We start from the raw sequence: 57,671 nt of genomic DNA, 5'->3' as shown, positions 1-57,671 counted from the left end.
CACGTCGATCGCCGCACGGTTCCCGACCGCCCTGTGGAGCATCGCGCAGTCGCGCAGCTTCGAGATCTTCCTGCTCGTCATCGCGGTCGGCCTCGTGATCATGGCGCTGGTGGTGTTCGTCGAGCAGTCTCAGCGGCGCATCCCCGTCCAGTACGCCAAACGCATGGTCGGGCGGCGGACCTACGGCGGCAACAACACGTACATCCCCATCAAGGTCAACATGGCGGGCGTCGTGCCGGTCATCTTCGCCTCGTCCCTGCTCTACCTGCCGGCCCTGGTCGCGCAGTTCAACCAGCCGTCCGACGGCACGGCCCCTCCGGCCTGGGTCAGTTGGGTGCAGGCGAACCTCACGTCCGGCGACAACCCGCTCTACATGGTGCTGTACTTCGCCCTCATCGTCGGGTTCACGTACTTCTACGTCGCGATCACCTTCAACCCCGAAGAGGTCGCCGACAACATGAAGAAGTACGGCGGGTTCATCCCCGGCATCCGTGCCGGCCGCCCCACGGCCGAGTACCTCGACTACGTGCTGACCCGCGTCACGCTGCCGGGCGCCCTGTACCTCGGCGTCATCGCGCTCATCCCGCTGATCGCCCTCGCCACCGTCGGTGCGAACCAGAACTTCCCCTTCGGAGGCGCGAGCATCCTGATCATCGTGGGCGTCGGTCTCGAGACGGTCAAGCAGATCGACTCGCAGCTTCAGCAGCGTCACTACGAGGGCCTCCTCCGATGAGCGCCGCCGAGAACCGACCCAGCCCGCGCCTCCTGATCGTCGGTCCCCCCGGGGCCGGCAAGGGCACGCAGGCCGTGGCGATCGCCGAGTCGCTGGGCATCCCGGCGATCTCGACGGGCGACATCTTCCGGGCCAACGTCAAGAACGAGACAGAGCTCGGAGTCAAGGTCAAGGCGATCCTCGACGCCGGCGACTACGTGCCCGACAGCCTCACGAACGAGCTGATCTCCGACCGGTTGTCGCAGCCCGACGCGGCCGAGGGCTTCTTGCTCGACGGTTACCCGCGCACCCTGCAGCAGGTCGAGTTCCTCGACGAGCACCTCGCCGAGAAGGGTCAGTCCCTCACCACCGTGGTGCAGCTCGTCGCCGATCGCGACGAGATCGTCGAGCGGCTCCAGCGCCGCGCGGTCGAGCAGGGCCGCTCGGACGACACCGAGGACGCCATCCGCCACCGTCAGGACGTGTACCTGCGCGAGACCGCGCCGCTGATCGAGACGTACCGGGAGCGCGGCCTGCTGGTCGAGGTCGACGGGCTCGGCAGCATCGACGAGGTCGCCGGGCGCATCGAGACGGCCCTGGCCCACCGCGGGTTCTCGCCCGTCGCTTCGGCCTCCTGACCTCGTGGCGTTCCGCCGCTCCGGTGTCTACAAGACGCCCGACGAACTCCGTCGCCTCGTCCGGCCGGGCCTGCTGACCGCGGCGTCGCTCGACGCGGTGGCCGCCGCCGTCCGTCCCGGCGTGTCGACCCTCGAGCTCGACGGCATCGCCGAGGGCGTGATCCGCGAAGGCGGGGGCGAGCCGAACTTCATGCTGGTGCCGGGCTACCGGCACACGGTGTGCACGTCGGTGGACGACGAGGTCGTGCACGGCATCCCGGGGTCGCGGGTGCTCACACCCGGCGCCCTCGTGTCCGTCGACAGCGGTGCCCAGGTCGAGGGCTGGAACGGCGACAGCGCCCGCACCTTCGTGCTCGACGACCCCGAGCGGCCCGACGTGGTCGCCGAGCGACGTCGCCTGAACGAGGTGACCGAGGGGTCGCTCTGGCACGGGATCGCCGCCCTGGCCTCGGCGTCCCACCTCAACGAGGTCGGCGCCGCGATCGAGGACCACATCGAGTCGCAGGGCGACTTCGGCATCATCGAGGACTACACCGGTCACGGCATCGGTCGGTCCATGCACGAGGACCCGCCCGTCTTCAACTATCGCGTCCGTGGTCGCGGGCCCGCCGTCCGTCCGGGGCTCGTCGTCGCCATCGAGCCGATGGTCACGACCGGGGGCATCGACACCCTCACCCACGACGACGGGTGGACCGTCAGCACGCGCGACGGGTCGCTCGCCGCGCACTGGGAGCACTCCGTCGCGGTGCACGCCGGCGGCATCTGGGTGCTCACGGCACACGACGGTGGTGCGGCCGGCCTGGCGCCGCTGGGCGTGACGCCCGTCCCGATCGCCTGAGCCGCGCCTCCTCGTCCCCGCGGGACGCGCCGGTGCGGACCGCGCGTCCAGGAGGCGCGGGTCGGGTCAGCGGGACGAGCCGACGCTGCAGGTCGCCTCGGCGGCCGACTGACCCGTGATGGTCGACGGCAGCGTCGTCGGTCCCGTGGTGGCGGTCGGGTCGCCCGGCGCCGCCGACCCGGAGGTCGCGTCGGACGGCGTCGTGGTCTCGGCCGGGGTGGCGGGCGTCGTCGACCCGGTGGTGGCCGATCCGTCCGTGACGGACCCCCGCCCGGCGCTGTCGTCGCCGAGCGTGAACTTCTCGTCGGCGTTGAGGGCGGCGTTCAACGCGGCCGCGTCGGTCGGGGACTCGACCACGCGGTTCGAGTCGCGCGGATCGGCGACGACCGGGTACTGCACGAAGACGATGCCCGAGGGCTGGATGTCCTTCAGCGCGAGAGCGAGCCGGACGAGGGTGTCGGGGGAGCCGAGGCTCGACGACAGCGTCATGTTGCCGAGCGCGGCCGAGGCCAGCTTGTAGAGCGTGGTGACGTCGCCGAGCGTCCCGCCCGAGATGATCTTGCGCATCATGGACGACAGGAAGACCTGCTGTGAGCTGATGCGGGCGATGTCGCTGCCGTCGCCCACGCCGTGCCGCGTCCGGAGGAAGGCCAGTGCCTCGCCGCCCTGCAGGGTGTGCGTGCCCGCGGACAGGTCGATGCCCGAGTCGGTGTCGCGGATGGGGCTGGCCACGCAGACGTCGACGCCGCCGATGGCGTTCGACATCTCGATGACGCCGTCGAAGGTGATCTTGCCCGCGTAGGGGATGGCGAGGCCCGTGAGCGTCTCGACGGTCTTCACGGTGCAGGACAACCCGCCGCGGCCGAGGGTCGTGTTGAACTGCACGTAGCTCTCGGCGGGGAAGACCTGGCCGTCGTCGCCGACGCACTCGGGCGCGTCGATCATCAGGTCACGGGGGAAGCTCACGGCGGTCAGCTGCGTGTGGTCGGCCGAGAGGTGGGCGAGTATCGTCACGTCGTTGCGGACGCCCTCGACCTGGCCCGTGTCGACCTGGCTGCCCTGGTCGCGCTCGTCGCTGCCGACCAGCAGGATGTTCGCTCCGCCCTCGATGGCCGAGATGTCGACGCCCTGCACCTCGCTCTCGTTGCCGAGCGAGACCGTCTGGACGCCGGAGGTCGCGGTGCGGACCGCGATGGCGGCGACGGACACGCCGCTCACGAGGACGACGGCCGTGGCGCCCGCGACGACGGCGAGCAGCATGCGTCCCGGGCCGCGTCGGCGCAGTCGTCCGTGTCGGGCGACGCCTCGGAGCGAGGAGGCGGTGGTCGGGCGATCAGGCATGGTGCTCCCGGGGAGGTCGATCGGCACCCGGGGGAGCGGCGGGCGGGGTGGCCGGCGGCGGTCGTCGGATGCTCCGGCGTGTCGGGTTGACCGGCCGGGTTGCTGAACTATACCGGCATCGCATAAGATCGATCTTTGGTGTCTCGTGTGCGTTTCTGCGCGCCTGGGGCACCGCATCCCCGCACGACCAACACCCCTATTCTTAGCGACAGTGAGGCTATGGCCAAAAAAGACGGTGTCATCGAAATCGAAGGCGCAGTGATCGAAGCTCTGCCCAACGCGATGTTCCGCGTTGAGCTGACCAACGGACACAAGGTCCTCGCACACATCTCCGGCAAGATGCGGCAGCACTACATCCGCATCCTCCCCGAAGACCGTGTGATCGTGGAGCTCAGCCCCTACGACCTGACCCGCGGCCGGATCGTCTACCGCTACAAGTAGGGCGTGCTGGAAAGGAACGGCCCCGCGCACCCGTGGGGCACGAAGCCAGCGAGATCAAGGAATCAGCAATGAAGGTCAACCCCAGCGTCAAGCCCATCTGCGAGCACTGCAAGGTCATCCGCCGCAAGGGCAACGTCATGGTCATCTGCAAGAGCAACCCGCGCCACAAACAGCGTCAGGGCTGACTCGACCGCCGCGCAGGCGGCGTGCGATGCCGACCCGGCGTGCCCGGGTCACCCCGCAACACCATCCCAGCAGCACCAGAACCCGTCACGTCCGCCCCTCGGGTGGTCGGAGGCGGGGGACACCCCGGGTCGGAGGCCCGGGCACCGGCGCTGTGACAGACCTCCACCATCTCTGAAAAGAGGCCATCATGGCACGTCTAGCAGGCGTTGACATCCCGCGCGACAAGCGCGTCGAAGTCGCACTGACCTACATCTACGGAGTCGGCCGCACCAGCGCGCTGAAGACTCTCGCCGAGACCGAGATCGACGGCAACATCCGCGTCAAGGACCTCACGGACGACCAGCTCGTCCTGCTCCGCGACTACATCGAGGGCAACTACAAGGTCGAGGGCGACCTCCGCCGCGAGGTGGCCGCCGACATCCGCCGCAAGGTCGAGATCGGCAGCTACGAGGGCATCCGCCACCGCCGCGGCCTGCCCGTCCGCGGCCAGCGCACCAAGACGAACGCTCGCACCCGCAAGGGCCCGAAGCGCACCGTCGCCGGCAAGAAGAAGGCTCGATAGGCCTCGGCTCCCGCCGTACGCCCCTCAAGGTTGTAGGAGAAAAAATTGGCAGCACCGAAGACGGCCGCGCGTAAGCCCCGCCGCAAAGAGAAGAAGAACGTCGCCGTGGGCCAGGCCCACATCAAGAGCACGTTCAACAACACGATCGTCTCGATCACCGACCCCTCGGGCGCCGTCCTGAGCTGGGCCTCGTCGGGCGCCGTCGGCTTCAAGGGGTCGCGCAAGTCGACCCCCTTCGCCGCGCAGCTCGCCGCCGAGTCGGCCGCCCGCCAGGCGCAGGAGCACGGCGTCAAGAAGGTCGACGTCTTCGTCAAGGGCCCGGGTTCGGGTCGCGAGACGGCGATCCGTTCGCTCCAGGCCGCAGGCCTCGAGGTCGGCTCGATCAACGACGTCACCCCCCAGGCGCACAACGGCTGCCGCCCGCCGAAGCGTCGTCGCGTCTAACTGAGTTACCGCCCGCCGCACCCGGTCCGGGCCCCGTCACCGGGGCCCCCGGGTGCGGCGGGCTCCCCCGCGTCAGCACCGCCTCCCGCGTGTTCGCCCGAGGCGCCCACAACTCAACAGACCCGACGGGCCAGCCACCTGTCGTACCGCCAAGAGTCATATAGCGGACTCTTCGCCGAAAGGAATCCACAGTGCTCATTGCACAGCGCCCCACCCTCACCGAGGAGAACATCTCGGAGTTCCGCTCCCGGTTCGTGATCGAGCCGCTCGAGCCCGGCTTCGGTTACACCCTCGGCAACTCGCTGCGCCGCACGCTTCTCTCGTCGATCCCCGGCGCTGCTGTCACCAGCATCCGCATCGACGGCGTGCTGCACGAGTTCACGACCGTCCCCGGCGTGAAAGAGGACGTCACCGAGGTCATCCTCAACATCAAGCAGCTGGTCGTCGCCAGCGAGCACGACGAGCCGATCACGGCCTACCTGCGCAAGCAGGGTGCCGGCCAGGTCACGGCCGCCGACATCTCGGCTCCGGCCGGCGTCGAGATCCACAACCCCGAGCTGGTCATCGCCACGCTGAACGACAAGGCGAAGTTCGAGCTCGAACTCACGATCGAGCGTGGCCGCGGCTACGTGTCGGCCGTGCAGAACCGCAGCGAGTTCAGCGAGGCCGGTCAGATCCCGATCGACTCGATCTACTCGCCCGTGCTCAAGGTCACCTACCGCGTCGAGGCGACGCGTGCCGGTGAGCGCACTGACTTCGACCGCCTGGTCGTCGACGTCGAGACGAAGCCGTCGATCTCGCCGCGCGACGCCATCGCGTCGGCCGGTCGCACGCTGACCGAGCTGTTCGGCCTGGCCCGCGAGCTGAACACCGCCGCCGAGGGCATCGAGATCGGCCCCGCGCCGGTCGACGCCGTCCTGTCGAGCGAGCTGCAGACGCCGATCGAGGACCTCGACCTGTCGGTCCGCAGCTACAACTGCCTGAAGCGCGAGGGCATCAACACGGTGTCCGAGCTGGTCGCCCTGTCCGAGACCCAGCTGATGAACATCCGCAACTTCGGTCAGAAGTCGGTCGACGAGGTGAAGGACAAGCTCGTCGAGCTCGGCCTCTCGCTGAAAGACACGGTCCCCGGGTTCGACGGAGCCCACTTCTACAGCGGTTACGACGAAGAAGAGACCACCAACTAGGTCCTTCCGCCCGACGCCTTCCACTCTCGACTCACCTTAGGAACAGACAATGCCCAAGCCCACCAAGGGACCCCGCCTCGGAGGCGGCCCGGCGCACGAGCGCCTCATGCTGGCCAACCTGGCCGCCTCGCTCTTCGAGCACAAGACCATCAAGACGACCGAGACCAAGGCCAAGCGCCTCCGTCCCGTCGCCGAGCGTCTCGTGACCTTCGCGAAGCGTGGCGACCTGCACTCGCGTCGCCGTGCCATGCAGACCCTGCGCAACAACAAAGAGGCCGCGCACATCCTCTTCACCGAGATCGCGCCCCTCGTCGAGAACCGTGACGGCGGCTACACCCGCATCACGAAGCTCGGCTTCCGCAAGGGCGACAACGCCTCGATGGTGTCGATCGAGCTCGTCCTCGAGCCCGTGACCCCCAAGGTCAAGTCCTCGAAGACCACCGCCGCCGCGGCCCCGGTCGCCGAGCCCGCCGCCGACGAGCCCACCGAGGCTCCCGTCGACGAGACCGAGACGGTCGAGGAGTCCGCTCCCGTCGAGCCCGAGACCGAGTCGGCTGCCGCCGACGAGGTCGAGGCCGACGCCGCCGCCAAGTCGGACGACGAGGCCGCGAAGTAGTCCCAGCCCCACCGCACGAAGGGCCCGTCACCGCGAGGTGTCGGGCCCTTCGCCGTTCTTGCAACAGGTGTCGTTTACCTGTGGGACACACGTCGGAAACCCCCCGGGTGGGTGGGGCACGTAGATTCACAGGGTCCTCTTCCGAACCTCCGAAGGAACCCATGTCATCCCGACCCCGACACACCCCACTGGGCGCCGCTGCCCTCGTGGCCGGCCTCTCGCTGCTGCTCGGCCCCCTGGTGCCGGTCGCCGCCGTCGCCGCTCCGGACGGCTCCGGCGTCGTCATCGCCGAGGCGTACCTCAAGGGCGGCAGCGCGAACGCGCCGTTCAACCGCAAGTTCGTCGAGCTCTACAACCCGACCTCCGCGTCGGTGTCGCTCGCCGGCTGGTCGCTGCAGTACCGCTCGGCCACCGGCTCGGGTGCCTTCTCGGCCGCGGCCCTCGACGGGACGATCCCCGCCGAGGGGCACTTCCTCGTGGCGATCCCGGGCAACGGGGCGAACGGTGCCGAACTGCCGGCCCCCGACGCCACCGCCTCGCTGAACCCGAGCGGCACCACCGGCACCGTGCTGCTCTCCGACCAGGCCGACCCCCTCACGCTCGCGCCCGGGTCGGTCACGGCCGGGACCGACGGCGTCGTCGACCTGCTGGGGTACGGAGCCTCGAACACCTTCGAGACGTCGGTCGCGCCGGTCACCGGCGCCAACGGCGTCCCCAACTCCCTCGCCCGCACGGACGGCGCGGACACCGACGTGAACTCGGCGGACTTCTCGACCCAGACCACGGTCACGCCGCAGAACTCCGGCGGCACGGGCACCGAACCGGGCCCCGACCCCGAGCCGCAGCCCGAGCCGACCCCCGAGGCCGACGTCACCGTGGCGCAGATCCAGGGCGTCACCGACGCGAGCCCGTTGGCCGGTCGCACGGTCACGACGCGCGGCGTCGTCACGGCGACCTACCCGACGGGCGGCCTGAACGGCTACGTCATCCAGACGCCCGGCACGGGAGGCGCGCTCGACCTGTCGACGCACCTCGCGTCGGACGCGCTGTTCGTGTACTCCGCGAGCACCGCCTCCTCGGTCGCCGTCGGCGACTACGTCGAGGTGGACGGCACCGTCTCCGAGTACTTCGGCCTGACCCAGATCACCGTGACGGGGACGTCGTCGCTCCGGGCGCTCGACCCGACGGGCGTCGTGGCGCCGCAGGCGGCGACCGTGGGCCTGCCGGCGACGGACGCCCAGCGCGAGACGCTCGAGAGCATGCTCGTGCTGCCGCAGGGCGGGTTCACCGTCGCGGACACCTACACGACGAACCAGTACGGCGAGGTCAAGCTCGCCTCGGGTGACCGGCCGCTGATCCAGCCGACCGAGGTCGCCCGCCCGGGCAGCGCCGACTTCGCCGCGGTCGTGGCCGACAACGCCGCCCGCGCCGTCACCCTCGACGACGGGGCGACGACGAACTTCTTCACGGCGGCGAACCAGTCGATCCCCGTGCCCTACCTGTCGAACGAGGACCCCGTCACGGTCGGCGCCTCGGTCGCCTTCACCGACCCGGTCGTCCTCGACTACCGCAACTCGGCCTGGAAGTACCAGCCGACCGCGCGCATCACGGGCGACACGGCGTACGGCGACCTGCCCGTCACGTTCGAGGACGTCCGCACCGACGCCCCGCGCGAGGTGGGTGGCGACGTGAGGCTGGCCAGCTTCAACGTGCTCAACTACTTCACGACGACGGGTGACTCGATCCCCGGGTGCACGTACTACACCGACCGTGCCGGTGAGCCCGTCACGGTGGACGGCGGCTGCGACGCCCGCGGTGCGGCGAACGCCGCCAGCCTCGAGCGCCAGCAGGTCAAGATCGTCACGGCGATCGACGCCCTCGGTGCCGACGTCGTCTCGCTCGAGGAGATCGAGAACTCGGCCCGCTTCGGCGAGGACCGCGACTCCGCGCTCGCGACCCTGGTCGGTGCGCTGAACGCCGCGGCGGGTTCCGAGGTCTGGGACTACGCCCGTTCACCGGAGGCGCTGCCCGCCAACGAGGACGTCATCCGTCTCGCCTTCATCTACAAGAAGGCGGTCGTCGAGCCCGTCGGCGGGTCGACCATCCTCACCGGTTCGGCCGCCTTCAGCAACGCACGCCAGCCGCTCGCCCAGGCCTTCCGGCCCGTCGGGGGAGACGCCGGGTCGACGATCCTCGCGATCGCGAACCACTTCAAGTCGAAGGGCAGCGGCTCGGGTGCGGACGCCGACCTCGGCGACGGTCAGGGCGGGTCGAACGCCTCGCGCGTCAACCAGGCGAACGCCCTGGTCGCGTTCGCGGCCGAGCGCGAGGCCGCCGTGGGCACGGACAAGGTGTTCCTGCTCGGCGACTTCAACGCCTACGGCCAGGAGGACCCGATCGAGGTGCTGCGGGCCGCGGGCTACGTCGACCTCGGATCGAGCGAGACCGACGAGTACAGCTACGTGTTCAGCGGCCTCAGCGGCTCGCTCGACCACGTGCTCGCCTCGCCGGCCGCCGCCGAGGCCGTCACGGGTGTGGACATCTGGAACATCAACGCGGGCGAGTCCGTCGGCCTCGAGTACAGCCGCTTCAACTACAACGCGAAGCAGCTCTACCAGCCCGACCAGTTCCGCTCGAGCGACCACGACCCGGTCGTGGTCGGGGTGTCGCTGCTCGCCGACGAGGTCGACCCGGTGCCGCCGGTGACCGAGCCGGTGCCGCCGGTCACCGACCCGGGCGCGACGCCCGGTGGCGACGCCGACCCGACCGTGCCGGGCGCGCCCGGTGAGGTCTCGCCGGGCACCACGGCACCGACCGCGGACGGTTCGCTGGCCTACACGGGCCCGGCCGCGGTCACCGGCTGGCTCGCGCTGGCCCTCGTGCTGATGGCGATGGGTGGCACGGTCCTCGTGGTCCGCCGCCGCGCCTCCCGCGTGGGGTAGTCGGACGCGTCGGACGGCGGTCGTGTCACGGGTGACCGTGGTGCGACCGCCGTCCGCGTCTCCGCCCACGAGCGGGGCCGAGGAGGCGCGGCGTCGGCCCCGTAGGATCGTCGGGTGACGATCGACGACCCGGCCCTGACGCGCCTCCGGCTCGGGGTCGCGTACGACGGCACCGACTTCTCGGGCTGGAGCGAGCAGCCCGGCCGCCGCACCGTGCAGGGCGAGATCGAGGCCGCGCTGCGGACGCTGTTCCGCCGCCTCGGCGACGTGCCGACGGTCACCGTGGCGGGTCGCACCGACGCCGGCGTGCACGCGCGGGGCCAGGTGGTGCACCTCGACCTGACCGACGCGCAGGTCGCCCAGCTGCAGAGACCGCACCGCGGCATGCGCGACCAGTCGCCGCTCGACGCCCCGACCGTGCTCGCCCGGCGGCTGAACGGGCTCGCGGGCGCGACCGACGAGATCGTGGTCTCGGGTGCGCGGGTCGCGCCTCCTGGTTTCCACGCCCGGTTCGGCGCGCTCTGGCGCCGCTACGAGTACCGCATCGCCGACCGTGGGGCCGAACGCGACCCGACCCGACGCGGCCACACCCTCTGGTACGACCAGCGTCTCGACCTCGACCTGATGAACGCGACGGCGGCGGGCCTCGTCGGGTTGCACGACTGGGCCGCCTACTGCCGGCACCGCGAGTACGCGACGACCATCCGCGAGCTGCAGCACTTCTCGTGGCGGCGCGAGGCCGACGGCGTGCTCGTCGCGTCGGTGCAGGCCGACGCCTTCTGCCACAACCTCGTGCGCAACCTGGTCGGCGCCTGCGTCGCCGTCGGCGAGGGGGCCATGGAGGCGCACCGCGCGGTGGGCGTGCGTCGTGAGGCCCAGCGCAACGGAGAGTTCCGGGTGGTGCCCGCCCACGGCCTCACGATGGTCGAGGTGGGCTACCCGCCCGACGACGAGATCGCCGCGCGGGTCGCCCTGACGCAGGTGAAGCGGTCGCACGATCAGCTGGGGGAGTGACCGCTCTGCCGCGTGGCGGCCCGGTGGCGGCCCGAGCGTCGGTTGACCGTCTCGCCGGCGTCGGGTAACGTTGGCCCTTGGTGTCTGCGCAACTGCGCGCTTTCGCCCGAAGTTGAGCCCTCCACCTGACTCGTTCTCATCGCCTCTGCGGTGACAACGGCAACGGAGCGGGATTCACGAACCTCTCACCTCGACCAGGAAGCAGCACTACTGTGACGCGCACTTTCTCCCCCAAGCCGGCTGACGTCCAGCCGAACTGGCTGATCATCGACGCCGACGACGTCGTGCTCGGCCGTCTCGCCAGCCACGTGGCAGCCCTGCTGCGCGGCAAGCACAAGCCGACCTTCGCCCCCCACATGGACATGGGCGACTTCGTCATCGTCATCAACGCCGACAAGGTGGCCCTCACCGGCTCCAAGCTGGCCGAGAAGCTCTACTACCGTCACTCGGGCTACCCGGGCGGCATCACGGCCACCACGTACTCCGAGATGGTCGAGAAGCACCCCACCCGTGCGGTCGAGAAGGCCATCCGTGGCATGCTGCCGAAGAACTCGCTGGGCCGTGCCCAGATCAAGAAGCTGAAGGTGTACGCGGGTGCCGAGCACCCCCACGCTGCTCAGCAGCCCCAGGTTTACACCCTCGACCAGGTCGCCCAGTAGCGTCCGCCTTCAGACTTAAGGACCCCCACACAGTGGCTCAGATCGCAGATTCCATCGACCAGGCTCCCGAGAGCTTCACCACCGAGAGCTCGGCCCCCGAGGCCGCCGCGACGCCCCGCCCCGTGCTGAGCGTCGGCGGTTCCGCCGTCGGTCGTCGCAAGGAGGCCATCGCTCGCGCGCGCCTCACGCCCGGCTCCGGCACGATCGTCGTGAACGGTCGCACCCTCGAGGACTACTTCCCCAACAAGCTGCACCAGCAGCTGATCAACGACCCGTTCAAGGTCCTCGACCTGCTCGGCTCGTACGACGTGGCCGTCAAGGTCACCGGTGGCGGCCCCTCGGGCCAGGCCGGCGCCCTCCGTCTCGCCATCGCGCGTGCGCTGAACGAGATCGACCGCGAGAACAACCGCGCCACGCTCAAGAAGGCCGGCTTCCTCACCCGTGACGCCCGCGTCATCGAGCGCAAGAAGGCCGGTCTCAAGAAGGCCCGCAAGGCGTCGCAGTTCTCGAAGCGCTAACCAGCACCACACACGAGGCAGGTCTCGCGATGACGCGTTTGTTCGGTACCGACGGTGTCAGAGGCCTCGCCAACCGTGAGTTGACCGCCGCGCTCGCCCTGGGGCTCTCCCAGGCGAGTGCGGTGGTGCTCACGAAGGGCCACCACGCGGACGCCCGTCGTGCCGAAGGGCGGCGACCCGTCGCCGTCGTCGCGCGCGACCCCCGCATCTCGGGCGAGTTCCTCACCGCGGCCGTCTGTGCCGGACTGGCCAGCTCGGGCGTCGACGTCCTGGACGCCGGGGTCATCCCGACCCCCGCCGCGGCCTTCCTGGTCGACGATATCGGTGCCGACTTCGGCGTGATGATCAGCGCCTCGCACAACCCGGCCCCCGACAACGGCATCAAGTTCTTCGCGTTCGGCGGCACCAAGCTGCCCGACGAGGTCGAGGACCGCATCGAAGCGGCCATGGCCGACCCGCAGCTCATGCCCATCGGCGGCGACGTCGGGCGCATCCGTCGCTTCGCCGACGCCGAGGACCGCTACGTCCTGCACCTGCTCGGCGCCCTGCCCAACCGGCTCGACGGCATCCACGTCGTGCTCGACTGCGCGCACGGTGCGGCCGCGGCCGTCTCACCCGAGGTGTTCACCGACGCCGGCGCCACCGTCACCCTGATCGGCGCCGACCCCGACGGCGTGAACATCAACGACGGCGTGGGGTCGACCCACCTCGACAACCTGGCGAAGGCCGTGCTCGAGCACGGAGCCGACGTCGGCATCGCGCACGACGGCGACGCCGACCGCTGCCTCGCCGTCGACGCCACCGGAGCCGTGGTCGACGGCGACCAGATCATGGCGATCCTCGCCGTGGCCCAGAAAGAGCGCGGCGCGCTCGTCGACGACACGCTCGTGGCCACCGTCATGAGCAACCTCGGCCTCATCCGGGCGATGGCCGAGCACGGCATCACGGTCCGCCAGACCAAGGTCGGCGACCGCTACGTGCTCGAGGACATGAACGAGCACGGCTTCACCCTGGGCGGCGAACAGTCCGGCCACATCGTCTTCGCCGACCACGCCACCACCGGCGACGGCATCCTCACCGGCCTCTCGCTCGTCGCCCGCATGGCCGCGACCGGCAGGAGCCTGGCCGAGCTCGCCTCGGTCATGACGGTGTTCCCCCAGATCATGATCAACGTGCGCGACGTCGACCGGTCACGCGCCGCGTCCGACGAGGGCGTGGCCGACGCCGTCCGGCGGTTCGAGGCCGAACTCGGCGACTCGGGCCGCGTGCTGCTCCGCCCCTCGGGCACCGAGCCCGTCGTCCGGGTCATGGTCGAGGCCGCCGACCAAGAGACGGCCGACCGCGTGGCGCACGCGCTGGCCGACGTGGTCCGCGACCGACTGGCGCTCTGAGCGTCCGAGCGTCTGAGCTCCTGCCTCCGGGCGGACGGGGCGCGAGGCACCTTCTGACGTGACCCGCGCCTCCTGACGTGACCCGCGCCTCCTGGCCTCGGCCGGAGTCGCCGGGTCAGATCTTGCGCAGCAGGACCGAGCTGACCTTGTGGTCGGCGGCCTTGCGCAGCACGAGGGTGGCGCGCGAGCGCGTCGGCAGGACGTTCTCGACCAGGTTCGGTTCGTTGACGGACTTCCAGACTCCCGAGGCGAACGACCGGGCCTCGGGTTCGTCCATGTCGGCGAAGCGGTGGAAGAACGAGCGCTCCTGGGTGAACGCGCCCTTCTGGAGCGCCAGGAACCGCTCGACGAACCAGTTCTCGATGTCGGCGGTGCGGGCGTCGACGTAGACGGTGAAGTCGAACAGGTCGCTGAGGGCGAGCCGGCCCGCCACCGCGGGCTGCAGGACGTTGAGCCCCTCGACGATCAGGATGTCCGGTCGGCGCACCACGACCTCGGCGCTCGGCATGATGTCGTAGCTGGTGTGCGAGTAGAAGGGCGCCCGCACCTCTTCGGCCCCGCTCTTGACCTGCGACACGAAGCGCAGCAGGTGGCGGCGGTCGTACGACTCGGGGAACCCCTTGCGGCTCATGATGCCGCGACGCTCGAGCTCGGCGTTCGGGTAGAGGAACCCGTCGGTGGTCACCAGCTCGACCCGGGGGGTGTCGTCCCAGCGGCTCAGCAGCTCACGGAGGAGGCGCGCGACGGTGGACTTGCCGACCGCCACCGACCCGGCGACCCCGATGACGAAGGGGGTCCGCTGCGCCCGTTCGCCGAGGAAGTCGCTCGTGGCCCGGTGGAGGTTGCGCGCGCCGGCGGCGTAGAGGTTCAGCAGACGGCTGAGCGGGACGTAGACGTCCTGCACCTCGCGCATGTCGAGTCGGTCGCCGAGTCCGCGCAGCTGCACGATCTCGGTCTCAGTCAGCGGGAGGCGCGTGGTCGGCGCGAGGTCGGCCCAGGCGTCGCGCCCGATCTCGACGAAGGGGCTCGCGTGCACGGTGGACGGCGCGGTCGTCGGGGTGGCTTCGGCCATGCGCACGAGGCTACCGGTCCGGCGGGTGCCCGGTGGGCGCGGCGGCGCGTCACGCCGTCGCGGGACGTCGGCACGGCCCGCCGGGCTCACGGACGACAGCCTCTAAGATCGAGCCCATGTGTGGAATCGTGGGATACGTCGGATCGGGCGACAAGAGCATCGAGGTGCTGCTGGGCGGCCTCACCCGCCTCGAGTACCGCGGTTACGACTCGGCCGGCGTCGCGGTCATCGACGCCGCGGGCGACCTGGGCACCCGCAAGAAGGCGGGCAAGCTGCAGATGCTCGTCGACGACCTCGAGGCCATGCCCCTGACCGACGGCACGACCGGCATCGGTCACACCCGCTGGGCGACCCACGGCGGCCCGACCGACGCCAACGCGCACCCGCACCTGGCCGACGACGGCAAGCTCGCGCTGATCCACAACGGCATCATCGAGAACTTCTCCGAGCTCAAGGCCGAGCTGCTCGCCGAGGGCGTCGAGTTCCACAGCGAGACCGACTCCGAGGTCGCCGCGCACCTGGTGGCCCGGGCCTACCGCGCCACGGGCGACCTGACCGAGGCCCTGCGCACGGTCGTCAACACCCTCGACGGGGCCTTCACGCTGCTCGTCGTCCACGCCGACCGGCCCGGCGTCGTCGTCGGTGCCCGCCGCAACTCACCGCTGGTGATCGGCCTCGGCGACGGAGAGAACTTCCTCGGCAGCGACGTGGCGGCCTTCGTCGCGCACACCCGCCGGGCCATGTCGATCGGTCAGGACCAGCTCGTGACCATCCGCCCCGACTCGGTCGAGGTCGTCGACTTCTCGGGGGCACCCGTCGAGACCACCGAGTTCGAGGTCGACTGGGACGCCTCCGCCGCCGAGAAGGGCGGCTGGTCGAGCTTCATGGCGAAGGAGATCAGCGAAGAGCCCGAGGCGGTCGCCAAGACCCTGCTCGGTCGGGTCGCCGACGGCGCCGTCACCCTCACCGAGCTCGACGGCGTGCGCGACCGCCTGACGACCGTCGACCGCGTGATCGTCATCGCCTGCGGCACCGCGGCCTACGCCGGCATCCTCGGCAAGTACGCCATCGAGCAGTGGGCCCGCGTCCCCGTCGAGGTCGAGCTGGCCCACGAGTTCCGCTACCGCGACCCCGTGCTCGACGAGAAGACCCTCGTCGTGTCGATCAGCCAGTCGGGCGAGACGATGGACACCCTGATGGCCGTCAAGTACGCGCGCGAGCGGGGCGCCCAGGTGCTCTCGATCTGCAACACCCAGGGGTCGACGATCCCGCGCGAGTCCGACGCCGTGCTCTACACGCACGCCGGGCCCGAGGTCGCGGTCGCGTCCACCAAGGCCTTCGTCGCGCAGGGCACCGCGCTGTTCCTGCTGGGGCTGCACCTGGCGACCCTGCGGGGCACCCTGAGCGCCGAGGCCGTGGCCGAGCAGGTCGCCGACCTGGTCGAGATCCCGGGCAAGATCGAGCGCGTGCTCGAGTCCTCCGAGCGCATCAAGACCCTGGCGGGCTGGATGGCCGACACCCGCTCGGTGCTGTTCCTCGGCCGCCACGTCGGCTACCCGATCGCGCTCGAGGGGGCCCTCAAGCTCAAGGAGCTGGCGTACATCCACGCCGAGGGCTTCGCCGCTGGTGAGCTGAAGCACGGCCCGATCGCCCTGATCGAGCCCGGCCAGATCGTCTTCGTCATCGTCCCGAGCCCGCGCGACCCCCGCTCGCTGCACCCCAAGGTCGTCTCGAACATCCAAGAGATCCGTGCCCGGGGCGCCCGCGTCATCGCGATCGCCGAAGAAGGCGACGCCGCGGTGCTGCCGTTCGCCGACGAGGTGCTGCACATCCCCCTGGCGGCACCCCTGTTCGAGTCGCTGCTGTCGGTCGTGCCCCTGCACGTCTTCGGCATGGAGCTCGCGGCGGCCAAGGGCCTCGACGTCGACCAGCCCCGCAACCTGGCCAAGTCGGTCACCGTCGAGTAGCGGCCCGTGCAACCGCGACAGCGCAGCGAGCGGGCGTCGACGTGATCGTCGGCATCGGCGTCGACGTGGTCGACCTCGAGCGCTTCGACCGCACGCTCGAGCGCACGCCGGCGCTCGCCGCCCGGTTGTTCCGTGAGGGCGAGCTCGTCCTGCGGGACGGCAGCCCGCGGGGTCGCCACTCGCTGGCGGCCCGGTTCGCCGCCAAGGAGGCGCTGATCAAGTCCCTGGGCGGGTCCACCGGGGTCAGGTGGCACGACGTCGTCGTCGTCTCGGACGACGCCGGCGCCCCGTCGCTCGAACTGAGCGGGGGAGCACGGGCGCTGGCCGACTCGCGAGGCGTCTCGCGCCTCCACCTCTCCCTCAGCCACGACGGCGGGGTCGCCGTGGCGTACGTGGTCGCCGAGGGCGCCGACCGCCTGCCCGCCCCGCTCGGCGGGCCCCAGCACGAAGGGTCGGACCGATGACGCACGACGTCACCATCACCGTCGACACCACGGCCCTGCGGCACAACGTCCGGGTGCTGCGGGCTGCCGTCGCACCGGCGGCCGTCATGGCGGTCGTCAAGGCGAACGCCTACGGGCACGGGGCCGTCGAGTGCGCCCGCGTCTTCGTCGACGCCGGCGTCGACTGGCTGGGCGTGGCCGACCTGACCGAGGCGGTGGCCCTTCGCCGGGCCGGCGTCGAGGCCCCCGTCCTCGCCTGGCTGCACGCGCCCGGCGAGGACTTCGTCGAGGCCGCGGCGCTCGGCATCACCCCGGCGGTGTCGAGCGTCGACCAGCTCGAGGCGGCCGTGGCGGCCGGCGTCCGCGCCGTGCACCTCGCGATCGACACGGGGCTCAGCCGCAACGGGGCCGTCGAGTCCGAGTGGCCCGAGCTGTTCGACCGGGCGGCCGCACACGCCGCGACCGTGCCGGTCGAGGGGCTGATGAGCCACGTGTCGAACGCCTCGGCCGAAGAGGACGGCCTGCAGATGGCCCGCTTCGCCCGGGCGTCCCGGATGCTCGACGAGCGCGGCGTGCGGCCCCCGCTGCTGCACCTCGCCGCCTCGGCGGCCGCCCTCGACTACGCGGGAGCACGGGCGACCATGGTGCGCTTCGGCCTGGCGAGCTACGGCCTGAGCCCCCACCCCGACCGCACCTCGGCCGACCTCGGGCTGCGACCGGCCATGACCCTCACGGCGCCGGTGACCACCGTCAAGCGCATCCCGGCGGGCGAAGGCGTGTCGTACGGCTACCTCTTCCGGCCCGAACGCGACACGTCGATCGCCATCGTCCCCGTCGGGTACGCGGACGGCGTCGACCGGGCCGCGAGCGAGCGGGCGTCCGTCACCATCGGTCGACGCACGTACCGGGTCCGCGGTCGGATCGCGATGAACGCCCTGGTGATCGACGTGGGCGACGACCCGGTCGAGGTGGGCGACGAGGTCGTCCTGTTCGGCGACCCGGCGCTCGGCCGTCGGTCCGCCGCCGACTGGGCCGAGGCGATCGACGGCATCACCTACGAGGTCGTCGCCTGCCTCGCCGCCGGCCTGGACCGGAGGTACACCGCGTGAGCGCCGCGACGCCGCTGCGCCGGGCGACGGTCGACCTGGCCGCGTACCGCGCCAACCTCGAGTCGTTGATCGCCCGACTCGACCCGGTCGAGATCCTGGCCATCGTCAAGGCGGACGCCTACTCGCACGGTGCCGACGTGCTCGTGCCCGAGGCCGTCGCCGCGGGCATCCGCTGGTTCGGCACCGTCGAGCTCGCGCCGGCCCTGCGGCTGCGGCGCCTCGGCATCGGCGGCGACGCGTCGTTCTTCGCCTGGCAGCTCAGCCCCTCCGACGACCTCGGGGCCGCCGTCGACCTGGCGGTCGACCTCGGCATCTCGACGCTCGACCAGCTCGAGGCCGTGGCCGACGCCGCACGGGCCCGTGCCGGCGTCGCCCTCGTGCACCTGACCATCGACACGGGGCTGCACCGCGAGGGCTGCCTGCCCTCGGACTGGCCGGCCTTCGTCACCCGGGCGGTCGCCCTGCGCGACGAGGGCGTCGTGCGGTTGCGCGGCATCTTCTCGCACGTCAGCGAGACGAGCGAGGCCGACGACCAGGCCGCCGCGCGGGTGTTCGAGCGGGCCGTGGCCGACGCCGAGGCGCTCGGCGCGACCGTCGAGAAGCGGCACATGTCGTCGAGTTCGGCCGCGCTCGAGCACCCCGAGAGGCGCTTCGACATGGTCCGCATGGGGTCGAACGGCCTGGGCATCCCCGTCACCGAGGGCGTCACCGCCGCCGACCGGGGGCTGCGGCCGGTGCTGACCCTCTCGGCCTCGGTCGTGAAGGTCAAGCGCGTCGCCGCGGGCACAGGGGTGTCGTACGACCACACCTTCCGTGCCCCGACCGACACCACGATCGCCCTGGTGCCCCTGGGCTACGCCGACGGCGTGAGCCGCCGGGCCCAGGGGGCCGTCCACGTCGTCGTGGCCGGCGCCCCCCGGCCGATCGTGGGGCGGGTCGCGATGGACCAGTTCCTCGTCGACATGGGCGACGACCCCGTCGAGGTCGGCGACGAGGCCGTGCTCTTCGGCCCGGGCGACCGCGGCGAGATGACGATCGGCGAGTGGGCCGACGCGACCGGCACGATCCCGGAAGAGGTCGCCTGCCGGGTCGGTGCCCGGGTGCCGCGCGTCTACCTCGGCGGACGCCCGTGAGCACCCCGGCCTCGACGCCGGGGCCCGGTGCCCCCGGGCCCGGCGCTCCCGGCCGGGCGGGCGACCCGGTCGAGCTGTCCGTCGTCGACGCCGAGGCCATGGAGGCGCTGGGTCGCGAGCTCTCCGGCCTGCTGCGGGCGGGCGACCTGGTGGTGCTGACCGGCCCGCTGGGTGCGGGGAAGACGACCCTGACCCGGGGCCTGGGCGCCGGGCTCGAGGTGCGCGGTCAGGTCGCGAGCCCGACGTTCGTCCTGGCCCGGACTCATCCCACCGCGTCCGGCACCCCGCTCGTGCACGTCGACGCGTACCGGCTGTCGACCGAGGCCGAGCTCGACGACCTCGACCTCGACTACGAGGGCTCGATCGTCGTCGTCGAGTGGGGCGCCGGCCTGCTCGACGGGGTGGCCGACTCGTGGCTCGACGTCGTGATCGACCGACCGACGGGCGCCCGGGCGGAGGATGCCCCGGGCGATCCCACCGATCCCGTCGATCCGCCCGACGAGCCCCGCCGCGTGACGATCACCCCGCACGGCCCCCGCTGGTCCGGGGTCGACCTGCCGACCGGCTGAGCCCGCCGGGCCGTCGGCCGCCGCGCGAGCCGGTGCCCGCGCGCGTCGTCACGGCGGCGGGCGAGAGGGGGTGAGAGCGGGTGATCGACGGCACGGCCGGGCGGAGGCACCCCCGCCCGGGGGTCATGGGCCCGTGCCCGCTGCGGGTATGCTCGCCAGGTTCAGCCACTTAACCCGGGAGTGTCAGTTGGATCCTCAGCACTACTGGCGCGCGCTCGTGAAGAGCTGGCCCGTCATCCTCGTCCTCGCGTTGCTCGGCGGTGCGGCCGGCTACGGCTACGCGCAGACCCGTCCCGACAGCTTCCGGGCCACGAGCAGCGTCTTCGTGTCGGCGGCCGAGGGCTCCGACCCGAACGAACTGCTGCAGGGCTCGTCGTACACGCAGAACCTCGTGCAGAGCTACACCCGCCTGGCCACCTCGACGATCGTCCTCGAGCCCGTCATCTCGGACCTCGGCCTCGACGTGACGCCCGTGCAGCTCGCCCGTCAGATCACCGCCGAGAACCCCCTCAACACCGTCATCATCGACGTCGCGGTCGTCGACGGCGACCGTCAGCGCGCGGCCGACATCGCCAACGCCGTGACCCGGTCGCTCAGCGCCGAGGCCCGGTCGCTGTCGCCCGAGAGCGCGGCGGGCCTGTCGACCCTGAGCGTCGCCCCCATCGCCGAGGCCACCCCGCCGAACCAGCCGGTCGGCCCCAACCGCCGGCTCATCACGCTCACCGGCCTGGCGATCGGCCTCGCGCTCGGCGTCGTCCTCGCGCTCGTCCGGTCGGTCGTCGACACGCGCCTCCGCAGCACGGCCGACGTCGACGAGCTGCGGGTCGCCCCGGTGCTGGGCACCGTGGGGCGGCGCCGTCGGGGCAGCCTCGCGTTCGCCGACGAGCCCCAGGGGGCCGCGGCGGACGACTTCCGGCGCATCCGTGCGCAGCTGCAGTTCTCCGACGTCGACTCCGTGGCCCGGACCGTCACCGTCTCGTCGGTCAGCGCCGACGACCGCGAGAGCCGTGCGGCCGTCACGCTCGACCTCGCCCTCGCCTACGCCGAGCGCGGGCAGTCCGTCCTCGTCGTGGACGCCGACCTGCGCGGCGGCGGGCTCGCGGACCTCGCGGCCGTCTCGGACGAGGTCGGCCTGACCGACGTCGTCGTGGGACGGCTCGAGTTCGAGGACGCCGTCACCCCGTGGCGCGACCGGGTGGACGTCATCGCCACGGGCGAGGTGCCCCCGAACCCGAGCCCGCTGCTCAGCTCGAAGTCGATGGCGCTCTTCGTCGAGGCGGCGCGTGACCGGTACGACGTCGTCGTGGTCGACGCCCCCGGCGTGCTCACGTCGTCCGACACCCTCGAGCTCGGGCGCCTGACCGACGGCGTCGTCCTCGTCGCCACCGTGGGGCACTCGTCCCGGGGGCAGCTCGTCCAGGCGGTCCGGGCGCTCGGCGGCGTCCAGGTCCCGGTCATCGGCGTCATCCTCGACGGCCTCACCGAGGGCGGCCCCCGCTCCGGCGGGCAGCGCGTCGGCGCCTCGTCGGCCGGGGCCGTCGCGTCCGGCCGCGCGACCGTCCGTCGGGGCACCGACGCACCGTGACGGCGTCGCGGTCGTCCCGAAGGCGTGCCCCGCGCCTCCCGGCCGTCCGGCTGTACGAGTCGCTGCGGACGGCCCACCTCGAACGGGCCCACGAGCTCGCCCCGGCGAGCATCGTCTACCGGGTGACGCGCTACGACTTCGACGCCTCGCTCGCCGAGGGCCTCGACCTCGTGCCGGCGGGCCGCCTGCGTGCGGCCTGGCTCGTGGCGCGTTCGCGGGTCGAGACCCTCGAGGTCAACGAACCGCTGATGACCTCGAGCCTGCCCGCCACGGCGCTGGTGCTGACCGCCCTCGCGGTGCGGCGGCGGGTCACGGGGCGACCGACCACCGTCGTGAGCTACCTGATCGGCAACGCCGACCCGTTCGGCGCGGCGACCGCGCCCCGGCTGCGCACCCGGCTCCGGAGGCGCGGCGAACGCGTGCTCGCGCGCGCGGTCTGGCGGCGGCTCGACCGGGTGGTCTACGGGACGGACGCCGCGCGTGAGACGTACGCGCGCCTCCTCGGCGAGCCCGCCGACCACGCGACCGTGACCACCGTGCCCGCGCTGCCGATCCGCCACCCCGAGGCCCGCGGCGGCGACGTCCGCCCGCCCGCCGTCACGTTCGTCGGCTCGTTCGTCGAGCGCAAGGGGCTGCGCGTGCTCGCGGCGGCCTGGCCGCTCGTCGTGGCGGCACGCCCCGACGCGACGCTCGCCCTGCTCGGCAAGGGCGCCCTCGAGCAGGAGGCGCGGGCCCTGTCGGTCGCGCATCCTGCGGTCTCCGTCGAGGTCGACCCGCCGCGCCCGCGCATCCACTCGGTGCTCGACGGCTCGCGCGTGCTCGTGCTCTGGTCGCAACCGAGTCCGACCTGGCGTGAGCAGGTGGGGCTGCCGATCGTCGAGGGGCTGTCGCACGGCTGCACCGTCGTGACCACGACCGAGACGGGCCTCGCCGACTGGCTGACCGACCACGGGCACGTCGTCGCCGCCGACGCCGCGTCGCCCGAGGTGCTCGCCGCCGCGATCGTCCAGGCCCTCGACGCCGCCCGCCCGGCCGACGCGGTGCTGGCCGACCTGCCCACGCGGGACGGTCGGCTGGCGGCCGACGACCGGCTGTTCGGCCGCGACGCCGGGACCGGCGCCGGCCGTCCGCTCGACGGGGCGCGCTCGTGACCCGCGCGGCCACGGGACCGGCGGGACGGCCGAAGCGGGGCGGCGCCATGGCCGCGGTCGGGTCGACCGCCGCCGTGAAGGTGGTCGTGATGGGCCTGTCGGGCGTGCTCGGCATCATCACGAGCCGCATGATCATCCAGAACTTCGGCACCGACGCCTACGCCCAGTACGGCCTGCTGTCGACCTTCCCGACGTTGCTGCCGTTCGCCGACCTGGGCATCGCCGCGATCGTGATCAACGCCGTGGCCGGGTCGTCGTCGGTCCGCACCGACGACTTCGTGAAGCGGTCGATCGTGACGGCGTTCCGGGTGCTGCTCGTCTCGGGCGGCATCATGGTCGCGGTCGCGCTGCTCATCACGCTCGCCGGGTGGTGGCCCGTGCTGCTCGGCGAGGGGCTCCTGCCCGACGGCGGGTCGCTCGCGGCCGGCCTCTGCCTCGCGGTGTTCGGCCTGGTGATCCCGCTGACGGTGGGCCAGCGCATCCTCGTGGGTCTGAAGAAGACGAGCACGCAGGTCGCCAGCCAGGCGGTCGTGGCCCCCTTCATGTTGCTCGCGATCGGCTCGGCCGTCATGTTCAGCGTGCCGGTCGGCAGCTACCTCGCCGTCATCTCGTACGTCGCGAACAGCCTCGTCTCGGTGATCTGCCTGATCGTCGCGGCCAGGGCCCTGTCACCGCAGATCGGTTCGGCCGTCAAGCTCGTGCCGCGCGTCCGCAGCTACCGCGGCGTGCCGGCGCTCGGCCTCGCCTGGCCGATGCTCGTGCAGATGATCGCCCTGCCGGTCGCGATGCAGACCGGTCGCCTGCTGCTCAGCCACCTGGCGGGGCCGGACGAGCTCGCCCAGTACAACCTCGCCTCGCAGCTCTTCGGCATCGTGCTGCAGACCGTGGCCGCGGCGGGCATCGCCCTCTGGCCGGTCTACGCGGCGGCCCGGTCGGCCGGGAGGGTCGAGTCGCCGACCGTGCCGACGCTCTGGTTCTTGCTCGGCGGCCTCGGGCTCGGCACGGCCCTCGCGGTGATCAGTCCGTTCCTGGCGCGCTTCGTGTCGGGCGGGGCGATCGCGCTCGACGGCTGGATGCTCGTCGGCTTCGTCGTGTTCGTCGGCCTGCAGGCGGCGAAGTACCCGGTCGGCATGTACATGACCGACAAGACCGGGCTGGTCTTCCAGGTGCTGCCGATCGTGCTCATGGTGCCGCTGAACCTCGGGCTGTCGTGGTGGTTCATCGGTCTCGTCGGGGCGGCGGGCCCGGTGCTGGGGTCGGCGATCTCGGTGGCGCTCTGCCAGCTCGTGCCCAACCTCTGGTACGTCTCGCGCGACCTCGGACGGCGCCGGGCCGAGGCGGCCGCGGGGGCCGGACGGGACGCACCGTCCGACGCCGACGGGGCCACGGCCGCCGCGGGCCTCGACGTCGACGAGCAGCGCGGTGACGAGACCGCGACCGACCAGGCGATCGCCGAGCGGGCGGTGGCCGAGCGGGCCGCCGACGAGCGTTCCGGCGCCGACCACCGCACCGGTGACCACCACCGCGCCGGTGACGACGAGAAGGAGGCGCGGTGATCGAGGTCCTCTTCGCCCGCGAACGCGACGTGGCCGGCTGGGCCGCCGACCACGCGGCCGGTCGGCGCCCCGGCCTCTGGCCGTACGGCCTCGAGGCGCTGCGCGACACGGACCAGGAGGCGCGCATCGCCTCGGTCACCGAACCCGGCCGCCTGCAGGTGCTGCGCGACCGGGTGGTGCCGCGCCGCGCCTCCTCGTCCGGGGTGCCGTCCGACGACGTCGGCGTGACCTGGGACGAGAACGTGGCCCGGCGGATGCTGCTCACCCGGCCGCACGAGCGGATGTACACCGGAGTCATCTGGGTGACCGACCGGGTCGACCGCGGACAGGACGTCGGACGAATGCGCGACGTGCTGCGGCGGATGAGCGGGCTCTGGGTGATCAGCCGCGGTCAGGTCGAGCCCCTGCGGCGGTTCGTCGGTGAGGACGGTCCGCCCGTCGGCTTCTTCACCTTCGGGGTCGACGAGCAGTTCTTCGCGGCGCGACCGTGGCCCGAGCGCCCCCTGGTGCTGAGCATCGGCGGCGACCGCGACCGCGACCCGGCGACCCTCTTCGCGGCGCTGCGGCAGGTGCACGCCGAGCGTCCGGACGTCGAGCTGGTCGTGCAGACGACGAGCGACGCGGAGCCCCCGGAGGGCGTGACCGTGGTGCCTCACGTGTCGCACCGCGAGCTGGCCGAGCTGTACGCACGCGCGTCGGTCGTGGCCGTCGCGACGCGCGACAACCTGCACGCGTCGGGCATGACGGTCAGCCTCGAGGCGATGGCCACGGGGCGTCCCGTCGTGATGACGGACACCCCGGGCATCGAGGACTACGTCGTGCACGAGCGCACGGGGTTGCTGGCACCGGTGGGGGACCCGTCGGCGCTCGCCGGGCACGTGCTGCGGCTGCTGGGCGACGAGGCCGAGGCGCGCGCGTTCGGTGCGGCCGGGCGGGCTCTCGTCGAGGAGCGCCTGACGACGCGGCACCTGGCGGCGTCGCTGGCCGCCTTCGTCCGGGGCTGCGTCCGTCAGGGCTGAGCCTGACAGGGGCTGAGAACACCAGCCGGGCCCGTTCCGGGCGAGTTCGTCGAACACGGTCCGTCGAGGACGACCGGGTACGCCGAACACGCCCGTGTCAGGCCGGCCGTTCGTCGGGCCACCGTCCGTCTGCTTGGCTCTCGACATGACCGAAGACCTGCCGATCGTCGAGTTCGCGTTCCCCGGCCCGTTGCGTGACCGGATCGTCGCCGCCGTCGAGGCCGGTGACAAGACGGCGACCAGCTCGCTGCTGCGCGAGTACGAGCGGGCCGGTGAGCCACTGCCCAGCGAGGGCCGGCGAGAGGTGATGGTGGACTCGGAGGGGCGGCGCCGGGCGGTGCTCGAGACCACCGGCGTCGAGGCGGTCGCGCTCCGCGACGTGCCCCTCGGCCATGCGCTGGCCGAAGGCGAGGGCTACGAGTCGGTGGACGACTGGCGAGCGGGGCACGTCCGCTTCTGGACCTCGCCCGAGATGCGGGCCGAGCTCGGCGGAGGGTTCGTCGTGGACGACTCGACCGTGGTCGTCCTCGAGCGCTTCCGCGTCGTGCCCCCGTCGGGCGACGACCGCGACGACCGCGACCACCGCGACGACCGGGACGACCGCGACGACCGCGAGGCCGCCGAGCCACCGGACGCCCTGCCCGACGCCACGGCATGATCGTGGCCCGGGCGAGGTGCCCGGTGGTGACGCGCCGTCGGGGGCGCGCCTCCGTCGCCGTGGTCCGGCCGAGGAGGCCTCAGTCGTCGGGGAGGGCCAACTGCGAGCCGGGGCGGCCTTCTCGTGACGCGGCCGGTCGGACGGGCGGCGGTGCCGGCGGCGACGCCAGCGCCCGGTGTCGTGCCGCGTCGGCCCGGCCGAGTGCGACCACGGAGCCCAGGCACGTCGTCGCCTGGAGGAGGCCGAGCACCGCCGGCAGCACGAGCAGCGTCAGCTGGTCGTCGGAGGGGAGCCCCGACACGACGACGGCCGTCCAGGCCAGGAGCCACGCTGCGGGCAGCCAGACGGATCGGCTCACGACGGCCACGGACGTGCCGATCAGCCGTTCGGCCGCCGCGACGACCTCGTCGCGGTCCTCGGGTTCGATCGCGGGCGGACGCGCGGCGAACTGGCGCTCGATGCGTTCGCTGCGACGCCAGTCACCGAGCGGGACCCCGGGCGGGGGAGCAGCCGAGCGGTCGACCACCGGGCAGAGCGTCGCGACCAGGCAGCCCAGGGCGGCGGCGAAGAGCACGATCGCCACGGCGTCACGGGCGGGCGGCCCGTCGAGGAGGGCCCAGCAGGCGTCGGCGACGACGAGGAAGGCCCCGAGGGCCGTGGCGACGAGGCCGCTGACGAGCGTCCTGCGGCGCAGCCTGGCGGCGTCGAGGAACTCCGCCCGGCGCGACCGGTGGACGCCCTGACCGCTGCGCACCGCCCCCAGGTTCCTCAGCGGACGATCCCTCTGGTCTGCCCTTGATAAATTTATCAAGAAGCTCCCGCGCCACGCCGCCGCAGCTCGGTCGCGACGATCCGGCGCCCCTCGAGCACGGCGCGCAGGCCGACGAGCAGCGTTCCCGGCGACCGCGTGAACTGTCTGCGGCCGCCCTGCAGCAGCACCTCCCACGCGATGCGCGGGGTCAGCCGCCGCCACCGGCGGAGGTCGTCGTCGTCGAGGTGCTTGGCGGCGAACAGAAGTCGGTTGCGGATGTTGTACCGGTAGTACCCGGCCGACTTCGCCTGCCCCGACCGGTCGGCCCCGCCCACGGTCTGCGTGCCGCCCTCCGCGTGGACGACGGTGACGTCGTCGAGCAGCCGCAACGCGCCTCCCGCGCCGACGACGCGGCGCGACAGGTCGACGTCCTCCCAGTACAGGAAGTAGTCGTCGTCGAAACCGCCGCAGAGCTGCCAGAGCTCGTCGCTCAGCACGAGGCAGGCGCCGCTCAGCCACTCCTCGACGCGGGCCCCGGGCACGCGACGTCGTCGCGACCGGATGCGTCCGTCGTCGAGGTACAGGTCGCTGCCGGCCGACCACAGGCTGCCGTCGGGGCGCAACACCGTCGGGGCGCTCATCGTCAGGGGTTCGGCCGAGGAGGCGCGGTGCAGGGCGGCGAGGGCGGCGGCGTCGGCCAGCGCGTCCGGGTTGAGCAGCACGTGGTGGCGGGCCCCGGCCGCGCGGGCCCTGGCCACGCCCAGGTTGACGCCCGTGCCGAACCCCTCGTTGCCGTCGGGGGCCACGAGCAGCCAGCCCTCGGCCGCGGCGAGCTCGCTCACGCGGGCGCGCTCGGCGGCACCCGACCAGTTGTCGACGACGACCACGACGAGGCCCTCGACCGCCCGCGAGACGGGCGCGAGGTTCTGCCGCAGCAGCTCGGTCGAGCCGTAGTTGACGACGACCACCGACAACCCGGCGAGCGACTCACCCACGGTTCGTCCCCCGTCCACCCGCAGGAGGCGCGGTGCGCGACCCGGGGTCGGTCACCGACCTGACATGCTGGGGGCCGTGACGACCGAGCCGACCGCACCGCGCCTCCTGACGATCGCCGTGCTGACCTTCCGCCGGCCCCGCGACCTCGACGCCGTGCTGCCGTCGCTCGTCGAGCAGGCCCGCGGCGTGCACGCCCTCGGCGTCGAGGCGCGGGTGCTCGTCGTCGACAACGACGCGGGCGGGTCGGGGCGCGGGCGCGTCGAGGCGGCGGCGCTCGCGTCGGCCGACCCGGTCGACGGCGTCCGGCCGGTCACCGTGGACTACGTGGTCGAGGCCACGCCCGGCATCGCCTCGGCCCGCAACCGGGCCCTGGCCGAGAGCGCCGACAGCGACCTGCTCGTCTTCATCGACGACGACGAGCGGCCCTCCGAGCAGTGGCTGGCCGCCCTGCTCGCGCTGCAGGCCGAGAGCGGCGCCGCGGCCGTCGTCGGGCCCGTGCGCAGCGAGTACGAGGTCGAGCCCGAGCCGTTCATCGTCGAGGGGCGGTTCTTCGTCCGGCGTCGCCTGGCGACCGGGACGCCCGTCGACGTCGCCGCCACGAACAACCTGCTGCTCGACCTGGCCGTGGTGCGCCGTCAGGGCCTCGCCTTCGACGTCGCCCTCGGGCAACTCGGCGGCGAGGACACGCTCTTCACCCGCAGCCTCGTGGCGGGAGGCGGCACCATCGTCTGGTGCGCCGAGGCCGTCGTCACCGACGTCGTCCCGGCCCACCGCGTCACGCGGCGCTGGGTCGTGCAGCGGGCCTACAGCAGCGGCAACGGCTGGAGCCTCACCTCGGTGATGCTGTCCGCGCGAGGGGCGTCGCGACTGGCCACGCGCCTCCGGCTCTCGGCGAAGGGCGGCGTGCGCGTCGCCGGCGGGCTGGGCCGCTACGCGGTCGGCACCGTGACCCGACCGCTCGGTCGACGGGCGTTGGGCCAGCGCGCCCGCGGCATCCGCACCATGGCCCGCGGCGCCGGCATGGTGGCGGGCGCGTGGGGCGCGGCGTACCGCGAGTACGGCCGCGTCGACGGCTGAGCTCACGAGCGGGTCCCGCGGCCGCTGCCCGACGCCCGACCGCCCACGGCGTCGATCGCCCGCCGGTAGGCCGCGACGTGTGCTTCTCCTGCGCGGTCCCAGTCACGGGCCGACAGGTCGGGGCGGGCGTCGTCGGTCAGGCGGGACGCCGCCTCGAGGGCTCGCTCGACGTCGTCGGACGCGAGTTCGTCCTCGTACTGACGCACCCAGGCGGGCCCGACCTCGTCGGCCAGGCGCGCGTTGACCTCGTTGGCCGGCACGAGCACGGGTCGCCCGAGCGACAGGGCCGTGAGCACCCCACCCGAGTTGTGCATCTCGCGGTAGGGCAGCACGACGAGCTCGGCCCGTCGCACGGTCTCGATCAGGGCCTCGTCGTCCAGGAACCGCAGGTCGAGGCTGACCCGGGGGTCGTCGGCGGCGAGCTGCTCGAGGCCCTGCGCCAGCTCGGGCGTCGAGGGCTTGCCGGCGGCGTGCAGCCGGCGGTCGTCGCCACGCACGCCGCGGAAGGCGCGGACGAGGCCGTCGACGCCCTTGTAGCGACGGATGAAGCCGAAGTACGAGACCCGACCGGTCTCACGGGCGGGCCACGGCCAGCGCGAGAACCAGTCGACGTAGTGGCCGTGGGGGATGAGCGCCCCGAGCGCGTCGGGGTGCTCGGGCGTCTCGTCGTTCAGCCGCACCCAGAGCGTGGTGCGTCGTTCGATCCAGCGCAGCAGCACCCGCTCGCGGCGCGAGATGCCGCTCGGCAGCTCGAGGTTGTGCTCGGTGCGGACGATCGGGGTGCGGGTCGCCGCCAGCTTCGCGACCAGGGCGACGGTCAGCGCCTGGCGGACGAGCGCCTTGAGCGGGCTCCGGCCCGAGACGAGGATCTCGGGCCAGTGCACGTGGAACACGTCGTAGCGGCCGAGCAGCGCACCCTTCCAGCTGAAGGTGCGCACCTCGACCCCGGGGACCGCACCGACGGCGTCCCGGAGCATCACGAGGTAGGGGTTCGTCGTCGGCCGCGGTCGGGGGAACGACTGCTGGACGACGAGCCCGCTCGGGTGCTCCGGGACGGCGCCGGTCACGGCTTGAAGACGCTCAGGTCGTCGAACGAGACCGTCTGCGGGGCGTTGGTGGACGAGCCGGAGGCGTAGGCGGCCAGGGCCACCGACCCCGCGGCCTGCAGCCCGGCGAACGTGTCGGTCGTCGAGACGGTCCAGGCGGTGGGCTCGGTGGTGCCGTCGAGCCAGACCTTCGCCCGGATCGTCGTCGTGCCCGAACCGCTCACCTCGAGCCGCACGTTGACCTTGGCGCCCGGGGTGACCGCTCCCGGGACCAGCGTCTCGTTCACCAGCGTCACGTTCGTCGACGTGCCCTTGTAGGCGTTCAGCGCAACGACGAGGCGTCCGTCCGAGCGGTAGCGCAGGGTCGCGCGGTACTCGGAGTTGGTGGCCACCTTGCGGCCCGTGACGTAGACGTACGTGCCGCCGCCGGTCGCCGCCTTGTCGAGGCTGACGCTCGTGCGAAGGTCGGTGTCCGTCGCGCTGGCGCCGGTGAGTGCCATCGAGGTGCTCCAGCCGGCGGCGCCCAGGTACTGGGTGCCGACGCCGTTCGCGACGGAGTACTGCGAGGCCTGGCCGGTGCGGGTCCAGGCGCCGCCCACGTCGGCCGAGCCCCAGCCGTTCGACGCCGAGCGGCCGAAGCCGTCCTGCGCGATCGCCGTGACGACGGGAGGTGCGGTGACCGTCACCGTGGAGGTGCGCGTCCCCGTGGCGCCCTTGTCGTCGGTGACGACGAGGGTCACGGTGTAGGTGCCGCCCGTGGCGTAGTCGTGCTTCGCGGTGCTGCCGGTCGCCGTGGCTCCGTCGCCGAAGTCCCAGGCGTACGAGGCCACGGTGCCGTCGCTGTCGGTCGAGGCCCGCCCGTCGGTGGTCACCGAGAGCTTGTCGGTCGCCGTCGTGAACGCCGCCGTGGGGGCCGCGTTCGGGATCGGTGCGACCGTGACGGTGCCCGTCGAGCTGCCGGTGGCGCCCTTGTCGTCGGTCACCGTGAGGGTCACGGTGTAGGTGCCGGCGGCGGCGTAGGTGTGCGACGCCGTCTTCCCGGTGGCCGTGCCGCCGTCGCCGAAGGTCCAGGCGTAGCCGGTCACCGTGCCGTCCGCGTCGGCCGAGGCCGAGGCGTCGGTCGACACCGCCAGACCCGTCGTCGAGCTGGTGAACGACGCCGTCGGGGCGACGTTGGCCGGCGGGGCCGGGGCGACGGTGACCGTGCCGGTCGAGGTGCCGGTGGCCCCTTCGCCGTCGGTCACGGTGAGCGTGACGGTGTACGTGCCGGCCGTGGCGTAGGCGTGGCCCGAGGTCGAACCGGTCACCGCGGCCGTGCCGTCACCGAAGTCCCAGCGGTAGGACGCGACCGTGCCGTCCGAGTCGGCCGAGGTGCGGCCGTCGACCGCGACGACCAGGTGGTCGACCGTCGAGGTGAACGAGGCGGTGGGGGCCGCGTTCACGCGGGGCGGCGTCACCGTCACGGTGGCGGTCGAGGTGCCCACGGCGCCCCGGTCGTCCGTCACGGTCAAGGTGACCGTGTAGGTGCCGCCGGCGGCGTAGGTGTGCGTGGGCTTCGCACCCGAGGCCACGGCGGAACCGTCGCCGAAGTCCCAGGCGTACGAGGCGATCGAGCCGTCGGCGTCGGCCGAGGTGCTGCCGTCGAAGGCGACGCCGAGGCCGGTGGGTGCCGAGGCGAAGGTCGCCGTGGGCGCCGCGTTCGGCTTGTCCACGCCGAGGGCGTAGTGCTGCGCGACCGTGGCGGCGTCGAGCGGACGGGCGTAGACGGCCGCCTCATCGAGGCTGCCCTGCCAGTAGCCCGAGCCCGAGTTCCACGAGCTGTCGCCGCCGAGGCGCCAGTACCCGCGGTAGCCGTCCGATGCGGTCGACGGGTTCGAGCCGACCTGGACGCCGTCGACGTAGAGCTTCATGCCCTCGGAGCCCTGGGTCGCCACGACCTGGTGCCACCGCCCGTCGTTGTAGCTCGCGGTGCTGCTGGCGAGGTTCATCTGGCCGGTCCAGTTGCCGAACTGCAGGCGGCCGTCCTGCTCCATGTAGACGTGGCGGTCGTAGTTGCCGCTGTAACCCGTCTGCTGGTTGCCGAAGCCGATCAGCTTGCCGCCGGAGGTCGAGGTCGTGTTGAACCAGGTCTCGAGCGTGTAGGCGTTCGGGGTGTCGTACGAGGTGGTCGTCGAGACTCCGCCGGTCGACCCGTCGAAGCTCGCCGAGTGGCCCGATCCCGAGGCGATGGCGGGGGCGCCACCGGTCGCGACGCCACCGCTGACGAGGCCGTCCGTGCCGACGGGCGAGGCATCGGCCGCGACCGTCTGGGCGTCACCGTCGAGGCGGAAGTAGACCTCCGGGTCGTCCTGGAACACCCGGGCGCCGTAGGCGTCCGCGGGCGACTTCGGCAGCTTGCTCGTGCGTCCCGACGAGACCCACTGGCCGTCCACCTGCTTGGCGCTCAGGGCCTTCGGGTACACCGACACGTCGTCGATGTCGCCCTGGAAGAACGGCGCACCGTCCCAGTTGTTGTCGCCGCCGATCCGCCAGTAGCCCGTGTAGTCCTGGGCACCGGTCGTCCCGGCGTCGGTGGCGACCTTCTTGCCGTCGACGTAGAAGGACTGGCCGGCCGAGCTCAGCGTGCCGACCACCTGGTGCCACTGACCGTCGTTGAGCGCCGTCGGGCTCGTGATGATGCGGCTGGCGTTCGGGTACACGCCGAACGACACGCGGCCCCGGGGGTCCATGTAGAGGTGGCGGTCGTACGAGTCCGACACTCCCGTGTTCGAGCTGCCGAACCCGACGATCTTGCCGCCGGTCGTCGACGTGGTGCGGAACCAGGCCTCGACCGAGAAGGTCTGCGGTCCGGCGATCGCCGAGGTGGTCGACGAGAGCCCGGTGTCGGTGCCCGAGAAGGTGCTCGACCCGTCCGAGTCGGTGGACGCCTGGCCGGTGGCCCCGCGGGTCACGCCGGCCTGGGCCTGCTGGTCGTCGAAGCCGATCGAGTCGTAGACGGTCGAGCCGGTCTTCTCGCCCAGGCGCCAGAGGGCCGTGGCGCCGTCGGCGGCGACCTGCTGCTGGTAGGGCGACGGCGCGGTGGCCGAGACGGTCACCGTCACGGTGTCGCCGAGGACGGTGTTGCCGAGCGGGTCGGTGGCCCGCACGCGGTAGTCGTGGGTGCTGCCGGGTGCGAGGCCCTTGTCGACGAACCCGATGGAGGGGCGCTTCCAGAAGGTCGAGGACGTCGTCGTCGTGTAGACGGGCGTGTTCAGGTTGCCGTCGCGGTACACCGAGTACGTCAGGTTGGCGTTGTCGCGGTCCCAGTTGGACTGCCACGCGACGCGGACGCTGCCCGACTCGAGCGACACCAGGCTGGGCTTGAACAGGGCGCCCGAGTACACCGGGCCCTCCTTGTTCGGGGCGATGCTCGACACGGCGAAGCGGGTCAGGCCGTACTGCGCCTTGCCGTTGACGGTGGGGAACTCGCCGCCGTAAACCACGTACTTGTCGTTCGCGGCGACGCTCCAGGGGCCCTGGTTCTGGCCCGTGTAGCTGCCGGTGCCGAAGTCGGGGAACCAGTTGAGGATGCTCGGCGCGGGGGTGCCGGCGAAGTTGTAGTAGCCGTAGGGGTCGTTCGTGACGGTCTGCGTCGCGGAGTCGCTGAAGGCCATCGCGCGCTGGAAGGTCCACGGGTTCGTCTGGGGCTGGCCACCGATGTTGCCGCAGTAGTGCGGGTGGCCGGCGATGTACACGGTGGTGCTGTTGGCCGCGACCGAGTAGGTGTCGCCGTGGCAGTCCTCGACCCAGACGAGGTCGCCGTTCCAGGTCGACTTGAAGGCGCCCTCGAGGCGACCGCCGCCGCCGAAGGTGTAGCCCGAGCCGTAGACGCCCGCCGCCGTGGCGCTCAGGCTGTAGATCGCGGCCTGGCCGCCGCCGTTGCGGACGACGTCGTTGGCCTGGAAGGGCAGGTTGGCCGCCGTGGTCGGGTCGAGCATGGCGAGGCCGTAGCCGGGCTGCGCCGAGCCGTTGACCGAGCTGAACGAGCCGCCGAGCACGATCTTCGAACCGTCGGGGCTCGCGACCATGGCGAGCACGTCACCGCCGGCGATCTGGGGCGCCCACGGCAGGTTCGTGCCGTTCGAGGCGGTCACCGCGGCGGCCTTCGTCCGGGTGTCCTTGCCGATGCTCGAGAAGACGCCGGCCACGTAGACGTTCGGACCCACGGCGGCGATCGCGTTGACGGTCGCGTTCGTCCCCGGGTTCCAGCTGGTCACCAGGGCGCCGCTGGTCGGGTCGAGCGCGGCGAGACGGTACTTGTTGACGCCGTTGACCTTGGTGAACGAGCCGCCGATGTAGAGGCGCTTGCCGTCGGGTGAGGCGGCGAGGGCCTTGACCTGGCCGTCGACGACCGGGGCGAAGGTCGTCGAGAGGGCTCCGGTCGTGATGTCGTAGGCGAGGATGTAGCTGCGGGGCACCTCGGAGGTGCCGGGTGCGGCACCGGCCGGGCGGGCCTTCGTGAACTTGCCGGCCGCGTAGACCGTGTTGCCCACGATGACCTGCGAGAACACCGAACCGTCGATCTGCGGCGTCGGGAGCGCGTCGGCCGTGACCGTGGCGGGGGTCGACGGGGACGTCGGGTCGGCGGGGGCGGAGTCGGCCGCAGCGGGCTGCACTCCGACCAGGACGGACAGGAGCACGGCGGACGCAGCGACGATCGCGGGCAGGCGAAGGCGCGACGAGACGGTTCTTCCCATGGGGAGGCCTCATTCGGGTCGGGTAAGTGACACCGGCATTCGGGTACCGATGGCTTGACGACTATAAGGTCCCCCCAAGGGGGGACAATGGCCCCCGTTGTGGTCACAGGGCCGCTACGAGGCCGCCCCCTCGAAGACCACCACCGGGACGTCGACCGCGTAGTCGACCGTCAGCCGCAGGTCGTCGCGGTCGTCGGCGGGGACCTCGAACACGTACACGCCCGTGGCCGTCGCGCCTGCCTCGACGGACGCCGGGAACGAAGAAGTCCCGGTCGAGAAGGTGTTCGCGGGGGTACGACCCGAACCGTACGCCAGGTTGACGACGACCGTCGACAGGTCGACCGCAGCACCGGAGGAGTTCACCATCTCGAGCTCGGCCCGGACGGCCGGGCCGGCGACCTCGCCGGGCAGGACGGCCTCTCCGTCGACCGCCGTGAGGCTTTTCACCCGGACCGTCACCCCGTCCACGACCGTGGGCGACCCGTCGAGGCCGACGGGTGGTGACTCGGGTGTGTCGGGTCCTGCCGCCGGCGGCGTGCTCGACGTCGGTTCGTCCGAGGCGTCGCCCCCGGTGGCATCGCCCGACGCTCCGCCCGACGGCTGGGCGGTCGAGGTCGTGGCGTCCGGCGACGGCGAGCTGTCGCCCCGACCGGTGAGCACGAGGGCCAGCACCACGGCGGCGACGACGACGACCGCGCCCACCACGACCGCGATCGTCCGACGCCGACGAGGCGTCGTGGCGGGCGTGGGCTCGGCGGGGTCACCTTCGGGGGGCATGGGGCACTCCTGGTTCGGGGCGGGGGAGGAACGCGAGGGCGAGGGCGAGCACCAGCGTCGGGAACGACGTGTAGAACGGCGCGAAGAAGACGTTCCACACGCTCTGCGCCGAGGCGTAGAGCAGCAGGCCGCTGGCCGTTCCCTCGGCCAGGCGTCGGACGACCCCGACGGCGAGCACCACGACGGCCGTGGCGACGAGCAGCAGGCCGACGATGCCGGACTGGGCCCAGAGGTCGCCGAACACCGAGTGCAGCTCGACGTGGCCGCCGAACATGAAGCGTTCGACGTAGCCGTTGTTCGGCTGGTAGCCGATGGTGTCCATGCCCTCCTTGGCGATCTGGACGTCCTGGGGCGTCGGCACCGACCCGGTGCCGAAGCCCCAGGGGTGGTGTTCCATCAGGGCGAACGTGGCCGCCAGCTCCGGCCGTCCACCGAGGATAAGCGACCCCGACTGGCGCAGCTGCTCGAGGCTGCGTGCCTGGGTCGTGACGCCGAGGTAGCCGTCGAGGATGAGCGCCTGCCCGAGCTGGTAGACCGCCACGCCGAGTCCGACCAGCCCCACCAGGACGGCCACCGCGGACGGTCGCCGGTGGGGTCGCACGATCGCGACCTGGGCGAAGACGAGCAGGGCGGCGAGCAGCAGCAGCCCGAAGGCCGAGCGGGAGTCGTTCAGCGCCGCCACGACGATGAGGGTCGCCAGGGCGCCCAGCTCCCACCGGCGTCCGAACCGCGCGGCGAGGGCGAGCAGGATCACGGTCACGGGCAGGGCGAAGCCGAACTTCCAGGGGTTGGTCGCGAAGAGCGTCGTGTCGGGGGTGAACCCGAGCGCGAGGCCGACGCCGAACCAGAGGGCCGCCCGGTGGGTCGTGAGGACGTCCCGTCCCCAGACGAACAGGCCGACGCTCAACACGGTGCCGACGAGGAAGACCGTGCCGGGGATCACCGCGCTCGGATCGGTCTCGTGGTCGGCCGCGTTGGCGACGCCCAGCCAGAGTCCGGCGACCGTCGCCAGCAGGCCGAGCGCGACGAAGGCGGTCCCGCCGCGCTGGCGTCGCAGGTGCGCCCACCACACGGGCAGCATGACGAGGGCGACCACGAACCCGACCTGCAGGCTCTGCGGCAGCGTGAAGCGCATGCCCAGCAGCACGAGGCACGCCGCCGCGAGCGCGCGCACCCAGGTGCGCGGCTCGAGCGGGGCGTCACCCGTGACCGGGTCGCCGAGCCCGGGCGGGCGCCACGAGGAGGCGCGGGCGGCTCCCCGGCGCAGGGTCGCCGAGGCGCTCGGGCCGGCTCCGGGGGGCGTCATGCGTGAACTCTAGGCGACGACGGCGGGTCGCCGGACACCCCTCACGGGTGGCACCCGGAGGGATGCCACCCGCACGGAGGGCACCCCCACGGGGGCTGACGGGCGCTTGCCAACCGCGCATAGATGTATGAGGATTCGTTCTTGTCTTCGCCGAGGTCTGGAATCGACTCGCCGCAGCACCGATCGCGCAAGCCCCCGTCCTGGGGGTACGTGCCGGATCCATCGATACTCCACCCCGACGAAAGGAGCACCGATGCTCGACGCTCACGCTCACGCTCACGCACCCCAGCTCGGCTCACCGACCCCCACCCGGACGGTCCTCAGCGCCCTCACCATGGCGGTGGCCTGTGTCGCCGCCGTCCTCGTCCCCGCGACCAGCGCCTCCGCGGCCGCCACGACCGTCGCCTCCGACGCGTCGGGCCGCACGACCTCCGGCGGCTGGGGCAAGGCCGACAAGGGCGGCACCTGGACCACCTGGTCCGGGCCGACCAAGGCCACCTTCGCCGTCGGCGGCGGCGTCTCGTCCATCACGGGGCTCGTCCCCGGTGGATCGGCGACCGCGTCGCTCACCGGCACCTCGGTGCAGGACGTCGAGGTGCGCGAGACGATCCGCCTGCCGCAGACGGCGGCCGGCTTCTACCAGGGCTGGGAGCTGCGCCGTCAGGCCGACGGCTCGGCCTACCGCGGGAGGCTCGAGCAGGGTTCGTCGGGCAAGGTCGCGCTGGCGATCACCAAGGTCGGCAAGTCCGGCGAGAAGGACCTCGGTCGCGTCGCCCTGCCGTCGGGCGTGACGAAGGGCTCGGCCGTCTCGGTCGCGTTCCGCGTCGTCGGCACCGGTTCGGTCGGCCTGCAGGGCAAGGGGTGGACCGCCGGCTCGACCGAGCCCGGCTGGCAGCTGTCGGTCTCGGACTCGTCCGCCGACCGCATCGCGAAGGCCGGCACCATCGGGCTCTGGCAGTACTCGAGCTCGTCGAACAAGACCGTCGCCACGACGACCTTCGACGACCTGACGGTGGTCCAGTCGCCCCAGGACGCCGTGCCCACCCCGGTGCCCGTCCCCGCCCCGACGCCCACCCCGGCACCGGCACCGGCACCGGCCCCCGCTCCCGAGCCGACGCCCGCGCCCGAGACCGACCCGGCTCCGTCGCGCGGCTCCGTGCCCGTCGGGTCGGCCTCCTACGCCGTCCCCGCGGGGGCGCTGTTCGTCGCCCCGGGTGGCGACGACGGTGCCGCCGGCAACCAGGCCGCGCCGTACCGCACGCTGGCCGCCGCCGTCGCGAAGGCGAAAGCCGGCGCCACGATCGTCCTGCGCGCCGGCAGCTACAACGAGAGCGTCGTGGTGCCCTTCAACAAGCCGTTGACGATCCAGGCCTACCCGAAGGAGGCCGTCTGGCTCGACGGCTCGGTGCCCGTGTCGTCGTGGCAGCGCTCGGGTTCGGGCTGGAGCACGCCGTGGTCGTCCTTCCCGTCCTCGGCGCTGCTCGGCATCGCCGACAACCCGCGCTTCCTGCAGGCGGGCTTCCCCCTCGCAGGCCGACCCGACCAGGTCTTCCTCGACGGCGTCCAGCTCACCCAGGTGACGCCGGACAAGCTCGCGCCCGGCACCTTCGCGGCCGACCCCGCCGGTGGCCGCGTGCTGATCGGCAGCGATCCCGCCGGGCACGAACTGCGCATCAGCAACAAGCAGCAGGCCATCTGGGTCCAGGCTCCGAACACGACCCTGCAGGGCTTCGGCGTCCGTCGGTACGCCACGCTCGACGCCGACCGCGGCACGGTCCGCCTCGGCAACACCGGGGCCACGGCCCGCGACCTGGTCGTCTCCGAGAACGCCATGATCGGCGTGAACCTCGAGAACAACGGTGGCACGCTGCAGCGCCTCACGGTCGAGCACAACGGCATGCTCGGCATCGGTGCCAACGCCTCCTACGACATGAAGCTGACCGACTCGGTCGTCCGTGAGAACAACTGGCAGCGCTTCAAGGAGACCCCGGTCTCCGGCGGCGTCAAGATCACGCGCTCGCGTGGCGTGACGGTCTCGAACAACGACGTCAGCCGCAACTACAGCTCGGGGCTCTGGCTCGACGAGTCCGTCTACGACTCGAAGGTCGTGGGCAACACGGTCGTCGACAACGAGTGGACCGGAATCCAGCTCGAGCTCTCGAGCAAGTCCGTCATCGCGGGCAACACCGTGACCGGCGGCAAGGCGGGCATCCAGATCATCGGCAGCGACGACGTGCGGATCTACAACAACTCGGTCGGCGGCTTCAGCCAGTTCGGCGTCAAGGTGTTGCAGGACGAGCGTCGCCAGGCCACCGCGGCCACCGGTCAGGACCGTCGCCGACCGATCCCCGACCCCACGATGAGCTGGGTGACGGGCAAGATCACCATCGCGAACAACGCCTTCGGCAAGGGCGGCTACTACCAGGTCTACGTGCTCGACTCGAAGACCAACCGTTCGGCCGACTCGATGGGCATCACGGTGACGGGCAACGCCTTCAACCAGCGGCGCACGACGGCCCAGGCCACGCTGGTCGGCTGGGGCGCGGGCGACAACAAGACGGTCACCCGGTTCGACTCGACGTCGGCGCTGGCGGGCAAGAACTCGTCCTGGCGCAACGTCGAGACCTCGTCGGTGCTCGACCTGGGCGCCATGACCGGCCTGCTCACGTCGTCGCTCGGCATCGTCTCGGCCCTGCCGTCCGACATCGCGGCACTGCTCGGCCAGCCCGGCACGGCGCGGCGCATCGGCGCGTTCTGACCGGCGTGACGGAGCCCGGCCCCGGCCGGGTTCCGTCACCCGTCAGGAGGCGCGGGTCGGCCTCCCGACACCGCCTACGATTGACCCCGTGATCCTGGCCATCGACACCTCAGCCGGCTCGTCCGTCGCCGTCGTCGACCGCGACGGCGGAGTCCTCGCCGAGCGCACGGTCGCCGACACCCGTCGGCACGCCGAGGTGATCGGCAGCCTGGTCGACGAGGCCCTGCGCGAGGCGGGCGTCGTCCCCTCCGACCTCTCGGCCGTGGTCGCCGGCCGCGGCCCCGGGCCCTTCACGGGCCTCCGCGTCGGCATCGCCGCCGCCCGCGCGTTCGCCTTCGGGGCCGGCGTGCCCTGTCTCTCGGTCGGCAGCCACGACGCGGTCGCGTTCGAGCGGCTCTCGGCCGAGGGCGGTCGGTCCGTCGCCACGGCGGGCGGGCGTCTCGACTCCCCCCTCGTCGTCGTCACCGACGCGCGGCGCCGCGAGGTGGCGTACAGCGCGTGGTCGGGTCTCGACGACGACGGCCTGCCCGTGCTCGCGGCCGGCCCCGCCCTGGTCCGGCCGGCCGACCTCGACGAGGTGACCGGCGCCTCCTCGTCCTGGCCCCGCACCGACCCCGACGCGACGACGGTCTCGGCGGCCGCCCTGGGCATGCTGGCCGAGCGGCTCTTCGAGCACGGTCGCCCGTTCGCCGACGCCGAGCCGCTCTACCTGCGCGAACCCGACGTGACCCCGTCGGCCGGCCCGAAGCCGGTGACCCGATGAGCGTCCTGCTGCGCGCGGCCACCCTCGACGACCTCGACGGCATCATGGCGATCGAGACCACGACCTTCGCCTCCGACGCGTGGTCGCGGGCGAGCATGACGCACGAGCTCACGGCACCCGGCGGCCGCTACCTGGTCGCCACGGCCGAGGGCGACGACACCACCGTCATGGGTTACGCCGGCATGCTGGCGCCGAAGGGTGCCCGTCAGGCCGACGTCCAGACCATCGCCGTGCTCGCCGAACACCGCGGGCGGGGGCTCGGCCGCGCGATGCTGACGCAGTTGCTCGGCGAGGCGCGTCAGGCCCGCGTCCACGAGGTGTTCCTCGAGGTGCGGGCCGACAACCCCGGGGCACAGCACCTCTACGAGTCGCTCGGGTTCGAACCGATCGCCGTCCGCAAGCGCTACTACCAGCCCGACGGGGTGGACGCGGTCGTCATGCGGCTCTCCGTGCCCGCCGCGGTCACCGAGACCACCCCGACCCGGGCCGAGCCGTTCGGCGACGCTCCCCTCGACCGGCAGGAGGACCTCGAGTGACCGCCGACCGTGAACCGCTCGTGCTCGGCATCGAGACCAGTTGCGACGAGACCGGCATCGGGATCGTCCGGGGGCGGACGCTGCTGGCCAACGTCATCTCGTCGTCGATGGACGAGCACGCCCGCTACGGCGGCGTCGTGCCCGAGGTCGCCGCCCGCGCGCACCTCGAGGCGATCGAGCCGGCCCTCGCCGCGGCGCTCGCCGAGGCCGGGGTCACCGTGGCCGAGCTCGACGCCATCGCCGTGACCAGCGGCCCCGGGCTCGCCGGGGCGCTCATGGTCGGCGTCGGCGCGGCGAAGGCCCTGGCGCTCGCCACCGGCACGCCCCTCTACGCCGTGAACCACCTCGTCGGGCACGTCGGTGCCGACGTGCTGCGCGAGGACGGCAGCGAGCTCGAGCTGCCGACGATCGCGCTGCTCGTCTCGGGCGGACACACCTCGCTGTTGCACGTGCGCGACCTGGTCGACGACGTCGAGCTGCTCGGCGAGACCATCGACGACGCCGCGGGCGAGGCGTTCGACAAGGTCGCCCGGCTGCTCGGCCTGCCCTACCCGGGCGGTCCGCAGATCGACCGGGTCGCCGAGGGTGGCGACCCGAAGGCCGTGAGGTTCCCACGAGGACTGACCCTGCCGAAAGACCTGGCGAAGCACCGGTACGACTTCTCGTTCTCGGGGCTGAAGACGGCCGTCGCCCGGTGGGTCGAACAGCGTCGCGGCGAAGGAGGCGCGGTGCCGGTCGCCGACGTCGCCGCCAGCTTCCGCGAGGCGGTCGCCGACGTCCTGCTGACCAAGGCCCTCGCGGCCTGTGTCGACCGGGGCGTGCCGCGCCTGCTGCTCGGCGGGGGAGTCGTGGCGAACGCCCGTGTCCGGCAGCTCGCCGCCGAGCGCTGCGCGGCCGCCGGGGTCGAGCTGCGCGTGCCGCCCCTCTCGCTCTGCACCGACAACGGCGCGATGATCGCCGCGTTGGGCGCCGAGCTCGTCTCGCGTGGCCGGGCACCGTCGCCGCTCGACTTCGGTGCCGACTCGACGCTGCCCGTGACGACGGTGCAGGCCGTCTGAGCCCGCCCCGTCGGCGGCTCGGTCGCCCGGTGCCCGTCGCCGATAGCATGCAGGGGCTCGACCGACCGCGGCCGTCACCGGCCGAACCTCAGCAGAAGGACGTCCTCCGATGACCGACCACAACTCCGGGCCCCAGGGCCAGCCCTCGTCGCAGAACCCCTACCCGGGTCAGCCGCCGGCCCACCAGGGCCAACAGCCGGCCTACCAGGGCCAGCCCTACGGTGGCCAGCCCGCCTACCAGGGCCAGAACGGCGCACGCTCCGGCCAGCGCAACACGCTGGCCCTCGTGTCGCTGATCCTCGGCATCGTCGGTTTCGTCACCGGCGGCCTCGCCGGCATCGCGGCGATCGTCACGGGCCACATCTCGCTCAGCCAGATCAAGAAGACGGGTGAGGACGGCAGGGGCATGGCCCTGACCGGCACGATCCTGGGCTACGTGTCCGTGCTGATCGGCATCCTGCTCATCGTCCTGGTCTTCGTCGGGCTGGGGATCGTCGCGAGCGACCCCGCCCTCTACGACGGCAGCTACAACTCGTAGTCCGACGCAGCGTCGGGTGGCGGCTTCCCAGGGGCTGCTCATCGGCGTCGTCGCTAGCATGAAAGGGTCCGCGCCGACGGTGCGGACCCTTTCGTGATCCTCGGTCGCGACCGGCACGACCCTGACCGGACCGACCCTGACCGGACCGACCGATGACACGACCGACCCACCGCTCGCGAAAGGCAGCTCATGGCCACCGACGACACCACCCCCGAGAAGCCCTCCTCGACGCCGAGCGCGCCCTCGGCGTCCACCCCGCCCACGGCGACGGGTGCCCCGCCCGTGAGCCAGACCGAGGGCGCCCGGGGCCCGGCCGCCTCGTCGCCGCCCCTGCCGCCCACCGCCTTCCCCGGGGCGCCGTCGCAGCCGCCCGCCTCGTCGACCCACGGCGGAGCCGGCGTGCCGCCCACGGGCTCGGCACCGTACGGTGCGCCGCAGGGTGCTCCCGCCCACCCGCAGCCCGAACGGTCCCGCCCGGGGCAGGTCCCGCCCGGTGCCCCTCAGCCGCCCCGGCCGCCGCACGCCCCATCGGGCGCCCACGCGCCGGCCGGGTACGGGCAGCAGACCGGCCAGGGTCAGCAGCAGGGCTACGGCCAGCAGCCGCAGTACGGCCAGCAGCCGCAGTACGGCCAGCAGCCGCACGGCCAGCAGCCTCAGGGTCAGCCGCCGTACGGCCAGCAGCCGTATGGCCAGCAGCCTCAGGGTCAGCCGCAGTACGGCCAGCAGTCGTACGGCCAGCCGCAGTACGGTCGGCAGCCTCAGGGCCAGCCGCAGTACGGCCAGCAGCCTCAGGTTCAGCAGTCGTACGGTCAAGCGCCGTACGGCCAGCAACCCTACGGCTCGCCCTATCCGCCCTACGCCTCGGCCGGTGCGGCCCAGCCCCCGCGTCTGCTCAGCCTCCTGTCGATGATCGGCTCGATCGCGGGCCTCGTGCTGGCCCCGTTCACCTTCGGACTCTCGATCGTCCTCTCGATCGCCGGCGTCGTCCTGGGCCACCTCGGCACGTCACGCGAGCGTCACGCCCGCGGCTTCTGGCTGACCGGCCTCATCGTCGGCTACGCCGGCGTGGCCCTGATCGTCCTGGGCTGGGTCCTCTTCGGCCTCTGGATCGCTGGCTTCTCGTCGGGCTCGGGCTACTACGGCGGTTACTGACCCCCGACCCCCGCGCCGAGGCGTCCGGCGGCGCGTCAGGCCAGGCGTTCGCAGAGCAGCGCGGTGTGGCGGCCGGCGACGCGGGTCAGCACGAGCGTCGCCGACCCGGTGCCCTGCAGCGACAGGCGCTTGCGGAACGTCGCGGGGTCGACGTCGACCCCGCGCTTCTTGATCTCGAGTCGGCCGATGCCGCGGGCCCGCAGCTCGCGCTTGAGCGTCCGCTCGTCGAGCGGGAAGGCCTCGACGACCCGGAAGCCCTGGGCGAAGGGGGTCTCGACCCGCGCCTCCGTGGTCAACCAGGCGATGTCGCGACTGATCGTGCGGGCGTCGATCGACCGGGCGAGGTCGCCGATCAGGCGTGCCCTGATGACGGCACCGTCGGGCTCGTAGAGGTACTCGCCGAGGTCGCCGGGGTCCACGTCGTCGGAGTCGGCAGGCGCCGTCAGCTCGGACGCACCGGAGGCGCCGATCACGAGGGCGGACCGGCCCACCCCCGGCCGCGCCAGCGGTCCGAACCACACCCCCACCTCGACCACGTCGCGGTCGACCGAGATCCACTGGCACTCGGCGTCGGTCGGCAGCAGTTCGCGGTCGACGCCCGGTCCGAGCTTGACGCCCGTGGGCAGCCGCTCGGCGAGACCGAACGCGACGTCCAGGCCGGGGGACCAGTCGGCGGGGTCGGCGAGGCGCTTCGTCGCGGAGTGGCCGGACGTCCGCCTGGCCGGATCGAGGAACACGCCCTCGACCCCGCCGAGGTCGGTCGTCGCGGCGTCGCCGTGCTCGACCCGCGACGACGACCACGGTGCGAGGTTGTACGAGGCGACCGCGGCGGTGACCTCGTCGCGGTCGACCGCGAGCACGTCGAGGTCGAGCGCGGCGAAGGCGATCGCGTCGCCGCCGATGCCGCACCCGAGGTCGGCCACGCTGCCGAGGCCGGCGGCGGCGTAGCGGCCGGCGTGCCGGGCGGCCACCGGGAGGCGCGTGGCCTGCTCGAGGCCGGCCTCGGTGAAGAGCATGCGGCTCGCGAACTCACCGAACTTGGCGGCGGCCTTGCCCCGGAGCCTCGCCTGGGTCAGCACCGCGGACACCAGGGCGGGCGGGTGCCCCTGCTTGCGGAGCGCGGCCACGGTGCCGACGACGTCGTCGCCGGTGCCACCGCCCGCCGGCAGCGAGTCGAGCAGCCGCAGCCCCTCGGGTGAGAGGACTTCGAGCAGCTCGGAGGAATCCATGTCGTCCAGTGTGACGCACGCGACCCGACCCGTTGGCACTCGGATTGACCGAGTGCCAGTCTCGTCCTACAGTTGTTCTGGCACTCGCCCCCGGCAAGTGCCAGCCCCCATGTTTTCGTAGCACCGAGAAAGAAGAGGTCACCCGTGTCGGTCAGCATCAAGCCGCTCGAAGATCGCATCGTCATTCGTCAGGTCGAAGCCGAGCAGACCACTGCTTCGGGCCTCGTGATCCCCGACACCGCCAAGGAGAAGCCCCAAGAGGGCGAAGTGGTGGCGGTGGGCCCGGGCCGCATCGACGACAACGGCAACCGCGTGCCGCTCGACGTCGCCGTCGGCGACAAGGTCATCTACAGCAAGTACGGCGGAACCGAGGTGAAGTACGGCGGCGAAGACCTGCTCGTGCTCTCGGCTCGCGACGTCCTGGCGGTCATCGTCCGCTAGTTCCCGGCGCGGCTCCGGCCGTCGCCCGCGACCACCGGTCGCCGCCCCGAAGGCCCCTGCCCAGGCAGGGGCCTTCGTCGTGTCCGCGGCCTCCCGGCGGACGATCGACCGTCCCCGGGCATGATCGTCCGTCGATCGATCCACCGTGGCAGGACCTCGCGTTCCGTGCAGTGGGTGCAGCCACCTAGAGTCACCAGGTGACCTCGACCCGCGCCTCCTCGTCCCCCGCCGCCCCGACCCCGGGGCTCGGCGTCGCCGGAGCCGGCGGTGCGGGGCTCGCCTACGCCCTGGGGGCCTACGGGCTCTGGGGCGTGCTGCCGGTGTACTTCCTGCTGCTGGCACCGGCCGGCCCGTTCGAGATCGTGGCCTGGCGCGTGCTCTTCTCGCTCGTCTTCTGCGCGGTGCTGCTCGTCGTCACGGGCGCCCTGCGCTCGTTCGGCGCGCTGCTGCGCCAGCCCCGCGTGGTGGGCACCATGGGGTTGGCCGGCGCGTTCATCGTCGTCAACTGGACGGTCTTCATCTCGGCGACCCTCAGCGGTCACGTGGTCGAGGCCGCCCTCGGGTACTTCATCAACCCCATCGTGACGGTGCTGCTCGGCGTGGTCGTGCTGCGCGAACGCCTGCGCACGACCCAGTGGGTGGCCGTCGGGCTGAGCGCCGTGGCCGTCCTCGTGATCGCGGTCGGCGCGGGGCGGCCACCGGTCATCTCGCTCGTGCTCGCGTTCTCGTTCGGGCTCTACGGGCTGGTCAAGAAGCAGGTCGGCGGTCGCGTCGACGCGGTCGGCGGGCTCACGCTCGAGACCCTGTGGATCGCCCCCTTCGCGGCCGCGACCCTGATCGTCCTGCACGTGACGGGCCTGGGCGGCGGCGTCGTGCTCGGCACGGTGGGCGTCGGGCACACGATCGCCACGGTGGGCACCGGCGTCATCACCGCCGTGCCCCTGCTGCTGTTCGCCGCGGCGACCCGTCGGCTGCCCCTGACCACCGTCGGCCTGACGCAGTACGTCGCGCCCGTGCTGCAGTTCGTCGTGGGCGTCGTCGTGCTCGGCGAGCACATGTCGCTCACGCGCTGGGTCGGCTTCGCGATCGTCTGGGTCGCCTCGATCGTGCTGACGGTCGACATGGTGCGCACCGGGCGGCGGTCGCGCCGTCCGGCCGCCGTAGCCCCCGCGGTCTAGAAGCGACCTTCCCTCGCAAAGTCACGAATGGCTAACGAAACGTCACTTTGACGCCGAGAACACACGCCAGAAACATTCGACCCCTAGTTTCGGACCAATCGCGGCAGGTTCGACCGCCACCGGTCGGGCTGCACTGCCGCTGTCCACGAAAGGGTTCCACGGATGATCCGATCCAGCACCGCCCTCCGAGCACTGGCACTCGCCGGCGCAGCCTCCGTGCTGCTCGCTGCCTGTTCGACGGCCTCCCCCTCCGACGACGCCTCGTCGTCGGCGTCCTCGTCGGCCAAGACCGACCCGGCCGCGAGCTGCGAGGCCGGCACGCCGAGCACCGATCCGTTCGCGATCGGCACGATGCTGCCCCTGACCGGCACCCTCGCCTACCTCGGCCCGCCCGCCATCGCCGGTGCGAACCAGGCCATCAGCGACATCAACGCCGCCGGTGGCGTCCTCGACCAGCCGGCCGAGATCTCGACCAGCACCGACTCGGGTGACAGCAACGACATGACCGTGTCGAGCAACGCGGCGACGCAGCTGATCGACGCCAAGGTGCCCGTCGTGCTCGGTGCCGAGTCGTCGAGCGTCACGCTCAACGTGGTCGACCAGCTCACCAGCAACTGCATCGTCGAGATCTCGCCCGCCAACACGGCGAGCTCGCTGAGCGGCTACTCGTCGTACTACTACCGCACCGCTCCGCCGGACTCGGTGCAGGGTTCGGCCCTCGGCCAGCAGATCACCGCCGACGGCAACGCCAACGTCGCCTTCCTCGTCTTCAACGACACCTACGGCACCGGCCTCCGCGACTCGACGCAGGAGTCGATCGAGAGCTCGGGCGGCACCGTCGTCTACGGCGGAACCGGTGAGGGCCAGGAGTTCCCCCCCGGTCAGACCACCTTCTCGTCCGAGGTCTCGGCAGCCATCGCCGCCGACCCCGACGCCATCGTGATCCTCGCCTTCGACGAGACCAAGTCGATCGTCCCCGAGCTGGTCGCCCAGGGCTGGGACATGAGCAAGGTCTACATGTCCGACGGCAACACGGCGGACTACAGCGCCGACTTCGAGCCCGGCACGTTGGAAGGCGCCAAGGGCACGATCCCCGGTGCCGACGCGAGCGCCGACTTCAAGGCCAAGCTCGCCGCCGGGTACCAGCAGAGCGAGGGACAGGCTCTGGCCGACTACTCGTACGCTGCCGAGTCGTACGACGCCGTCATCCTGACCGCTCTCGCGGCCCAGGCCGGTGGCGGCACCGACGCCGGGACGATCCAGGCCAACATGGCCGCGGTCTCCGGCGCGAACGGCGGCACCGAGTGCACCACCTTCGCGGACTGCAAGACCGCGCTCGACGCCGGTGACGACATCCACTACACCGGCCCCTCGGGCATCGGACCGTTCAACGACGACAACGACCCGTCGTCCGCCTCGATCGGCGTCTACCAGTTCGACGCCGACAACAAGCCCGTCTACCAGACCGGCATCGAGGGTTCGGTCGGCTAGTCCCACCACCCGCACCATCCGAGGGCCCGGCACGAGACATCGTGCCGGGCCCTTCGGCGTGCCCCGCACCGCGTCGCCGGTGCGTCGCCGCTTTCGCACCGCGTCTCGTGCACAGCACCGCGTCGCCGGTGCGCCGCCGTCTTCGCACCGTGTGTCGTGCACGGCACCGCGTCGCCGATGCGTCGCCGCCTTCGCACCCCGTCTCGTGCACGGCACCGCGTCGAGACCGGGTGCGGTGCACGAAACGCGGTGCGCCAGGCTCGGGCGCCCCGGCGCGGCGTCTCGAGGCCGGGAGGCGCGGCGGGCGACCCCAGGACGGTCGCGACGTCCGCGTCCCCGGTGCCGCGCCTCCTCGTCCCGGGACGGCCCGCCGGTGCGTCCCCGCCTTCGCACCGTGTGTCGTGCACGGCACCGCGTCGAGACCGGGTGCGGTGCACGACACGCGGTGCGCAGCCTCGGCGCCCGCCGGGCGCACGCACGAGGCCCCGACCACGCCGGGGCGTGATCGGGGCCTCAGGGCGGCACAGGGGGCGTCAGGCGCCCTCGACGTCCTTCGCCAGGGTGCCGAGGTAGAGCTCGATGACCTTGGGGTCGTCCGCCAGCTCGCGGCCGGTGCCCGAGTAGGCGTTGCGGCCCTGGTCGAGGACGTAGCCGCGGTCGCAGATCTGCAGGCAGCGACGCGCGTTCTGCTCGACCATGATGACCGAGACGCCGGCCTTGTTGATGCGGCGGGTGCGGATGAACGTCTCGTCCTGGCGCACGGGCGACAGGCCGGCGGACGGCTCGTCGAGCAGCAGCACCTTGGGGTCCATCATCAGTGCCCTGGCCATGGCGACCGACTGGCGCTCGCCGCCCGAGAGCGACCCGGCGCGCTGGCCGCGACGGTCCGCGAGCACGGGGAAGAGGTCGTAGATGACCTCGAGGCGCTCGGCGAACTTCTTCGGCCGCAGGAACATGCCCATCTGCAGGTTCTCCTCGATGGTCAGCGAGGGGAACACGTTGTTGGTCTGCGGCACGAAGCCGACGCCCGCCTCGACCAGCTTGTTGGCCTTGAGGTTGGTGATGTCGGCGCCGCCGAGCGTGACCGAGCCCGAGTGGATCCTGACCTGCCCGAAGAGCGCCTTGAGCAGCGTCGACTTGCCGGCGCCGTTCGGGCCGATGATGCCGATCAGCTCGCCGGGGTAGCAGACCAGGTCGCACCCGTTGAGGATGTTCACGCCCGGCAGGTAGCCCGCGACGAGGTCGGTCGCGTTCATGACCGGCTCGACGCCGGCGAACTTCTCGGTGCCCGGGTGCTTGGGGGCCGTGGTGGCGCCCGCGCCGTCCTGTGCGGTGCTCATCGCTTGTCTCCGCTCTGCCGTCCGTCGGACAGCTGGTCGTCGGCCGCGTTCGTGGCCTGCGGGGTCGAGGGGTCGGGGTGGCCGGGCAGGTCGCGTCCCACGACGCCGCCCGCGGACGAGGAGGCGCTGGTCGCCTCGGCCGCGCGGGCCGCGTCCTCGCGCGCCACCTCTTCTTCGAGCTGTTCGAGCGTGGCGTCGTCGAGCAGCGAGTCGTCGCCCAGGTCGGTGTCGTGGTGGGCGCCGAGGTAGGCGTCGATGACGGCTTGGTCGTCCATCACGGTGTCGGCCGGACCCTCGGCCACGATGCGGCCCTCGGCCATGACGATCACCCAGTCCGAGATGTGGCGGACCATGTGCATGTCGTGCTCGACGAAGAGCACCGTGGTGCCGTCGTCGCGCAGGCTCTGGATGTGCCCGAGCAGCGACTGGGTCAGGGCCGGGTTCACGCCGGCCATCGGCTCGTCGAGCATGATCATGGCCGGGTCGCTCATCAACGCGCGGGCCATCTCGAGCAGCTTGCGCTGGCCGCCCGACAGGCTGCCGGCGAAGTCGTCTTTCTTCTCGAACAGCTTGAACCGCCTGAGCAGCTCCTCGGCCTTGAGCTCGATCTCTCGCTCACGCTTGCGCCAGAGGGGCGCGACGATCGCGACGAAGAAGTTCTCGCCGGGCTGGTCCTTCGCGCCGAGCAGCATGTTCTGCATGACGGTCAGGCGCGACAGCGCCTTGGTGAGCTGGAAGGTGCGCACCATGCCCGAGCGGGCGACCTTGGCGGCGCCGACGTTGCCCATGGCCTTGCCCTCGAAGACCCACTTCGCGACGCCCGCGCCGCTGCGCTTGAACGCGGTGGGGGCCGACGAGGCCTTGTCGAAGCCGGTCAGCAGGTTGAAGAACGTCGTCTTCCCGGCTCCGTTCGGGCCGATGAGCGCCGTGATGGCACCGCGCTGCACCTCGACGTGTCCGACGTCGACGGCGGTCATGCCGCCGAAGCGACGCACGACGTTGTCGACCGTCAGGATGGGATCCGGCTTCGCCGAGCCCGGGGTCTTCTCGACGGTGGCGAGCTTCGAGCGCAGCACCGTGCGGTCGTAGTCGTAGCCCTCGCGTCGGGGCCGGGTGCTGCCGCTGGCGGTGGTGCTCGTGGTGGTGCTCGAGGTGTCAGACACTGAACGCCAACTCCTTCTTCTTTCCGAGGATGCCCTGTGGCCTGAAGATGATCAGCAGCATGAGGGCGATGCCGACGAGGACGTACGAGAACTGCTCGGCCTGCTGGCCGTTCATGATGCTCGACGGGATGAAGTCGCCGGCGAGGGTGCGCACCAGCAGGCGGGTCACGAAGAACAGGATCGCTCCGAGCACCGGGCCGAAGACCGTCGCGGCGCCTCCCAGCAGCAGGGCCGTCCAGATGAAGAAGGTCATCGAGCGCCCCATGCTGTCCGGCTGCACCGAGCTGGGCAGCACGTAGATGATGCCGGCGAGCGATCCCATCAGGGCGCCGAGCACGAGTGCCTGCATCTTGTACGAGTAGACGTTCTTGCCGAGGCTGCGGACGGCGTCCTCGTCCTCGCGGATGCCCTTGAGCACGCGGCCCCACGGGCTGCGGCTGAGCAGGAACACCAGCAGGCAGAGCAGGGCGACGATGCTCCAGCCGACGATGCGGATCCACCAGCCGCTCACGCCGTTGTTGTCGTACGTGAACCAGAGGATGGTGGTCTGGCCGTCGGGCAGCGGCGAGAGGGCGGTGAACGCCTCGCGGTACGAGGCGCCCGGGATGCCGTTCGAGCCGCCGGTCGTGTCGGTCAAGATGCTCGACCGGCCGACGTACCGGATGATCTCGGCCGAACAGATGGTCACGATCGCCAGGTAGTCGCCCCGCAGCTTGAGGGTCGGCACGCCGAGGATCAGGGCGAAGACGAGCGAGCAGACCAGGGCGATGATCACCGCGAGCCCGAGCGGCAGCCCGTTGCTGATCGAGATGGCGAAGCCGTAGGCGCCGAGCAGCAGGAAGGCCGCCTGGCCCATGTTGATCAGGCCGGTGAAGCCGAAGTGGATGTTCAGGCCGATCGCCGCGATGGCGAAGGCGGCCGTCGTGGGCGCGAGGGCCTCGGCGCTCAGCGCCCGCAGGAGTTCGATGAAGTACATGGTCGTTGCCCCTTAGCCCACTCGTTCTTTTCGACCGAAGATGCCCTGTGGCCTGAACACGAGGATCAGGATCAGGATCAGCAGGGCCGTCGCGTACTTGAAGTCGCCGGGCAGCCAGATGTTGGTCAGCTCGACGACGATGCCGATGATCAGCGAGCCGACGAGGGCTCCGAAGGCGGTGCCGAGCCCGCCCAGCGTGACGGCCGCGAAGATCAGCAGCAGGATCTGCAGGCCGGTCATCCAGTTGACGCCGTTCAGCACCAGGCCGAGCATGACGCCCGACAGGCCCGCGAGGCCCGCCGCCAGCGTCCAGACCAGGCGGATGATGCGGTCGACGTCGATGCCCGAGGCCGCGGCCAGGGCCGGGTTGTCCGAGACCGCGCGGGTGGCGCGTCCGGTGCGGGTCTTCAGCAGGAACAGCCCGGTGCCGACGAGCACGACGACCGAGATGGCCATGGCGACGTACGACTGCACGGTCAGCGTGATCCCGAGGAAGGTCACGGTCGACGGGTTGTCGCGGTCGATCCGGACGGTGCCGGCGCCGTAGAAGTACTGGAACGCGTACTGCAGGGCGATCGAGAGGCCGATGGTGACGATCATGAGCTGCGTCAGGCTGAGCCGTCGCTTGCGCAGCGGCTTCCAGATCGCGAGGTCCTGCAGGTAGCCGGTCGCGGCGCAGATCACCGTGCTGAGCACCGCGGCGAGGATCAGCGGCACCCCGATCGAGGTGAACGAGTAGGCCAGCAGACCACCGAGGGTCACCTGCTCTCCGTGCGAGAAGCTGCTGAGGCCGGTCGTGCCGTAGATGAGCGAGAGGCCGATCGCGGCGAGGGCGAGCAGCAGGCCCAGTCGGATGCCCGAGGCGAACTGCTGGGCGAAGCGGTCCCAGTTGAAGGCCGAGGCGGTGGCGTCGCCGGTGACGGCGCCCTCCTCGGCGGTCAGGGCGAACAGTGCGCTCGCCGAGGCCCCCAGGTTGACGTTGACCGTGCGCTCGGCGTTGTCCGCGTTGACGAGGAACTGCCCGTCCGGCAGCGACTCGGTGTCGACCGTGACGCTGTAGGGGCCCGCCTCGGTGACCGCGATGCTCCAGCGGCCGGTGTCGTCGGTGGTGCCGGTCTCCTCGAAGTCGGACGCACCGGTGGCCACGACGTCGACGCCGACGGCGGGTTCGCCCTCGCTGTCGCGGATGGTGCCCTGGATGCAGCCGGTCGTGGGGCTCGTGGCGCAGGCGGCCTGGGCGGCCTGCGCCGACGTGGGGGCGACGGTCGCGGCGGCGAACGTGGCCATGAGCCCGAGCAGCACGGCGGAGGCCGTCACGATCAGGGACTGCCGCAGCCGGGGCCGCGACGCGATGGTCGTCGAGAGTCTCACAAAACCTCCTGGTGGGAAGCGCCCCGTCGAGATTCGGGCGGTCTCGTTCTGCTCCCGGGGCGTCGTCGTCGCTGACAGTAACTCCGCCGTGTGTCGAGCATGTTTCAGGTGCAAGACGGAGTGGAGTCGGTACAGAATCCCCCATGACGAGCGAGAATCACGAATCTTCCGTGTGTCGGATCGGTAACGGTGCACGATCGCCGCGTGCGCCGGGGGTCGCACCGCGCCTCCTCGCCGTCCCTCAGCGTGCCGGCGACAGGAATGCAGGAGGCGCGGGCTGGGTTAATATCGACTACCGGACTCGACGGCGACCCGGTGCCAACCCACCCACCCTCATCTCGCTCCTTCGAAGGGGACTCATGGACCAGCCGGACCCGTTCGGATTCATCGGACTCACCTACGACGACGTCATGCTGCTGCCGGGCCGCACCGACGTCATCCCCAGCGAGACCGACACCTCGTCGCAGCTCACCAAGCGCATCCGGGTCGCGGTGCCGCTGCTCTCGGCCGCGATGGACACCGTCACCGAGTCGCGCATGGCCATCGCCATGGCGCGTCAGGGCGGCATCGGCATCATCCACCGCAACCTCTCGATCGCCGACCAGGCGGCGCACGTCGACAAGGTCAAGCGCAGCGAGTCCGGCATGATCACGAACCCCGTCACGACGACGCCCGACGCCACGGTGGCCGAGGTCGACGCGTTGTGCGGGCAGTTCCGCGTCTCGGGCCTGCCGGTCGTCGAGGGCGACGGCACCCTCGTCGGCATCATCACCAACCGCGACATGCGCTTCGTGTCGCCGTTCGAGATGGCGACCACGCTCGTCCGCGACGTCATGACGGCGGCGCCGCTGATCACCGCACCCGAGGGCGTAGACCCCGACTCGGCGATCGCCATCTTCGCCCAGCACAAGATCGAGAAGCTGCCCCTGGTCGACGAGGCCGGCCACCTGCGCGGCCTCATCACCGTCAAGGACTTCGACAAGAGCGAGAAGTACCCCGACGCCACCAAGGACGACGAGGGTCGCCTGCGGGTCGGCGCCGCGATCGGCTTCTTCGGCGACGCGTGGGAGCGCGCCTGCGCCCTCCGCGACGCCGGCGTCGACGTGCTCGTGGTCGACACCGCCAACGGCGAGAGCTCGGGCGAGCTCGACATGATCCGTCGCATCAAGGCCGACCCGAGCTTCGAGCACGTCGACGTCATCGGCGGCAACGTCGCCACCCGCAGCGGTGCGCAGGCTCTGGTCGACGCCGGTGCCGACGCCATCAAGGTCGGCGTGGGCCCGGGCTCGATCTGCACCACCCGCGTGGTCGCCGGCGTGGGCGTGCCCCAGGTGACCGCCGTCTACGAGGCGTCGTTGGCCGCCCGCGAGGCGGGCGTGCCGGTCATCGCCGACGGCGGGTTGCAGTACTCGGGCGACATCGCGAAGGCCCTCGTGGCCGGCGCCGACACCGTCATGCTCGGCTCGCTGCTCGCGGGCTGCGACGAGAGCCCGGGCGACCTGGTGTTCGTGAACGGCAAGCAGTTCAAGAACTACCGCGGCATGGGGTCGCTCGGCGCGATGCAGACCCGCGGCAAGAACACCTCGTACTCGAAGGACCGCTACTTCCAGGCCGACGTGCCGAGCGACGACAAGCTCATCCCCGAGGGCGTCGAGGGCCAGGTGCCCTACCGCGGTGCCCTGAACAACGTGGTGTACCAGCTCAGCGGCGGCCTCCGTCAGTCGATGTTCTACGTCGGCGGCCGCACCGTGGCCGAGCTCAAGGCGAACGGCAAGTTCGTCCGCATCACCGCGGCCGGCCTGAAGGAGAGCCACCCGCACGACCTGCAGATGGTCGTCGAGGCCCCGAACTACCGTCGCTAGACGCACCGGGCCGGGGGCGCGTCCCCCGGCTCCGGTAGGGTGGCACGGTGACTGAGGTAGAGATCGGCGTCTCCAAGCGAGCCCGCCGCGCGTACGCGTTCGACGACATCGCCATCGTTCCGAGCCGGCGCACCCGCGACCCCCGAGACGTCTCGGTCGGTTGGTCGATCGACGCGTTCCAGTTCGAGTCGCCGGTCATCGCCGCGCCGATGGACTCCGTCGTCAGCCCCGCCACGGCCATCCGCATCGGTCAGCTCGGCGGTCTCGGCGTCCTCGACCTCGAGGGCGTGTGGACACGGTACGACGACCCCGAAGAGGTCCTCGCCGAGATCCGCGACCTGCCCGAGCGCGACTCGGTCGCCCGCATGCAAGAGATCTACAGCGAACCGATCAAGCCCGAGCTCGTGCGCGACCGCCTCGCCGAGATCCGTGCGGCCGGCGTGACCGTCGCCGGTGCCCTCAGCCCCCAGCGCACCCAAGACCTGTACCAGACGGTCGTCGACGCCGGCGTCGACCTCTTCGTCATCCGCGGCACGACGGTCAGCGCCGAGCACGTCTCGAAGAACAGCGAGCCGCTGAACCTCAAGAAGTTCATCTACGAACTCGACGTCCCGGTCATCGTCGGCGGGGCCTCGACCTACACCGCCGCGCTGCACCTCATGCGCACGGGCGCGGCGGGCGTCCTCGTCGGGTTCGGGGGCGGCGCCGCCAGCACGACCCGCGCCTCCCTGGGCATCCACGCTCCCATGGCGAGCGCCGTGGCCGACGTCGCCGGCGCACGCCGCGACTACCTCGACGAGTCGGGCGGCCGCTACGTGCACGTCATCGCCGACGGGGGCCTCGGCACCTCGGGCGACCTGGTCAAGGCCATCGCCTGCGGTGCGGACGCCGTCATGCTCGGCGCCGCCCTGGCCCGGGCCGACGACGTGCCCGGCGGCGGCTACCACTGGGGCGCCGAGGCGCACCACCCCGAGCTGCCCCGGGGCCGCCGCATGCACGTCGGCACCATCGGCTCGCTCGAGAAGATCCTCTACGGCCCGGCCACGACGGTCGACGGCACGTCGAACATCATGGGCGCCCTGCGGCGCTCGATGGCGACCACCGGCTACAGCGACCTGAAGGAGTTCCAGCGGGTCGAGGTGGTTGTGGCCCCCTACCAGCCTCACTAGCGTTTGATGGGGTGATCCGGTCGAGAGACCGGGCCGACCGAATCCAACGATGGAGGCTCGCATGGCCAAGTCCGCGTCCGTTTCGCTCTCCTCGAAGCTCGGCCCCGACGAACGGGCCGCAGCCGTCGAGGCGCTGAAGACGAAGGAGCTCGACATCCTCGTCATCGGCGGTGGCATCGTCGGGGCGGGGTCCGCGCTCGACGCCGTGACGCGGGGGCTGAGCGTCGGCATCGTCGAGGCCCGCGACTGGGGCTCCGGCACGTCGAGCCGGTCGTCGAAGCTCGTCCACGGCGGCATCCGCTACCTCGAGCAGCTGAACTTCCGGCTCGTGCGCGAGGCCCTGATCGAACGCGGCCTGCTGCTGCAGCGACTCGCGCCGCACCTGGTGAAGCCCGTGCGGTTCCTCTACCCGCTGAGCAAGCCGGTCTACGAGCGCTTCTACATCGGCGCCGGCATGGCGCTCTACGACATCTTCAGCTGGACCGGCGGCCGCCCGCCCGGCGTGCCCCACCACCGCCACCTGAGCAAGTCGCAGGTGCTGCGCGCGATCCCGAGCCTGTCGAAGGACGCCGTCGTGGGCGGCCTGACCTACTACGACGCCCAGGTCGACGACGCCCGCTACGTGTCGTCGCTGGTGCGCACGGCGTCGAGCTACGGGGCCCACGCCGCGAGCCGCATCCGCGTCGAGGGCTTCGTCAAGGTGGGCGAGCGCGTCGTCGGCGTGAAGGCCCACGACTACCAGACCGGCGAGCACTTCGAGATCCGGGCGAAGCAGGTCGTCAACGCGACCGGCGTCTGGACCGACGACACCCAGGCCATGGTCGGCGAGCGGGGCCAGTTCAAGGTGCGGGCGTCGAAGGGCGTGCACCTCGTCGTGCCGCGCGACCGCATCCACTCCGACATGGGCATGATCTTCCGCACCGAGAAGAGCGTCCTGTTCGTCATCCCGTGGGGTCGCCACTGGCTGGTCGGCACGACCGACACCGACTGGGACCTCGACAAGGCGCACCCCGCGGCGACCGCGGCCGACATCGACTACATCCTCGAGCACGTGAACAAGGTCATGGCGGTGCCCCTCACGCGGGCCGACGTCGAGGGCGTCTACGCCGGACTCCGGCCGCTGCTCGCCGGCGAGAGCGACCAGACGTCGAAACTGTCCCGTGAGCACATCGTGGCGCACACCGTGCCGGGCCTCGTCGTCGTGGCCGGCGGCAAGTGGACGACCTACCGGGTCATGGCCGAGGACGCCATCGACGAGGCCGTCGCGGCCCTCGACGGCCGGACCCCCGAGAGCACCACGATGGAGATCCCGCTGCTCGGCGCCGAGGGCTACCACGCGGCGTGGAACAAGCGCGGCAAGATCGCCAAGGCGTTCGGCGTGCACAAGGTGCGCATCGAGCACCTGCTGAACCGCTACGGCACGCTGACCGACGAGGTGCTCGACCTCATCCGCGACGACCCCTCGCTCGCCGAGCCGCTGCCCGGGGCCGACGACTACATCCGCGCCGAGGTCGTCTACGCCGCCAGCCACGAGAGCGCCCTGCACCTCGAGGACGTCCTCGCCCGGCGCACCCGCATCTCGATCGAGGCCTGGGACCGCGGCGAGTCCGCCGCCCCGGTCGCCGCCAAGCTCATGGCCGACGTGCTCGGCTGGAGCGACGACGAGGCCGAGGCCGAGGTCGCGAACTACCTCAAGCGGGTCGCGGCCGAGCGGGCCAGCCAGCTCGAGCCCGACGACGAGTCGGCCGACCGCGTGCGCCTCGAGGCGCCCGACATCACCTTCGGCTTCGACGAGGACGACATGGTCGTCGCGGGGGCCGACCAGGGAGGCGCGCCCAAGCCGGGCGAGAAGGTCACCGAACCCGCGGGCACGCCGGGCGACGACACGTCGGCGAGCAGCCCGGGCGGTCGCCAGGGCTGATCCCCGGTCGCTCACGCGACCACCCGCAGGAGGCGGGGGGGGGGGGGGGGCCGCCCCCCCCCCCCCCCGCCGCCCCCCCCCCCGCCCCGGGGGCCCCCCGGGGGGGGGCGGGGGGGGGGCCCCCCCCCCGGGCCCCGGGGGGGGCGGCCCCCCCCCCGGCGCCCCCGGGGGGGGGGGCCCCCCCCGGGGGGGCCCAGCCTCGGCGCCCGCCGGGCGCACGCACGAGGCCCCGACCACGCCGGGGCGTGATCGGGGCCTCAGGGCGGCACAGGGGGCGTCAGGCGC

50 protein-coding genes (1 of these 50 running past the window's edge) are annotated in these 57,671 nt (G+C 72.1%); 37 read left to right on the top strand and 13 right to left on the bottom strand.

What is annotated here, in order from left to right; genetic code table 11:
• The 3 genes in view from secY to map are tightly spaced (at most 4 nt apart) and all read left to right on the top strand, a layout consistent with a single transcriptional unit that may run on beyond the window.
• Nucleotides 1–733: the 3' portion of a preprotein translocase subunit SecY gene (gene secY / locus ABID81_RS11315; protein WP_354594906.1), read on the top strand. Its footprint begins 590 nt before the window's first position; only the last 733 of its 1,323 coding nucleotides appear in the window; its start codon lies beyond the left edge, outside the window; its stop codon occupies nt 731–733.
• Nucleotides 730–1,350, top strand: a complete 621-nt coding sequence (locus ABID81_RS11310) for an adenylate kinase (RefSeq protein WP_354594905.1) — start codon at nt 730–732, stop codon at nt 1,348–1,350. Before secY ends, ABID81_RS11310 begins: the two co-directional genes overlap by 4 nt.
• A 4-nt stretch (nt 1,351–1,354) precedes the next feature.
• On the top strand, nt 1,355–2,188 hold the full coding sequence (gene map / locus ABID81_RS11305; protein WP_354594904.1) for a type I methionyl aminopeptidase: 834 nt from the start codon (nt 1,355–1,357) through the stop codon (nt 2,186–2,188).
• Nucleotides 2,189–2,254: 66 nt separating this feature from the next.
• Here the strand turns inward: map and ABID81_RS11300 are convergent, their stop codons facing one another.
• Complete coding sequence (locus ABID81_RS11300) at nt 2,255–3,529, bottom strand: LCP family protein (protein ID WP_354594903.1); 1,275 nt, start codon at nt 3,527–3,529, stop codon at nt 2,255–2,257.
• A gap of 219 nt (nt 3,530–3,748) precedes the next feature.
• On the opposite strand from ABID81_RS11300, the gene infA reads away from it, so the two are divergent.
• The 11 genes from infA to glmM all read left to right on the top strand — a co-directional run bounded on the left by infA (nt 3,749) and on the right by glmM (nt 13,489).
• Nucleotides 3,749–3,970, top strand: coding sequence for a translation initiation factor IF-1 (gene infA, locus ABID81_RS11295; RefSeq protein ID WP_055857193.1), 222 nt, complete (start codon nt 3,749–3,751; stop codon nt 3,968–3,970).
• Between the two features lie 68 nt (nt 3,971–4,038).
• Nucleotides 4,039–4,155: a 50S ribosomal protein L36 gene (rpmJ, locus tag ABID81_RS11290; protein WP_043593327.1), complete on the top strand. Its 117-nt coding sequence runs from the start codon at nt 4,039–4,041 to the stop codon at nt 4,153–4,155.
• Nucleotides 4,156–4,343: 188 nt separating this feature from the next.
• Nucleotides 4,344–4,718, top strand: coding sequence for a 30S ribosomal protein S13 (gene rpsM / locus ABID81_RS11285; protein WP_043593325.1), 375 nt, complete (start codon nt 4,344–4,346; stop codon nt 4,716–4,718).
• A gap of 45 nt (nt 4,719–4,763) precedes the next feature.
• Nucleotides 4,764–5,162, top strand: coding sequence for a 30S ribosomal protein S11 (gene rpsK / locus ABID81_RS11280; RefSeq protein WP_043593323.1), 399 nt, complete (start codon nt 4,764–4,766; stop codon nt 5,160–5,162).
• A gap of 191 nt (nt 5,163–5,353) precedes the next feature.
• Nucleotides 5,354–6,349 carry a DNA-directed RNA polymerase subunit alpha gene (locus ABID81_RS11275; RefSeq protein ID WP_354594902.1) on the top strand — a complete coding sequence of 332 codons (996 nt, stop codon included), beginning with the start codon at nt 5,354–5,356 and terminating at the stop codon, nt 6,347–6,349.
• A gap of 49 nt (nt 6,350–6,398) precedes the next feature.
• On the top strand, nt 6,399–6,965 hold the full coding sequence (rplQ, locus tag ABID81_RS11270; protein WP_354594901.1) for a 50S ribosomal protein L17: 567 nt from the start codon (nt 6,399–6,401) through the stop codon (nt 6,963–6,965).
• 161 nt (nt 6,966–7,126) lie between these two features.
• Nucleotides 7,127–9,907, top strand: coding sequence for an ExeM/NucH family extracellular endonuclease (locus tag ABID81_RS11265; protein WP_354594900.1), 2,781 nt, complete (start codon nt 7,127–7,129; stop codon nt 9,905–9,907).
• A gap of 114 nt (nt 9,908–10,021) precedes the next feature.
• Nucleotides 10,022–10,921, top strand: coding sequence for a tRNA pseudouridine synthase A (locus ABID81_RS11260; protein WP_354594899.1), 900 nt, complete (start codon nt 10,022–10,024; stop codon nt 10,919–10,921).
• A 212-nt stretch (nt 10,922–11,133) separates the two neighbouring features.
• Nucleotides 11,134–11,580, top strand: a complete 447-nt coding sequence (rplM, locus tag ABID81_RS11255) for a 50S ribosomal protein L13 (RefSeq protein WP_354594898.1) — start codon at nt 11,134–11,136, stop codon at nt 11,578–11,580.
• 32 nt (nt 11,581–11,612) lie between these two features.
• Entirely contained in the window at nt 11,613–12,098 is a 486-nt protein-coding gene (rpsI, locus tag ABID81_RS11250) for a 30S ribosomal protein S9 (RefSeq protein ID WP_082059799.1), read from the top strand.
• Between the two features lie 29 nt (nt 12,099–12,127).
• Nucleotides 12,128–13,489 (top strand): phosphoglucosamine mutase, encoded by a 1,362-nt coding sequence (glmM, locus tag ABID81_RS11245; protein ID WP_354594897.1) that lies wholly within the window; start codon nt 12,128–12,130, stop codon nt 13,487–13,489.
• A 115-nt stretch (nt 13,490–13,604) separates the two neighbouring features.
• Here the strand turns inward: glmM and coaA are convergent, their stop codons facing one another.
• The gene (gene coaA / locus ABID81_RS11240; protein ID WP_354594896.1) at nt 13,605–14,561 is read right to left on the bottom strand and encodes a type I pantothenate kinase; all 957 of its coding nucleotides are present in this window, start codon (nt 14,559–14,561) and stop codon (nt 13,605–13,607) included.
• A 116-nt stretch (nt 14,562–14,677) separates the two neighbouring features.
• On the opposite strand from coaA, the gene glmS reads away from it, so the two are divergent.
• The 10 genes from glmS to ABID81_RS11190 all read left to right on the top strand — a co-directional run bounded on the left by glmS (nt 14,678) and on the right by ABID81_RS11190 (nt 25,751).
• Complete coding sequence (glmS, locus tag ABID81_RS11235; RefSeq protein WP_354594895.1) at nt 14,678–16,528, top strand: glutamine--fructose-6-phosphate transaminase (isomerizing); 1,851 nt, start codon at nt 14,678–14,680, stop codon at nt 16,526–16,528.
• Between the two features lie 41 nt (nt 16,529–16,569).
• Entirely contained in the window at nt 16,570–16,992 is a 423-nt protein-coding gene (locus ABID81_RS11230; RefSeq protein ID WP_354594894.1) for a holo-ACP synthase, read from the top strand.
• Entirely contained in the window at nt 16,989–18,080 is a 1,092-nt protein-coding gene (gene alr, locus ABID81_RS11225; RefSeq protein ID WP_354594893.1) for an alanine racemase, read from the top strand. The genes ABID81_RS11230 and alr (ABID81_RS11225) overlap by 4 nt, the downstream gene beginning before the upstream one ends.
• Nucleotides 18,077–19,213 carry an alanine racemase gene (gene alr / locus ABID81_RS11220; protein WP_354594892.1) on the top strand — a complete coding sequence of 379 codons (1,137 nt, stop codon included), beginning with the start codon at nt 18,077–18,079 and terminating at the stop codon, nt 19,211–19,213. Before alr (ABID81_RS11225) ends, alr (ABID81_RS11220) begins: the two co-directional genes overlap by 4 nt.
• 98 nt (nt 19,214–19,311) lie before the next feature.
• Nucleotides 19,312–19,782, top strand: coding sequence for a tRNA (adenosine(37)-N6)-threonylcarbamoyltransferase complex ATPase subunit type 1 TsaE (tsaE, locus tag ABID81_RS11215; RefSeq protein WP_354594965.1), 471 nt, complete (start codon nt 19,312–19,314; stop codon nt 19,780–19,782).
• A gap of 187 nt (nt 19,783–19,969) precedes the next feature.
• Nucleotides 19,970–21,367, top strand: coding sequence for a tyrosine-protein kinase domain-containing protein (locus ABID81_RS11210; RefSeq protein WP_354594891.1), 1,398 nt, complete (start codon nt 19,970–19,972; stop codon nt 21,365–21,367).
• Nucleotides 21,364–22,518, top strand: a complete 1,155-nt coding sequence (locus ABID81_RS11205) for a glycosyltransferase family 4 protein (RefSeq protein ID WP_354594890.1) — start codon at nt 21,364–21,366, stop codon at nt 22,516–22,518. Before ABID81_RS11210 ends, ABID81_RS11205 begins: the two co-directional genes overlap by 4 nt.
• 47 nt (nt 22,519–22,565) lie before the next feature.
• Nucleotides 22,566–24,074, top strand: a complete 1,509-nt coding sequence (locus ABID81_RS11200) for a lipopolysaccharide biosynthesis protein (protein ID WP_354594889.1) — start codon at nt 22,566–22,568, stop codon at nt 24,072–24,074.
• On the top strand, nt 24,071–25,093 hold the full coding sequence (locus ABID81_RS11195; RefSeq protein ID WP_354594888.1) for a glycosyltransferase family 4 protein: 1,023 nt from the start codon (nt 24,071–24,073) through the stop codon (nt 25,091–25,093). The genes ABID81_RS11200 and ABID81_RS11195 overlap by 4 nt, the downstream gene beginning before the upstream one ends.
• Before the next feature lie 145 nt (nt 25,094–25,238).
• Nucleotides 25,239–25,751, top strand: coding sequence for an ASCH domain-containing protein (locus ABID81_RS11190; protein WP_354594887.1), 513 nt, complete (start codon nt 25,239–25,241; stop codon nt 25,749–25,751).
• A gap of 79 nt (nt 25,752–25,830) precedes the next feature.
• On the opposite strand, the gene ABID81_RS11185 is transcribed toward ABID81_RS11190, so the two are convergent.
• On the bottom strand, nt 25,831–26,505 hold the full coding sequence (locus ABID81_RS11185) for a hypothetical protein (RefSeq protein ID WP_354594886.1): 675 nt from the start codon (nt 26,503–26,505) through the stop codon (nt 25,831–25,833).
• Between the two features lie 53 nt (nt 26,506–26,558).
• Nucleotides 26,559–27,497: a glycosyltransferase family 2 protein gene (locus ABID81_RS11180; RefSeq protein WP_354594885.1), complete on the bottom strand. Its 939-nt coding sequence runs from the start codon at nt 27,495–27,497 to the stop codon at nt 26,559–26,561.
• Between the two features lie 76 nt (nt 27,498–27,573).
• On the opposite strand from ABID81_RS11180, the gene ABID81_RS11175 reads away from it, so the two are divergent.
• A complete protein-coding gene (locus ABID81_RS11175) occupies nt 27,574–28,575 on the top strand; it encodes a glycosyltransferase family 2 protein (RefSeq protein ID WP_354594884.1) in 1,002 nt (333 codons plus the stop codon).
• A gap of 2 nt (nt 28,576–28,577) precedes the next feature.
• Here ABID81_RS11175 and ABID81_RS11170 read toward each other — a convergent pair whose 3' ends face one another.
• From ABID81_RS11170 to ABID81_RS11155, 4 genes are all read right to left on the bottom strand, one after another.
• Nucleotides 28,578–29,642, bottom strand: coding sequence for a glycosyltransferase (locus tag ABID81_RS11170; protein ID WP_354594883.1), 1,065 nt, complete (start codon nt 29,640–29,642; stop codon nt 28,578–28,580).
• The gene (locus ABID81_RS11165; RefSeq protein ID WP_354594882.1) at nt 29,639–34,357 is read right to left on the bottom strand and encodes a PKD domain-containing protein; all 4,719 of its coding nucleotides are present in this window, start codon (nt 34,355–34,357) and stop codon (nt 29,639–29,641) included. The genes ABID81_RS11170 and ABID81_RS11165 overlap by 4 nt, the downstream gene beginning before the upstream one ends.
• A 114-nt stretch (nt 34,358–34,471) precedes the next feature.
• The gene (locus ABID81_RS11160; protein WP_354594881.1) at nt 34,472–35,134 is read right to left on the bottom strand and encodes a DUF4352 domain-containing protein; all 663 of its coding nucleotides are present in this window, start codon (nt 35,132–35,134) and stop codon (nt 34,472–34,474) included.
• A complete protein-coding gene (locus ABID81_RS11155) occupies nt 35,118–36,440 on the bottom strand; it encodes an O-antigen ligase family protein (RefSeq protein WP_354594880.1) in 1,323 nt (440 codons plus the stop codon). The genes ABID81_RS11160 and ABID81_RS11155 overlap by 17 nt, the downstream gene beginning before the upstream one ends.
• Nucleotides 36,441–36,693: 253 nt before the next feature.
• On the opposite strand from ABID81_RS11155, the gene ABID81_RS11150 reads away from it, so the two are divergent.
• From ABID81_RS11150 to ABID81_RS11125, 6 genes are all read left to right on the top strand, one after another.
• Complete coding sequence (locus ABID81_RS11150; RefSeq protein WP_354594879.1) at nt 36,694–39,198, top strand: right-handed parallel beta-helix repeat-containing protein; 2,505 nt, start codon at nt 36,694–36,696, stop codon at nt 39,196–39,198.
• An 88-nt stretch (nt 39,199–39,286) separates the two neighbouring features.
• Nucleotides 39,287–39,961: a tRNA (adenosine(37)-N6)-threonylcarbamoyltransferase complex dimerization subunit type 1 TsaB gene (tsaB, locus tag ABID81_RS11145; RefSeq protein WP_354594878.1), complete on the top strand. Its 675-nt coding sequence runs from the start codon at nt 39,287–39,289 to the stop codon at nt 39,959–39,961.
• The gene (rimI, locus tag ABID81_RS11140; RefSeq protein ID WP_354594877.1) at nt 39,958–40,497 is read left to right on the top strand and encodes a ribosomal protein S18-alanine N-acetyltransferase; all 540 of its coding nucleotides are present in this window, start codon (nt 39,958–39,960) and stop codon (nt 40,495–40,497) included. Before tsaB ends, rimI begins: the two co-directional genes overlap by 4 nt.
• Nucleotides 40,494–41,555, top strand: coding sequence for a tRNA (adenosine(37)-N6)-threonylcarbamoyltransferase complex transferase subunit TsaD (gene tsaD / locus ABID81_RS11135; RefSeq protein ID WP_354594876.1), 1,062 nt, complete (start codon nt 40,494–40,496; stop codon nt 41,553–41,555). Before rimI ends, tsaD begins: the two co-directional genes overlap by 4 nt.
• 109 nt (nt 41,556–41,664) lie before the next feature.
• Nucleotides 41,665–42,093 (top strand): DUF4190 domain-containing protein, encoded by a 429-nt coding sequence (locus ABID81_RS11130; RefSeq protein WP_354594875.1) that lies wholly within the window; start codon nt 41,665–41,667, stop codon nt 42,091–42,093.
• Between the two features lie 189 nt (nt 42,094–42,282).
• Entirely contained in the window at nt 42,283–43,245 is a 963-nt protein-coding gene (locus ABID81_RS11125; protein WP_354594874.1) for a DUF4190 domain-containing protein, read from the top strand.
• A 35-nt stretch (nt 43,246–43,280) separates the two neighbouring features.
• On the opposite strand, the gene ABID81_RS11120 is transcribed toward ABID81_RS11125, so the two are convergent.
• On the bottom strand, nt 43,281–44,474 hold the full coding sequence (locus tag ABID81_RS11120; RefSeq protein ID WP_354594873.1) for a class I SAM-dependent methyltransferase: 1,194 nt from the start codon (nt 44,472–44,474) through the stop codon (nt 43,281–43,283).
• Between the two features lie 144 nt (nt 44,475–44,618).
• Between ABID81_RS11120 and groES the strand changes: the two genes are divergently transcribed.
• The 3 genes from groES (at nt 44,619) to ABID81_RS11105 (ending at nt 47,584) form a co-directional block, all read left to right on the top strand.
• Nucleotides 44,619–44,915, top strand: coding sequence for a co-chaperone GroES (gene groES / locus ABID81_RS11115; protein WP_123519617.1), 297 nt, complete (start codon nt 44,619–44,621; stop codon nt 44,913–44,915).
• A 197-nt stretch (nt 44,916–45,112) separates the two neighbouring features.
• Entirely contained in the window at nt 45,113–46,093 is a 981-nt protein-coding gene (gene rarD / locus ABID81_RS11110) for an EamA family transporter RarD (protein ID WP_354594872.1), read from the top strand.
• 162 nt (nt 46,094–46,255) lie between these two features.
• Entirely contained in the window at nt 46,256–47,584 is a 1,329-nt protein-coding gene (locus ABID81_RS11105) for an ABC transporter substrate-binding protein (protein WP_354594871.1), read from the top strand.
• Nucleotides 47,585–48,117: 533 nt separating this feature from the next.
• On the opposite strand, the gene ABID81_RS11100 is transcribed toward ABID81_RS11105, so the two are convergent.
• The 4 genes from ABID81_RS11100 to ABID81_RS11085 form a co-directional block, all read right to left on the bottom strand.
• On the bottom strand, nt 48,118–48,840 hold the full coding sequence (locus ABID81_RS11100; RefSeq protein ID WP_354594964.1) for an ABC transporter ATP-binding protein: 723 nt from the start codon (nt 48,838–48,840) through the stop codon (nt 48,118–48,120).
• An 80-nt stretch (nt 48,841–48,920) separates the two neighbouring features.
• A complete protein-coding gene (locus ABID81_RS11095) occupies nt 48,921–50,000 on the bottom strand; it encodes an ABC transporter ATP-binding protein (protein ID WP_354594963.1) in 1,080 nt (359 codons plus the stop codon).
• 79 nt (nt 50,001–50,079) lie between these two features.
• Nucleotides 50,080–51,063: a branched-chain amino acid ABC transporter permease gene (locus tag ABID81_RS11090; RefSeq protein WP_056259640.1), complete on the bottom strand. Its 984-nt coding sequence runs from the start codon at nt 51,061–51,063 to the stop codon at nt 50,080–50,082.
• 12 nt (nt 51,064–51,075) lie between these two features.
• Entirely contained in the window at nt 51,076–52,434 is a 1,359-nt protein-coding gene (locus ABID81_RS11085; protein WP_354594870.1) for a branched-chain amino acid ABC transporter permease, read from the bottom strand.
• Nucleotides 52,435–52,793: 359 nt separating this feature from the next.
• On the opposite strand from ABID81_RS11085, the gene guaB reads away from it, so the two are divergent.
• The 3 genes from guaB (at nt 52,794) to ABID81_RS11070 (ending at nt 57,386) form a co-directional block, all read left to right on the top strand.
• Nucleotides 52,794–54,296: an IMP dehydrogenase gene (guaB, locus tag ABID81_RS11080; RefSeq protein WP_354594869.1), complete on the top strand. Its 1,503-nt coding sequence runs from the start codon at nt 52,794–52,796 to the stop codon at nt 54,294–54,296.
• Between the two features lie 47 nt (nt 54,297–54,343).
• On the top strand, nt 54,344–55,465 hold the full coding sequence (locus ABID81_RS11075; protein WP_354594868.1) for a GuaB3 family IMP dehydrogenase-related protein: 1,122 nt from the start codon (nt 54,344–54,346) through the stop codon (nt 55,463–55,465).
• Between the two features lie 61 nt (nt 55,466–55,526).
• Entirely contained in the window at nt 55,527–57,386 is a 1,860-nt protein-coding gene (locus ABID81_RS11070; RefSeq protein WP_354594867.1) for a glycerol-3-phosphate dehydrogenase/oxidase, read from the top strand.
• The last annotated feature ends 285 nt before the right edge of the window (nt 57,387–57,671 follow it).

It is taken from the genome of Frigoribacterium sp. PvP054, from assembly GCF_040547465.1.
In the GTDB taxonomy this organism is placed as follows: Bacteria; Actinomycetota; Actinomycetes; order Actinomycetales; family Microbacteriaceae; genus Frigoribacterium.
The sequence above is the reverse complement of the archived record's forward strand: the minus strand, read 5'-3'. Positions and strand labels throughout refer to the sequence as shown.

What these genes read in the sequence shown, in the direction of transcription:
- ABID81_RS11310 (WP_354594905.1), top strand. Translation starts at nt 730, where the DNA reads ATGAGCGCCGCCGAGAACCGACCCAGCCCGCGCCTCCTGATCGTCGGT.
- ABID81_RS11300 (WP_354594903.1), bottom strand. Translation starts at nt 3,529, where the DNA reads ATGCCTGATCGCCCGACCACCGCCTCCTCGCTCCGAGGCGTCGCCCGA.
- infA (WP_055857193.1), top strand. Translation starts at nt 3,749, where the DNA reads ATGGCCAAAAAAGACGGTGTCATCGAAATCGAAGGCGCAGTGATCGAA.
- rpmJ (WP_043593327.1), top strand. Translation starts at nt 4,039, where the DNA reads ATGAAGGTCAACCCCAGCGTCAAGCCCATCTGCGAGCACTGCAAGGTC.
- rpsM (WP_043593325.1), top strand. Translation starts at nt 4,344, where the DNA reads ATGGCACGTCTAGCAGGCGTTGACATCCCGCGCGACAAGCGCGTCGAA.
- rplQ (WP_354594901.1), top strand. Translation starts at nt 6,399, where the DNA reads ATGCCCAAGCCCACCAAGGGACCCCGCCTCGGAGGCGGCCCGGCGCAC.
- ABID81_RS11265 (WP_354594900.1), top strand. Translation starts at nt 7,127, where the DNA reads ATGTCATCCCGACCCCGACACACCCCACTGGGCGCCGCTGCCCTCGTG.
- glmM (WP_354594897.1), top strand. Translation starts at nt 12,128, where the DNA reads ATGACGCGTTTGTTCGGTACCGACGGTGTCAGAGGCCTCGCCAACCGT.
- coaA (WP_354594896.1), bottom strand. Translation starts at nt 14,561, where the DNA reads ATGGCCGAAGCCACCCCGACGACCGCGCCGTCCACCGTGCACGCGAGC.
- glmS (WP_354594895.1), top strand. Translation starts at nt 14,678, where the DNA reads ATGTGTGGAATCGTGGGATACGTCGGATCGGGCGACAAGAGCATCGAG.
- alr (WP_354594893.1), top strand. Translation starts at nt 16,989, where the DNA reads ATGACGCACGACGTCACCATCACCGTCGACACCACGGCCCTGCGGCAC.
- tsaE (WP_354594965.1), top strand. Translation starts at nt 19,312, where the DNA reads ATGGAGGCGCTGGGTCGCGAGCTCTCCGGCCTGCTGCGGGCGGGCGAC.
- ABID81_RS11200 (WP_354594889.1), top strand. Translation starts at nt 22,566, where the DNA reads ATGGCCGCGGTCGGGTCGACCGCCGCCGTGAAGGTGGTCGTGATGGGC.
- ABID81_RS11190 (WP_354594887.1), top strand. Translation starts at nt 25,239, where the DNA reads ATGACCGAAGACCTGCCGATCGTCGAGTTCGCGTTCCCCGGCCCGTTG.
- ABID81_RS11165 (WP_354594882.1), bottom strand. Translation starts at nt 34,357, where the DNA reads ATGGGAAGAACCGTCTCGTCGCGCCTTCGCCTGCCCGCGATCGTCGCT.
- ABID81_RS11160 (WP_354594881.1), bottom strand. Translation starts at nt 35,134, where the DNA reads ATGCCCCCCGAAGGTGACCCCGCCGAGCCCACGCCCGCCACGACGCCT.
- ABID81_RS11155 (WP_354594880.1), bottom strand. Translation starts at nt 36,440, where the DNA reads ATGACGCCCCCCGGAGCCGGCCCGAGCGCCTCGGCGACCCTGCGCCGG.
- ABID81_RS11150 (WP_354594879.1), top strand. Translation starts at nt 36,694, where the DNA reads ATGCTCGACGCTCACGCTCACGCTCACGCACCCCAGCTCGGCTCACCG.
- rimI (WP_354594877.1), top strand. Translation starts at nt 39,958, where the DNA reads ATGAGCGTCCTGCTGCGCGCGGCCACCCTCGACGACCTCGACGGCATC.
- ABID81_RS11130 (WP_354594875.1), top strand. Translation starts at nt 41,665, where the DNA reads ATGACCGACCACAACTCCGGGCCCCAGGGCCAGCCCTCGTCGCAGAAC.
- ABID81_RS11125 (WP_354594874.1), top strand. Translation starts at nt 42,283, where the DNA reads ATGGCCACCGACGACACCACCCCCGAGAAGCCCTCCTCGACGCCGAGC.
- ABID81_RS11120 (WP_354594873.1), bottom strand. Translation starts at nt 44,474, where the DNA reads ATGGATTCCTCCGAGCTGCTCGAAGTCCTCTCACCCGAGGGGCTGCGG.
- ABID81_RS11105 (WP_354594871.1), top strand. Translation starts at nt 46,256, where the DNA reads ATGATCCGATCCAGCACCGCCCTCCGAGCACTGGCACTCGCCGGCGCA.
- ABID81_RS11100 (WP_354594964.1), bottom strand. Translation starts at nt 48,840, where the DNA reads ATGAACGCGACCGACCTCGTCGCGGGCTACCTGCCGGGCGTGAACATC.
- ABID81_RS11090 (WP_056259640.1), bottom strand. Translation starts at nt 51,063, where the DNA reads ATGTACTTCATCGAACTCCTGCGGGCGCTGAGCGCCGAGGCCCTCGCG.
- guaB (WP_354594869.1), top strand. Translation starts at nt 52,794, where the DNA reads ATGGACCAGCCGGACCCGTTCGGATTCATCGGACTCACCTACGACGAC.
- ABID81_RS11070 (WP_354594867.1), top strand. Translation starts at nt 55,527, where the DNA reads ATGGCCAAGTCCGCGTCCGTTTCGCTCTCCTCGAAGCTCGGCCCCGAC.